Here is a 54,681-nt window from a genome sequence, read left to right as displayed (position 1 = left end):
AGCCTGGGTGGGCGTAGAAGAAAATGATGAGAGTCCTGAGTTGCATCAAGGACGAGCACAGCCTCGTTCTGGTGCTGGTAGCCGCTGCGGTTTGCATTGGCGGATCGGCAACAATTACCCGACTGCTGACCGATGCGTCCCGCACGTCCGGGCTGCAGAAGATGTCCTGGCTGTTCATAGCAGCCGTCGCTGCCGGTGCATCGATCTGGTGTACACATTTCATCGCGATGCTCGGCTACGAGCCCGGCACACCGGTGTCGTTCGATCCAGTCATGACGATCGTGTCCATGCTGGTGGCAATCATCGGCTCGTGCCTCGGCTTCGCCGTGGCGCTGAGCCGTATGAGCCGCGTCATGCCCGCGATCGGCGGTGCCCTCGTCGGCCTTGCTATCGTCGCCATGCACTACACCGGCATGATCGCCTACCGCGTCCAGGGCGTTCTCACCTGGGACACCGATTATCTGGTCGCGTCCGTCGTGCTCTCGACGGTCCTGTCGGCGCAGTCGATGCACGTGTTCATGCAGCGCCAAACCAACGAGGGCCGCATTGCCGCAACCGCGGTCCTGGTCATCGCGATCGTCAGCCTGCACTTCACCGGCATGGCCGCCTTCCACGTCGAGCCGATGATGATCGACGGCTCCTATTCCGACCCGTCGGCGCTGCAGGCGCTGGCGCTCGCCATTGCCAGCGTCGGCATCATCATCGTCAGCGCCGGTCTCGCCAGCCACGTGATCGATGGCAGCGTGCGCGCCGAGTCGCTCGAGCGCCTGCGCGAGATGGCGATGAACGACAGCCTCACCGGCCTGCCGAACCGTGTCAGCTTCAACGACCGCCTCGACCACGAGCTGGAGCTTGCGACCGAGACCGGCGGCGAGCTAGCACTGATCTGCATCGACCTCGACCGCTTCAAGGAGATCAACGACCTGCACGGCCATGCCGCCGGCGATCGCGTATTGCAGGACATCGGCCGGCGCATGAAGGCGCAGCTTGAAGACACCGATTTCGTTGCCCGCCTCGGCGGCGACGAGTTCGCGGCCCTGCACCGCTACAAGAGCAAGACGGACATCTCCGACTTCCTCGCCCGCCTCGAAACCGTGCTCGGCCAGCCGATCAGCTTCGAGGGCAAGCAGTTCTCTCCCGGCGCCAGTATCGGCGTGGCGCTCTACCCGAGCGATGCTTCCGACAAGGAAGCGCTCATCAACAACGCCGACCTTGCCATGTACCGCGCCAAGGCCGACCTCCTGCACTCGATCTGCTTCTACGAGCAGTCGATGGACGAGACGGTCCGCGCCCGCCGCTCGCTGGCGGCCGACCTCAAGGCGGCGGTGGAGAAGGGCCAGCTCGAAGTCTACTACCAGGTGCAGACCGCCGTCGCGACCGGCGAGATCCGCGGCTACGAAGCGCTGTTGCGCTGGAAGCACCCCACGCGCGGCTACATCTCGCCGGCGGAGTTCATTCCGCTTGCGGAAGAAAGCGGCCTGATCCTGCCGCTCGGCGAATGGGTACTGCGCACCGCCTGCTCGCGCGCCGCGAGCTGGACCCCCGGCTACAAGGTCTCGATCAACATCTCGCCGGTGCAGTTCGTCCATGCCGACCTTCCGCGTCTCATCAAGGAGGTGCTCGACGAGGCCGGCCTGCCGCCCGAGCGGCTGGAGCTGGAGCTAACTGAGTCCACGATCTTCGCCGACAAGGAGCGTTCGCTCTGCATGCTGCGGCAGATCAAGGATCTCGGCGTCAGCATCGCGCTCGACGATTTCGGCACCGGCTATTCGTCGCTGGAGACGCTGCGCGCCTTCCCGTTCGACAAGATCAAGCTCGACCGCTCCTTCATGGGCGAGGCCGAGACCAGCCCGCAGGCCAAGGCGATCATCCGCGCCGTGCTCGCGCTCGGCAAGAGCCTCGACATTCCGGTGCTCGCCGAAGGCATCGAGACGCAGGGCCAGCTGTCGCTGCTCAACGCCGAAGGCTGCGACGAGGCGCAGGGCTATCTCCTCGGCCGCCCGGTCCCGCTCAGCGAGATCGTGGAATCCGGCCAGCTGCACATGACCGGCTTCGAGGCGAGCCAGCCGAAGCAGGAAAGGAAGCCCGTGCGGGTGGAAAAGACGGCTGAATCTCAGCCGGAGCCGCAGCTCGATCTCGCGCTGGCGACCGCCTGACGCCTACTTCTTGCGCCGCCGCCGGCCATAGAGCTCGAGGCGGTGGTGCACGATGTCATAGCCGAGCGATCGGGCGATCTCCTGCTGGAGCTCCTCGATCCGCTCGGAATGAAATTCGATCACGTCCCCCGTCTCGATGTCGATCAGGTGGTCGTGATGCTCGCCCACGGCGGGCTCGAAGCGCGACGGGCCGCCCTCGAAGGCGTGCCGGTGAATCGCGCCAATCCCCTCCAGCAGCTTCATGGTGCGGTAGACGGTCGAGAGCGAGATGCTGGAGTCGACCGCGACCGAGCGCTTGAAGATCTCCATCGCGTCCGGATGGTCTTCCGCGTCCGACAGGATCCCGAGGATGACCCGGCGCGGGCGCGTGATGCGCACCCCCGCTTCTCGCAGGGCCGTCTCGTAATCCGGCTTCTGAATCATGCTCTCGTTCATCGCGCGACTATGCGACAGCGCCGGCTGCGATGCAAAGCCGGGCCCCCTCCGATGCCCAGCTTTCGCAACTGGAGCCGTCCAGTTGCAAACGATTTGCAATTGCATTGACAGCATGCAACGCCTCGCCTAGTTTTGAATTGTTCGAGAAAGCAGTTCTGGAGTTTTCATGCGTCTTACGACGATCTTTTACGCGGCGGCGCTCGTGCTGACGCAGATGTGCGCCGTTGCGCATGCCGAAAAGCTCAAGGTCGCCACGACCTTTACTGTCATTGCCGATATTGCCCGCAACGTTGCCGGTGACGCCGCGGAGGTTGAATCGATCACGCGCCCCAACGCCGAGATCCACGAATACCAGCCGACGCCGGGTGACATGCTGCGCGCCCAGGATGCCGACCTCATCCTGTGGAACGGCCTCAATCTCGAGCTCTGGTTCGAACGCTTCTTCAGCAATTTGCGCGACGTGCCGAGCGCCGTGGTCAGCGACGGCGTCGAGCCGATGAGCATTTCCGATGGCCCCTATACCGGCAAGCCAAACCCGCATGCCTGGATGTCGCCGACGGACGCGCTCACATATGTCGATAACATCCGGAAGGCGCTTGCCGAGCATGACCCCGACAATGCCGAGGTCTATGCGGCGAATGCCGAGGCCTACAAGGCAAAGATCGAAGCAACGATCGCGCCGATCCGCGAGCGGYTTGCCTCTATTCCGGAAGACCGCCGCTGGCTGGTGACGAGCGAAGGCGCGTTCTCCTACCTGGCTCGCGACTTCGGCCTCAAGGAACTCTTCCTCTGGCCGATCAATGCCGACCAGCAGGGCACGCCGCAGCAGATCCGCAAGGTGATCGACGCGATGCGCGAGCACTCAATCCCGGCGATCTTCAGCGAAAGCACCGTCTCGCCGGATCCGGCGCAGCAGGTCGCGCGCGAGACGGGCGCAAAGTACGGCGGCGTCCTCTATGTCGACTCGCTGTCGGATGAGAGCGGACCGGTGCCGACCTATCTTGATCTTCTCAGGGTCACGACACAAACCATCGCCGAGGGATTGAGCGAATGAACCGGCATGTCTCAGACGAGGCGACAGAAAGGACCGGCGCCGGCAGCGCCGGTCTTGCCGTTGACTCTGTCACCGTCACCTACCGCAACGGCCAGGCTGCGCTCAGAAACGCCTGCTTCTCGATCCCGCGCGGCACCATAACCGCGCTGGTGGGCGTCAACGGCGCCGGCAAGTCGACGCTGTTCAAGGCGATCATGGGCTTCGTGCCGCTTGCCGCGGGCTCCGTCTCGATCATGGGCGAACCGGCCCGGAAAGCGCTCGCCAAGAACCTCGTCGCCTATGTGCCGCAGGCCGAGGAGGTCGACTGGAACTTCCCGATCCTCGTCGAGGACGTCGTCATGATGGGCCGCTACGGCCACATGAACTTCCTGCGCATCCCGCGCGACGAGGACCGACGCAAGGTTGATGAGGCGCTCGCGCGTGTCGGCATGAGCGGCTTTCGCAAGCGCCAGATCGGCGAGCTTTCCGGCGGGCAGAAGAAGCGCGTCTTCCTTGCGCGTGCGCTCGCCCAGGAAGGCCAGGTGATCCTGCTCGACGAGCCGTTCACGGGCGTCGATGTCACCACCGAGGAGGCGATCATCGCGCTCCTGCGCGACCTGCGCGCCGAAGGCCGGGTGATGCTGGTATCGACCCACAATCTCGGCTCCGTTCCCGAATTCTGCGACCGCGCCATCCTTCTCAACCGCACCGTGCTTGCCGCTGGCCCCACGGCCGAGGTCTTCACCCACGAGAACCTCGCCAACGCCTTTGGCGGCGTGCTGCGCCACTTCGTGCTCGGCGGCACTGCCCTGCACGATGATGAAGATGCCCGCTCGGTGACGGTGCTCACGGACGACGAGCGCCCGTTCGTCCTCTATGGCGACAAGGCGCACTCGACTGCTGGCCCCGCGGTTCCTCCAAATGAGGACGAGGCGAAGCAATGAGCGTCCTCCTCGAGCCGTTCAACTACGGCTACATGATCAATGCGATGTGGGTCTCGGCCCTGATCGGCGCCGTCTGCGCATTTCTCTCGGCCTATCTGATGCTGAAGGGCTGGTCGCTAATTGGCGATGCCCTTTCCCACGCCATCGTTCCCGGTGTTGCCGGCGCCTACATGCTCGGCCTTCCCTTCGCGCTCGGCGCCTTCATTGCCGGCGGGCTCGCAGCCGGCTCGATGCTTTTCCTCACGCAGCAGACGAAGCTGCGCGAGGACGCGATCATCGGCCTGATCTTCAGCTCCTATCTCGGGCTCGGCCTGTTCATGGTCTCGCTGTCGCCGACCTCGGTGAACATCCAGTCCATCGTCCTTGGCAACATCCTTGCCGTCACGCCTTCGGACACGCTGCAGCTGGTGCTGATCGCCGGCATTTCGCTGGCGATCCTGATCGTCAAGTGGAAGGACCTGATGGTCGTCTTCTTCGACGAGAACCATGCCCGCACCGTCGGCCTCAATCCGGGCCTTTTGCGCGCGCTGTTCTTCACGCTGCTTGCTGCTTCGACGGTGGCGGCGCTGCAGACGGTCGGCGCGTTCCTCGTCATCGCCATGGTGGTGACGCCCGGCGCAACCGCCTACCTGCTGACCGACCGCTTCCCGCGTCTCATCATCCTGAGCGTCACGATCGGCACGCTCACCTGCTTCGTCGGCGCCTATGCGAGCTACTTCATCGATGGCGCGACCGGCGGCATCATCGTCGTCCTGCAGACGCTGATCTTCCTCATGGCCTTCGTCTTTGCGCCCAAGCACGGCATGCTCGCCGCCCGGCGCCAGGCTCGCAAGGCACTCGCGGAGGGCGCATAATGTTCGACATGCTGCTGATGCCCTTCCAGTTTCCGTTCATGCAGCAGGCCTTCGTCATCGGCCTCTTGGTGGCGCTGCCGATGGGGCTGCTTTCGCCATTCATGGTGCTGAAGGGGTGGTCGCTGATGGGCGACGCCATCAGCCATGCCGTGCTGCCTGGCATCGTCCTCGCCTACCTTCTCGGCCTGCCGCTTGCCGCCGGCGCGTTTGCCGCCGGCATGGTCTGCTCGATCTCCGTCGGCTACCTGAAGGAAAACAGCCGGGTGAAGGAAGACACCGTCATGGGCATCGTCTTCTCCGGCATGTTCGGCCTTGGCGTCGTCATGTTTTCGATGATCGAGAGCGACCTGCACCTGATGCACGTCCTCTTCGGCGACATTCTCGGCGTCACCTGGCGCGATATCGCGGAAACGGGTGTGATTGCGCTTATCGCGCTCGGCTTCGTCGGCCTCTTGCGCCGCGACCTGCTGGTTGCGGCATTCGACCCGCAGCACGCCCGGGCGATCGGGCTGCCGGTTCGCTTCTACCACTACGGTCTGCTGGCTGTGCTTTCGCTGACGATCGTCGGCGCGCTCAAGGCGGTCGGCATCATCCTTGCGATCGCCATGCTGATCGCGCCGGGGGCGACGGCATTCCTGCTCACCCGGCGCTTCGATGCGATGGTGGCGGTCTCGATGCTGATCGCGACCGCCTGCGCGTTCCTCGGCGTCTATCTGTCCTTCTTCATCGACAGCGCGCCGGCGCCGACCATCGTGCTCCTGATGACGCTGGTGTTTATCGCAGCGTTCATCAGGACGCGGATCAGGGTTACGGCCGTGGAGGTACGTTGAGGCCGACCTGGCTCGCCGGGCGCGCAATGCAGCGCTCGACCCAGGCTTTGGTGTTCGGCAGCTCGTCGAGGCCGAGCACCTCGGCGGCGCCATAGCCCTCGCGCAACGAGCGCACCCACGGGAAGATGGCGAGGTCGGCGATGGTGAACTCGTCGCCCATGAACCACTCGCGGCCGTTCATGCGCTGCTCGATGACACCGAGCAGGCGTTTGGCCTCGTTCTGGTAGCGCTCGAGCGGGCGCTTGTCCTCGAAATCCTTGCCGCCGAACTTGTAGAAGAAGCCGAACTGGCCGAACATCGGACCGACGCCTCCCATCTGGAAGAAGACCCACTGGATCGTCTCCATCCGCAGCGCCGGGTCCTTCGGCAAGAGCTTGCCGGTCTTCTCAGCAAGGTAGAGCAGGATCGCGCCCGACTCGAACAGGCCGAACGGCTTTCCGTTCGGACCATTGGGATCGATGATCGCCGGGATCTTGCCGTTCGGGTTCAGCGAAAGGAATTCCTCGCCCCAGGTCTCGTTCTTCGAGATGTTGACCAGGTGCGCCTCGTACGGAAGACCGACTTCCTCCAGCGCGATCGACACTTTCACGCCGTTCGGCGTCGGGAAGGAATAAAGCTGCAGCTTGCCCGGATCCTGTGCCGGCCAGCGCTTGGTGATGGGGAAGCTGGATAGGTCTGTCATGGAGTGCGAATCCCTTTCGTGCATGGTCCGGATCGGCGGACAGTCGAGGAATAGCCATGGCCGCGCCAGACGCAAGCAGGCGCGGCCGAGTTTGAAAGAAGCTGACTGAAAGGTGATGGGAAGGCTATTCGCCTTCCGGGTTCCTGCCCTTCACGAAGATGGTGACACCGTTGTTGTCATCGAACTCGAGCGCGAGGATGTCGTTGAGCTGCACCGACCGCGAGTCCACCGCGTGGTAGAACATCGCGCTGCCCTGGATCGACTCGCGCAATTCCGTGACCTGCGGCTTGTACTGTTCGAGTTTTGCCTCGATCTGCGTGTCCTTGTCGTCGAGGTCCGGGATGAAGACGATCTCGACCTTGTCGAGAGAGAATTTGCGGCGCACCGCAGCCGCGGCGGCGGACGAGTTCTCGATCGCCTTGATGATGCGCCCCTCGTCCTTGTTCGCGGCTTCCTCGCCGGTAGTCACGTCGGACCCGACGATGGTGTCGATCGCGCCTTCCTTGTCGAGACCCTGCGCAAAGGCGGAAGGAGTTGCGACCAACAGGGCAATCAGGAAGAGAAATCTCATGGAAATCGATCCGTGCAGGCTGACGATGACGGAATGCACCGGGGTTCAACGAAGCCGATGCAGTAACGTTCCGGCCAACGAAAAGCGGCGCAGGAACCATTCCTGCGCCGCCTCATCATGGTTGATTGGTCAGAGCTGGTAAAGGACCAGTGCGCCATTGCCGGCTACCTCCGCACCGACGATCGAGGAGACCTCGACGCCCTCGGCCTCAAGCCGGCTCATCAGCTCTGCATTGCCGGAAATCGCTGACTGGAGCTGAGTGATCGCATCGCGGTTCTGCGAGACTGCCTCGGATGCATTCGCGCTCTCCTCGCCGCTGATCCGGCGCACCGTCACGTCCGAGAAGCTGTCCATCGAAGCAATCGACTGGGCCGCTGCCCCGCTCCCGGTCACGGCGGTCAGCGAGCCGCCGTCGCCGGCGCCGTCATCGATTGCCTGGGTGGTGCCGCGGTCGACGTCCTGCTGCGAGCCGCTGCCCTGGGACGGCGATGCGTTCTGCTCGGTGGCTGACGATGCCGGATCGTTGGCGCCGCCTTCACCGCCCGTCTGGGCAAATGCCGGAGCGGCGATCATCGAGGCGCCCATCAGGGTGGCGGTCGTCATGGCTAGAAGACGTTTCATGTCATTTCCTCTCGTTCCGTTTGGTGGTCCATCTGGGAGGGGACGTCTCTGCGTCCGGAGAGGAAATGATCGGCGGCGCCATGAGTTTCAGTCGTTCAGGGGCGATTTGCGGGTCATTGTGTGGCGTCAATGTGAAGCTTCGCTTCCTCTTCTGCCCCGCCTTTACTGACCTTCCACAACGTCAAGATTTCGGATGAATTTTGCCAAACCGCGTGCAAGATTGCCTTTGGCGGGAAAGAAATCCCGCCCCGCGAGCAACAGGCCGCGACCTGTTCCGCGCGTTGTGGATGGACCGACAGGGGTGTGGATCAGATGAAGCGTTTTGTTCTAGGCCTGATGGCCGCGACCGCAATGACTGCCACGGCATGGGCTCAGGAAGACATTCAGCCAGGCCTTCTCTTCGACCTGGGCGGCAAGTTCGACAAGTCGTTCAACGAAGCGTCCTTCAACGGCGCCGAGCAGTTCAAGAATGAATCCGGCATCTCCTATGTCGAATTCGAGATCTCCAACGACGCGCAGCGTGAGCAGGCCCTGCGCCGCTTCGCCGAGGACGGCCGCAACCCGATCGTGATGGCGGGCTTCTCCTGGTCGTCCGCGCTCGAAATCATCGCCGACGAGTTCCCGGAGACGCAGTTCGCGATCATCGACACCGTCGTCGAGAAGCCCAACGTCCGCTCGGTCGTGTTCAAGGAGCAGGAAGGCTCCTACCTCGTCGGCCTTCTCGCCGCCATGGCCTCGCAGACCGGCACGGTCGGCTTCGTCGGTGGCATGCAGATCCCGCTGATCGGCAAGTTCGAGTGCGGCTACGTCCAGGGCGCGATCGAGACCAAGGAAGGCACCAAGGTCATCCGCAACTACACCGGCGACACGCCGTCGGCATGGAACGATCCGAGCCGCGGCGCCGAGATCACCCGCGCCCAGATCGACCAGGGCGCCGACGTGATCTACCACGCAGCCGGCGGCACGGGCGTTGGCGTGCTGCAGGCCGCCGCTGACGCTGGCAAGCTCGGCATCGGCGTCGACTCCAACCAGAACGGCCTGCATCCCGGCCACGTGCTGACCTCGATGATCAAGCGGGTGGACGTTGCCGTCTACAACGCGTTCAACGACGCGAAGAACGGCAACTTCACGCCCGGCATCAACGACCTCGGGCTTGCGGAGGACGGCGTTGGCTATTCGCTCGACGAGCACAACGAGAAGCTGATTACCCCGGAGATGAAGGAAGCGGTCGAGGCCGCCAAGGCCAAGATCATCGCCGGCGAGATCAAGGTCCACGACTTCATGAGCGACAATTCCTGCCCGTTCTGATCCGGGCCCGCTCCAGAAATCAAAGAACCGCCGGGCGAACGTCCGGCGGTTTTGTTTTGTCCTCAGCGCTCGATCGGCTGTGCCAGGCCCTTGAACAGCGGCACCTCGGCCGGCTCGCCGCCAAGACCCGGCAGGTTCTCGATGGTGACCTCGTAGGTCTGCCCCGCGCGCGGCTCCGGCAGTTCCGGCCCGCGCACCAGCGCCTCCAGGCTTGCCGGCATCACGCCATAGGGCTTTCCGTCGATCCAGAACTGCAGCATCTTGCCCTCGGGCAGCGCGACCTTGCCGAGCGGCACCAGCCGCACGCTGCGGTCATCCCAGGCTTCGACGAACACGGCCGGCTTGCCCTCGGCATCTTCCAGGATCGCGGTTGCCACCGGCGTCGGCAGCCGCGCCGACTGCTCGCCCACCATGTAGCCCATGCCGAGCGCGGCGATCAGCGCCACCGACATCACCGTCGCCTTCCATCCGATGAAGTGATGCGCCAGCGGCCGGTTGAGCCGCAGCAGTCCCTTGCGTGACGGATCGCCGCCCAATGACAGGCCCATGCGCTCCGCCGTCGCCGCGCCCACCATCTGCGGCATCGAGGCGATGCGCCGGGTGATGTCGCGCCAGGCGTCGTCGGTGATCGAGACCGGCTTTTCCTTTTCCTCGCGCAGCCGCCTGAGCTGCTCGGCAAGCACCATGACGCATTCGCGGAACTGCGGATCGATCTCCATGTCCCGCTCGGCCCGGCCCCGCTCCTCGTCATTCATCAGGCCGAAGACATAGTCCTCGGCGCGGGCCATCCGGTCGCTGAGCGTCATGCGTCGTCCCCCTTACCAGTGCGGCGGCTTGGTGACCGGGATTTCCGGCGCTGCCTGTTCCTCAAGCTCCAGGAAGCGGTTGATGAGCGCGTCGAGCTTCTTCTGCAGCTTGTTGATCACCTTCCACTGCTCGGCAATCTCGCCGGAAAGTTCCGCGATGGTCTTTTCCTGCTCGGCAGCGAGGATTTCCAGCTGGACGATACGTTCCTCGTTCATGCCATTTCCCTTCAGCACGTGATGCATGATTTGCATGCGCTGAGCCTTTGCCACCGCCTGGCCGAAGATGGCAATGGCGCCGGTCTTTGTCGAGTGTCCAATCCGGCTCGCATTGGCAAGTCACCAGACGGCTGCTAGACATTTCAAAGGGAAGAAAAATAAGCTCCCAGGGGATCGATCGAAGAATGGCAGAAAACGCGATCGAACTTGTTGGTATCAACAAGAGTTTCGGTGCAGTTCATGCAAATCGCGACATCAATCTGGCCATTCCCCGTGGCACGATCCAAGGCATCATCGGCGAAAACGGGGCCGGAAAATCGACGCTGATGTCGATCCTCTACGGCTTTTACCAGGCCGATTCCGGCGAAATTCGCGTCAACGGCAAGCCGGCCACCATCGCCACCCCCAACGACGCCATCGCCGCCGGCATCGGCATGGTCCACCAGCACTTCATGCTGGTGCAGAACTTCACCGTGCTCGAAAACGTGATCCTTGGCGCCGAGGGCGAGGCACTGCTCAACCGCTCGATCAGCCGTGCGCGCTCCGAGCTGCGCCGGCTGGAAAAGGAATACGGACTTGAGGTCGATCCCGACGCCATCGTCGAAGACTTGCCGGTCGGCCTGCAGCAGCGCGTCGAGATCCTGAAGGCGCTCTATCGCGGCGCCGACATCCTGATCCTCGACGAGCCCACCGGCGTGCTGACGCCTGCCGAGGCCGATCACCTATTCCGCATCCTCGCCCAGCTCAAGGCCGAGGGAAAAACCGTCGTCCTCATCACCCACAAGCTGCGCGAGATCATGGCGATCACCGACAATGTCGCCGTCATGCGGCAGGGCCAGCTGGTCGCCTCTCGCGCGACGAAGGACACCACCGTCGAGGAACTCGCCGAGCTGATGGTCGGCCGCCGGGTGCTCCTGCGCGTCGAGAAGGGCGAGGCAGCGCCCGGCGACGTCATGCTCTCGGTGCGTAACCTGACGGTCAAGGACGGCCGCGGCTGCACCGTCGTCAAAGACGTCAGCTTTGACGTCAAGGCCGGCGAAATCGTCGGCATCGCCGGTGTCGCCGGCAACGGCCAATCGGAACTGATCGAAACCATCAGCGGCATCCGCCGCGCCGAATCCGGCACCGTCTCGCTCAAGGGCACGCTCCTCGACGTCACGCGCCATGTCGATCCGGGCGATTTGCGGGACTGGGGCCTCGCCCATGTGCCGGAGGACCGGCACCACGTCGGACTGGTCCTGCCCTTCGAGGAAAGCGAGAACGCGATCCTCGGCTACCACGACCATCCGCGCTACCGTAAAGGTCCGTTCCTCGACATCGAGCGCATCCGCCAGAGCGCCCGCGAGCAGATGACGCGCTACGACATCCGCCCGGCGAACGAGCGGCTCAAGACCGCCAACTTCTCCGGCGGCAACCAGCAGAAGATCGTGCTCGCCCGCGAGATTGAAAAAGACCCCGACGTGCTGATCGTCGGCCAGCCGACCCGCGGCGTCGACGTCGGCGCGATTGAGTTCATTCACAAGCGGCTGATCGAGATGCGCGACGCCGGCAAGGCCGTGCTGATCGTCTCGGTCGAGCTTGACGAGATCCGTTCGCTGTCCGACCGCATCCTCGTCATGTTCGACGGCCGCATCGTCGGCGAACGCAAGGGCGACGCGAGCGAGGGCGACCTCGGCCTGCTGATGGCGGGGGTCGAGCAGCGGGAGGCAGCAGAGTGAGCACGCCATACGCCAAGCTTCCTGCCTGGGCCGACTACGGTCTCATCCCGCTAATCAACCTGATCGTCGCCTTTGCCGTTGCCGGCCTCGTGGTGCTCCTCGTCGGCGAAAACCCGCTGCGTGCCGCCGGCCTCATGCTCGAAGGCGCGTTCGGCTCGGGCCGCAACATCGCCTACACGCTCTACTACTCGACGAGTTTCATTTTCACCGGCCTTGCCGTCGCGGTCGCCTTCCACGGCGGCCTGTTCAATATTGGCGGCGAAGGGCAGGCTTATATTGGCGGCCTCGGCGTCGGGCTGGTGTGCCTGACCTTCGATTCCATCCTGCCGTGGTGGCTCACCTTCCCGCTCGCCATCCTCGGTGCTGCGGCCGTTGGCGCCGGCTGGGCGTTCATTCCGGCCTATCTGCAGGCAAAACGCGGATCGCACATCGTCATCACGACGATCATGTTCAACTTCATCGCCGCGAGCCTGATGGTCTATCTGCTGGTCGGCCCGCTCAAGCCCGCCAACTCGATGGCGCCTCAGACGCGCAACTTCCTCGAAGGCGGCCAGCTTCCCAAGCTCAACTGGTTGATCGAGCTGTTCGGCGGCACGGTGCGTTCGTCGCCGTTCAACCTGTCCTTCCTGCTCGCGCTGCTCTGCGCTTTCCTCGTCTGGCTGCTGATCTGGCGCACGCGCCTCGGCTACGAGATCCGCACGCAGGGCCATTCGCCCAAGGCCGCGCGCTATGCCGGCATTGGCGAAACCCGCATCATCATCATCACCATGATGATCTCCGGCGCGCTCGCCGGCATGATGGCGCTCAATCCCGTCATGGGTGACCAGGGCCGGCTGCAGCTCGACTTCGTCACTGGCGCCGGCTTCGTCGGCATCGCCGCTGCGCTGATGGGCCGTTCGCACCCGGCCGGCATCGTGCCCGCCGCGATCCTGTTCGGTATGCTCTACCAGGGCGGCGCCGAGCTTGCCTTCGAGATGCCGAACATCTCGCGCGACATGATCGTCATCATCCAGGGCCTTGTGATCCTGTTCGCGGGGGCGCTCGAGAACATGTTCCGGCCCGCCGCTCAGTCACTGTTTGCGAGCATTAGCCCGCGCTCGATGGGGGTGGCGGCATCGAGGAGTGGCGGGGCGTAAATGGACTTCTTCAACACTCTCATCGTCGTGCTCGACTCGACGGTCCGGCTGTCGATACCGCTGCTGTTTGCCTGCCTTGCCGGCCTCTATTCCGAGCGCGCCGGCGTGTTCGATATCGGCCTTGAGGGAAAGATGCTGGCCGCCGCCTTCGCCTCCGCCTCCGTTGCCGCCGTCACCGGCTCGGCATGGCTCGCGCTCGGCGCCGCCGTCCTCATCTCGGTCTTCTTCGCGCTCGTGCACGGCTTTGCCTCGATCACCCATCGCGGCAATCAGATCGTCTCGGGCGTTGCCCTCAACTTCATCGCCGCCGGCACGACCGTCATCCTTGGCCAGGCATGGTTCCAGCAGGGCGGGCGCACGCCCTCGCTTGGCGCGGAGGCCCGCTTCAACGCCATTACGCTTCCCTTCGCCGAGGCCGCGCGCGACATTCCCGTGATCGGCTTCGTCTATTACGAGCTCCTGTCAGGGCACTCGATCCTCGTCTACGTCGCCTTCTTCATGGTGTTCGCGACCTGGTGGATCCTGTTTCGAACCCGCTTTGGCCTTCGCCTGCGTGCCGTCGGTGAAAACCCGGCTGCCGTCGACACGGCCGGCATTTCGGTCGCCTGGCTGCGCTATCGCGCGGTGATCTGCACCGGCATCCTCTGCGGCTTTGCCGGCACCTATCTGGCGCTCGCCCAGAACGCCGGCTTCGTGAAGGACATGACCGCCGGCAAGGGATACATCGCGCTTGCGGCCCTCATCTTCGCCAAGTGGCGCCCGGTGCCGGCCATGTTCGCCTGCCTCTTGTTCGGCTTCCTCGACGCGCTGGCGATCCGCCTCCAGGGCACGCCTTTACCAATGGTAGGGCGCGTGCCGGCACAGTTCTTCCAGGCGCTGCCTTACATCCTCACGGTCATCCTGCTCGCCGGCTTCATCGGCAAGGCGATCCCGCCGCGCGCCGGCGGTGTCCCCTACGTCAAAGAGCGATAGACGGATGAAGCCGAACAGGTTACGGCCGTGGSAGAAGCTCGTTCAGGGATCCTGGCACCATGGCCGATGACCTTTTCAAAGCCGCGCGCGAGGCAATGGCGAAGGCCTATGCGCCTTATTCGAAATTCCCGGTCGGCGCAGCACTCAGAACCGAAGACGGCCGTGTCTTTTCAGGCGCCAATATTGAGGTCGCCTCCTTCCCCGAGGGCTGGTGCGCCGAGACCACCGCGCTCGCCCACTACGTCATGGGTGGCGGCGGGCGCATTACCGAGATTGCCGTTGTCGCCGAGAAGATGGACCGCATCACGCCCTGCGGCGGCTGCGAGACGCTGACCATGGCCGAGATCCTGCCGCTGGNGTGCGCCGAGACCACCGCGCTCGCCCACTACGTCATGGGCTGCCGCCAGCGCCTCGCCGAGTTTGCAACTGCCGACACGAAGCTTCACCTCTGCGACCAGACCGGCGTCGTCGAGACGCTGACCATGGCCGAGATCCTGCCGCTGGGCTTTGCCGGAGACACGCTCAAATGAACGAGACCGTCGCGAAGATCATCGAGCAGCTTCAGGGACGCCACCCGCGCGTCGCCCTCGTCCTCGGCTCCGGCCTCGGGGACCTCATCGGCGAGGTCGAGGAACCAATCCGCATCCCCTACTCCGACCTGCCCGGCTTCCCGCACAGCGGCGTAACCGGCCATGCCGGCCTGTTGGTCTCCGGCAAGTTCGGCACCACGGAGGTGCTGATGCTTGCCGGCCGCGTCCACTATTACGAATCCGGCAATCCGGCGGCGATGCGCCCGGTGCTTGAGGCGCTTGCCGCCATCGGCATCGAGGAACTGATCCTCACCAACGCCGCAGGCTCGCTCGACGAGGGCATGGGCCCCGGCTCGGTGATGCTGATCACCGACCACATCAACTTCTCCGGCACCAACCCGCTGATCGGCGAACCGAGCGATCGCCGCTTCGTCGGCATGACCGAAGCCTACGACCCGCAGCTGCGCGCCCGCATCGCCGATGCAGCGGTCGCCACCAATACCCCGCTTCATCGCGGCGTCTACATGTGGTTCTCCGGCCCCTCCTTCGAGACGCCCGCCGAAATCCGCGCTGCGCGCGTCCTCGGCGCCAATGCGGTCGGCATGTCGACCGTGCCGGAAGTGATCCTCGCGCGCTTCCTCGGCCTGCGCGTCGCCGCATGCTCGGTCATCACCAACCTCGCCGCCGGCATGACCGGCGATGAACTGTCGCACGACGAGACCAAACAGATGGCGCCGATCGGTGGTAAGCGTCTCGCGACCATCCTGCGCCACATGTTCTCGACAGTACCGGGCAAGCCTGAAGCATGATCATCCTCGCCATCGATACCGCCGCAAGCCTCTGCTCCGCCTGTGTCGTCGACACCGGCAAGGGCGAGCTCGGCCGCCAGGTGCTTGACCTCGGCAAGGGTCATGCCGAGCAGCTGATGGGCACCATCGAGGCAGCCCTTGCCGCGGCCGGCATCACTTACGCCGACCTTGGCGCCATTGCCGTCTCCATCGGCCCGGGCTCGTTCACCGGCGTGCGCGTCGGCGTCTCCACCGCGCGCGGCCTTGCGCTCGCGCTCAAAGTCCCGGCCGTCGGCGTCAGCACCCTCGAAGCGATCGCGGCGGAAGCTGCCTCGCAAAAGCCTGTCATCGTCCGCATCGACGCCGGCCGCGGTCAGGCCTACGTCGCGCGCTTCTCTGCTGAAGGCGAAACCGAGTTCGGCCCCGCCGCCCTCTCCCTCGAGGAGGTCGACAACATGGTCGCCGCTGCAGGCGACGACGTCGCCATCATCGACGGCAAGACCGCCGACATCGCCGTCTACGCGCGGCTTGCCGGCGAAAAGCTCGCCGCCGGTCATGCCGCCCCGCCAAAACCGCTCTACCTGCGCGACGCCGACGCCAAGCCCCAGACCTCCTTTGCCCTGCCACGCAAGGCCGCCTCGTGAAGCTTCCGTTTCTTTCGACCGAATACGCCATCGAAGCGCTGACGCTGGATGATGCCGAACAGCTCCCCGCCATCCACGAGGAGGATTTCGTCCGCCCCTGGTCGGCGAACGAGTTCGAGTCCCTCCTCGAGCAGGACACCGTCTTCGGCTTTGCCGCCTGGAAGGTCGGCAACCGCAAGGGCATGCCCGCCGGCTTCGTCCTCGCCCGCCTTGTCGCCGGCGAAGGCGAGATTTTGACCATAGCCGTCGCCCGCGCCCACCGCCGCCGCGGTCTTGGCCGCGACCTGATGGAGGCTGTCCTGCGAACGCTCCATGCCGAGCGGGCCGAGGCGCTGTTCCTCGAGGTCGACGAGACCAACGCGCCGGCGATCGCTCTCTACCGCCGCCTCGGTTTTCGCGAAGTCGCCCGCCGTCCGGGCTACTACGAGCACGGCGCCGGCATGAAGCGGACCGACGCGCTGGTGATGCGGCGCGACCTGAAATGATCGGCACGATCCGGATCGTCATCTCAGTGGCGATCATCCTGATCGCGTCGCTGCCGATGGCCGTCTGGCAGGTCATCGCGCTGAAAAGCAACGGCCGCATCGACGACGGCCGCATCCCCCGCCTCTGGCACCGCCTCGCCGTCAAACTGCTCGGCATCCGCATCCATGTCCGCGGCGCCCCGTCGAAGGCGCGGCCGCTGCTGATCTGCTCCAACCACATCTCGTGGTCGGACATCATGGTGCTCGGCTCGCTCGCCGAGGTGCATTTCATCGCCAAGGCGGAAGTCGCCGGCTGGCCGGTCTTCGGACTGCTCGCCAAACTCCAGCGCTCGGTGTTCGTCGAACGCGGCGCAAGGCGCAAGGCGGGCGAGCAGGCGAGCGAGATCGCCACCCGCATGAGCAATGGTGACCCGATGGTGCTCTTCGCCGAGGGCACCACCGGCGACGGCAACACCCTGCTGCCGTTCAAGTCGACCCTGTTCGGCGCGGCGCAGGTGGCGCTCAGCGAAGGCCGCAGCGAGACCGTGTCGATCCAGCCGGTGGCGATCGCCTATACGCGCCTGCAGGGCATGCCGATGGATCGCCGCCACCGCCCGCACGCGGCCTGGATCGGCGACGCCGACCTCATGCCGCATCTGACAAAACTGCTGCGCGAGGGCGCGATGGACGTCGAGGTGCACTTCGGCGAGCCGATCGAGTTCCGCCCCGGCGACGACCGCAAGAAGGTCGCCCGCGAGGTCGAGGCGCGCGTGAAAAGAATGTTCGCCGAGGCGCTCAGGAACCCTGCCTGACGCCGGAAATCTGCCGGTCCTGTTCCACCGTCAGCGGCACGATCCCGGCTTCCACCGGCTCAGCTGCCTGCGGCCCGCGCGCGGGCTCTGCCCGCACCTCGGCCTTCGGTGCCACCCGCGCGGGCCGCTGCGGCGCGGCCGTGGTGCAGCCGGCAGCAACGCCGGCCACGACCACCAGCACAAGCGCGCGCAAAAAACTCATCGGGCGGCCGTGTCGAGCCAGATCGTCACCGGCCCGGAATTGACCAGCGCCACCTGCATGTCGGCGCCGAAAATGCCGTTGGCTACGCGAATGCCCTGGGCGGCCACTTCGGCCGAAAAATGCTCGTAGAGGCGCTTGCCTTCCTCCGGGGGCGCGGCGGTCGAAAAGCCCGGCCGGTTGCCCTTGGTCTCGGCGGCCAGCGTGAACTGGCTGACGACCAGCACCTCGCCGCCGGTTTCGAGCACCGAACGGTTCATGCGGTCCTCGTCGTCGCGAAAGATGCGCAGCTTGGCGATCTTCTGCGCGAGCCAGGCGGATTCCTTTTCGGTGTCGCCCTGCATGGCGCAGACCAGCACCATCAACCCCGCGCCAATCTCGCCCACCACCTTGCCGTCGACCGTGACCGAGGCGGATGAAACCCGTTGAACCACCGCGCGCATGCATAGACCCCGACTATTCCAGACGGCTCCGTGCATAGCGGGGTGAGATGGCGAAATAAAGCGGGGGGATGGGGGCGGTGGTTCGTCGATCGCGTTCACCCAGAGGGCGGCGATAGATCCTGCCCCTGCGGCTGCACACGAATTCAATCTGCTTCAGAAGTATTAAGCGAACGGTCAGCGCTCTTCCACGCGACGGCGTTTCGACGCGCAACTCGGTGACGACGCGGAGAGAGTTAGGACAGGTGCGGGAGGCCGGGTAGGGGTAGCAGAATGTTGCCGCTCCAGTCGAGCTATAAAAAAACGAAAGCGTCTTTGGCGCCGCGAAGCAGCTAATCACCGGCCGCCGACTCTTCAAATGCTATTCCACCCGCGCGTTCGTCGGCACTTGTGAGCTGCTTCGCAAGCATACTTGAGAGAAGTTCTTCCATCCTACCGACGTCAACCCTCCCTTCGGTCCGAGCCGCATCGGCAGCATCCAAAGCTTCAAAATAAGGATCTCGATTCTCTACGATCTGCTCCGGAATAGTTGGCGTGCCGGGAAAAACACTCTGCGCCCGAATTGACAATACAACGTATGAAAGGATCCGCGAAGTACGGCCATTGCCATCTGCAAATGGATGAATCCAATTGAGTCGCCACATTATGTATGCGGCAAGATGGATAGCGGTCTTCACTTCCCAATTGTCGTTCACATAGTCGCAGAGCTCCTCGATTAGTTCCGGGACTAAATGAGCCTCCACAGGCTTGTGACTGCTGCCTACAATTGCCAGCCCCGCCGGACGAAAATTGCCTGCGTACGCACTTATGCCGGACAAAGCTTCTCGCTGGAGAGCAAGAATAAGGGAGGGGCGGAGCTTGAAGAACCCCCCGCTCCAGCGCTTGATAGATGGTCTGGATTCCATAGTCGAACTGGCGAAGACCGTTCCTCGCTTCGGCTTCTGCCTTTAACTGAGGATCGGAAATTAGCTCTACTTCCAGAGCTTGACTATGTCGCTGGTTCTGATCCGCCACCGATCACCTCATGTCGCGGCATGTCTTTCTAAGAGCTCTGCCTGCTGATCCACCATTTCGCGGGTAATCCGCTCGTTCTCAAACTTCGTGTTTCCGTAGGCGAAACTCCGGCGCTGTTGCTCCCGCTCCCCCGCAGACTGGTCCAATTTCCGGGTAGCCTCGATCAGTTTCCTGAGTGCGTCGGTCATTTTCTTATTCTCCGTTCGCGGGTCACACCGCAAATCACCTTCTTAGATAGGGTGCCTGAACCGCGCGACAAATCCAACTGCCTTTTAAAAGTCAAGGCGATCAATTTATCTTCACATGAAGCGCGCTATCACTGGATTGGATATAAGCGGCAATCAGCGCCTGTGGACAGTAAGCGTTCACCTCTCATCCGCCTCACCACAAGCCCGAGTGGAGACGGCATGCGAGATCAGGCAAACGTTCCGTCATAAATCTGCAGGTTACGCCTCCATTATCCACCTCCCCTCACGCCCATTGCACACTCCCGCCGAAGGAGATGCGAATGGACGCGGCGGCACTTGTTGAACGAAACGTCTCAGCCCTCAGGGCCATCGTCGCGGCGCTGGTGGCGATGGCGGGTCTGTCGCCCGCCCAGAAAACCCTGCCGCGTCATATGCACCGCTCCATCCTGCGGCTGCTGCGACCGGCGGAAGCAGCGGCGCGGCGGCTGGTGATCGTGCTGGCGCGTGATGTCGTGGTGTCGGCGAGCGCCTTGCGGCCGCATGGCTGGCGGCCGATTGATCGCGTGCGAGCGCAAAAGAACTTTCCGCTTTCGCTGCCGCTGTTTGACCGGTTCAAGCGTTTTGCCCGCCGCAAGCGGTCCGTGGTTGCGGTCCCGCGCATTTCGATGCCGGGCCTCACACCACCGTTCGCCGTCGCTCCGCGCCTTGCCCCGAAGCCGGATGATCCGATCGACGCAACGCGGCTAAAGGCGCGGCTTTCCGCGCTGCTAAAGGCGCTCGACGATCCCGAACCGCTCGCCATCCGGATGGCGCGCTGGCAAGCGCGGCGGCGAATGCGCGTGCAGGCAGCGGATTCAAAGCCGGCTCCGCGAAGTCCGCGCGGCCGGCGCTTATCGCCGCTGCGGCCGGGCCGCCCGCCGGGGCAATTCTGCAAGTCGCGAGGGTCAGGCGAGCGGCACCAGATCCACGACATTCTGGAGCATGCGCACGAGCTCGCGCTTTGCGCGCTGGAGCGACGCGACACGTCGTGACCGTCCGCTCTTTGTGCAGATCGATGCCGCTTTCGCCGCGCTCCAGGCGGGCGCGGAATGCGCGGTGCTGCCCGATTGAAACGGGTCCTGCCCCGGCCAAAGAAAAAGGCCCCGGGTTGCGGCCTTTTTCGGTTCTTTCTCAGTCGTCGTTCATCTTCAAAGCTTCGATGAAGGCGGCTTGCGGGATTTCGACCTTGCCGAACTGCCGCATGCGCTTCTTGCCTTCCTTCTGCTTTTCCAGAAGCTTGCGCTTGCGGGTGACGTCGCCGCCGTAGCACTTGGCCGTCACGTCCTTGCGTAGCGCCGAGATCGTCTCGCGGGCAATGACCTTGCCGCCGATGGCCGCCTGGATCGGGATCTTGAACATGTGCTTGGGGATCAGCTCCTTGAGCTTCTCGCACATGGCGCGGCCGCGCTTTTCCGCCGCCGAGCGGTGGACGAGCATGGAGAGCGCGTCGACCGGCTCCTCATTGACCAGGATCGACATCTTCACGAGGTCGCCCTCGCGGTAGTCGGTGAGCTGGTAGTCGAACGAGGCGTAGCCCTTCGAGATCGATTTCAGGCGGTCGTAGAAGTCGAACACCACCTCGTTGAGCGGCAGGTCGTAGGTCGCCATCGCGCGCTTGCCGACATAGGAGAGGTCGACCTGGATGCCGCGGCGCTCCTGGCAGAGCTTCAGGATCGAGCCGAGATATTCGTCCGGCGTCATGATGGTGGCGCGGATCCACGGCTCGCGGATCTCGGCGATCTTGACGACGTCCGGCATGTCGGCCGGGTTGTGCAGGTCGCGCGTCGTCCCGTCCGTCATGGTCAGCTGGTAGACCACCGACGGGGCGGTGGCGATGAGGTCGAGGTTGAACTCGCGCTCGAGACGCTCCTGGATGATCTCGAGGTGGAGCAGGCCAAGGAAGCCGCAGCGGAAGCCGAAGCCGAGCGCGGCGGAGGTCTCCATCTCGAAGGAGAACGAGGCGTCGTTGAGGCGGAGCTTGCCCATCGCCGTGCGCAGCGCCTCGAAGTCGGCGGCGTCGACCGGGAACAGGCCGCAGAACACCACCGGCTGCGCCGGCTTGAAGCCGGGGAGCGGGGCGGCCGTCGGGCGCTTGTCGTCGGTGATCGTGTCGCCGACGCGGGTGTCGGCGACTTCCTTGATCGAGGCGGTGATGAAGCCGATCTCGCCGGGGCCGAGTTCGTCGACCATCACCATCTTCGGGGTGATGACGCCGACGCGGTCGACGCCGTACTTGGCGCCCGTGCCCATCATGCGGATCTGCTGGCCCTTCTTCAGGACGCCGTCGACGATGCGCACCAGAACGATGACGCCGAGATAGGCGTCGTACCACGAGTCGACCAGCATCGCCTTGAGCGGGGCGTTGCGGTCGCCCTCCTTCGGGGCCGGCAGCTTGTGGACGATCGCCTCCAGCACCTCGTCGATGCCGAGGCCGGTCTTGGCCGAGATCAGCACGGCGTCCGAGGCGTCGAGGCCGATGACCTCCTCGACCTGTTCCTTGACGCGGTCGGGCTCGGCGGCCGGCAGATCGACCTTGTTGAGGACGACGACGATCTCGTGGTCGTTGTCGATCGCCTGGTAGACATTGGCGAGCGTCTGCGCCTCGACGCCCTGCGAGGCGTCGACGACGAGCAGCGAGCCCTCGCACGCGGCCAGCGAGCGCGAGACCTCGTAGGCGAAGTCGACGTGGCCGGGCGTGTCGATCAGGTTCAGCACATAGTGCTCGCCGTTCTTCGCGTCATATTCGAGGCGGACGGTGTTCGCCTTGATGGTGATGCCGCGCTCGCGCTCGATGTCCATGGCATCGAGCACCTGGTCCTTCATCTCACGCTCCTCCAGCGATCCGGTCATCTGGATCAGCCGGTCGGCCAGCGTGGATTTGCCATGGTCGATATGGGCGACGATGGAGAAATTGCGGATGTGCGAAAGAGGTGTGCTCATGCCCGCGCTTTAGCAGGGGCCGCAAGGGTTAACAAGCGTGAGGCAGACACTGAGGCGAAGCGATAACCCGCACCTCACCAAACTCGAAAGAAGGCAGGCCCCCTCGCCTCGACGGAGAGCGAGCGCGTGCGCAGCAGCGTCCCCTTAACTCCCCGACCTGATCTTGCGGCGCTTGGGGGCGATGGCGGGCTTGGCGGCCGCGGCCGCAGCCGCGGCTTCGCGCGCAAGGCGAGCCTCGCGAAGGCGTGCCGTCTTTTCCTCCCGACGCCGTGCTTCCTCGCCGATGATCGCGCGCGCGGCGCTGTCGGTCATGTCCGCCTTCGTCTGCGCCTTGTTGCTCGGCTGCGGCTTGAAGAGCGTCTGTTCGGTGAGCGGCTGGGTCATGGAAATCCCCTTTCGGTTCGTAAAAAACAAAAAGGCCGGGACGAACCCGACCTTTCCCATGCATCTCTTTGATCAGTGCCAGTACATCCGTGGTCAAAGATCAGAGCTGCAATCCTTAGGCAGCCTGAAGGTTGTCAGCTGCATTCTTGCCGCTGCGGCGGTCCGCGACGACGTCGAAGCTGATCTTCTGGCCGTCGATGAGCGTGCGCATGCCGGCGCGCTCAACAGCGGTGATGTGAACGAACACATCGGCGTCGCCGTTGTCGGGCTGAATGAAGCCAAAACCCTTGGTGGCATTGAAGAACTTAACGGTACCAGTAGCCATGACGATTTCCTTTTCAAATAGTCAGGTCGTTTGCTTGCCGCGTTATTGCGGGAAGCGGGGAAGATCGATTTGAAAGAGGAAGATCGTAGTCGGCGCAAAAGGCCGTAGACAAAGTTCAACAAGCAAGATCGATGAGTGGAAGATAGGGGTCATTCTTGTTCAAAACAAGACGCAGGGGAAAATAAATCTTTTCGCCCCTGCCGCCGGCATTCCTCGCGCCACCAAAATTCGCTCCGGCGCAGATAGCTGTGCGCTTTGCGGCGCAAACGCCGGCCAAACATTGCCTGAAGCGCCGTCCTGACCGATTCTGCGGCCGATGATTCCTGAAGAACCGAAGAAACCGCGCCGGCGCCGGAAGCCAAAGCCGCTGCCAGGCCCGCTCGAACAGCCGGTGGCGCCAGCGCCCGCCTGGCTGCGCGAGGCTGCCCGCGCGCCCGCGACGCTGGAGGAAGCGAGCTTCGTCGCCGGGACCGCGCTTGCCGCGCTTGACCAGATGGTGCGCAGGCGCCAGATCTGGGCCGGCCTGTGGCSCCAGCGGCTGGCACTTGCCGCCGCCGCCTCGACCGTGCGCCGCATGGGCCGCATCGAAAACGAGGAGGCGCTGCGCGATGCCCTGCACCTGACGCGCGCCGGCGATTCCAGGGGCCCGGCGGGCGAGGTGCTGATTGCCTGGCGCACGATTGTCAGGCAGCCGCCCGGCGACTGCCTCACGTCGGACGCGATCGCCGCGATGTTCGACCGTCTCGGCCGGCGCAGCCGCGGCGCTGCGGAAACCCTTGCCGGAAAGCTCGATGAACAGGCGAGCCGTGCCGCCGCCATTTCCGCCGTGCTCGACAGTTTCGAGCTCGCGCTGGAACATGGCTCCGCTCCGGAAGCAGCGCCGCTTATCAGCGACCTGATGCTTGCGCGTGCCTTCGGCTGGGAGCGGGCGGTGCCGCTGATCGCGCAGGAGGTTGCGCGCGGCGGCTTTTCGCGGCCCGTTGCCGGCGAGCCGGAAGCCGTGCGCACCGAGCGCCGGATAAAACTGCTCGGCGCCTATGCGCGCTCTGCCCTGCGCGCCATCGACCTGTCCGTAGAGCTCGGCCGCAAAGCGGAGCGGTTGCTGGAGGCGGCGCCGCAGCTGCGCGCCAAGGCGTCCGGCGCCGTGGTCGAAAAGCTGCTTACGGAGGACTCGCTCACCGCCTCAACCCACATCACCGGCATCACCCGCTGGGGCATGCACCGCATCTTCGAGCGGCTGATATCGTTCGGCGTGCTGCGCGAGCTCACCGGCCGCAGCACCTTCCGCATCTACGGAGTCTGACGCATGGCGGCGGGCGGCACCAGGGCAAAGGGACGCAACACGCCGCTGTTCGATCCCGAGCTCGAGCACCTGCCGCCGGAGGCGCGCTGGCGCGAATGGATGAACCGCGTGGAGGCGGTTATCTTCGCCGCCAGCCAGCCCGTGTCGCGCACCGACCTTGCCCGCGTCGTCGGCAGGAACTGCAACATCGACCTTCTGATCGAGGACATTCGCGAGGAGCTGCGCGGGCGGCCCTATGATCTCGTCAAGGTCGCGGGCGGCTACCAGCACCGCACGCGCCCGGCCTATGCCGATGCGATCCGCACGGTGAGCGGGGCCGCCGAGCGCGCGGTCGACCTTTCCCAGTCGGAGGCGCTGGTGCTGATGACCATCGCCTATTTCCAGCCGATCACCCGCTCGGAATTGTCGACCTTCTTCGGACGCGAGATTTCGCGTGACCTGATCGCCAGCTTGCGCAATTTCGGCTTCATCGGCTTTGGCCCCCGTTCGCCAAAGCCCGGCGCGCCCTATACCTATGTCACGACGAAGGCGTTCCTCAGCCATTTCGGGCTGGAGACGCTGCGCGACCTGCCGGACTACGAGGCGCTGGAGGATGCGGGGCTCCGGTCGAAGGACCGCGCACTTGCCGGCGACCTGATGCAGCTGAAGGTCGAAGACGAGGGAGGAGAATAGCGTGCGGTATTTCGACTTCAGCTCCTGGCAGGGCGTGCTCTTCACCATACTCGGCATCGCCATGATCACGCTGATCAGCATGGGCATCCGGCTGCTCATGATGATGACGATCCAGCAGAAGCAGCAGCGCGCCAACCGCCAGATCAACGAGCGGCTGAAGACGCTGATCGCCGCCTACAAGACGCTTGGCGGCTCGTTCACCGGCACGCTCAGCGTCGACCCGACCCATCTGCGGGACCTGCGCCGCAAGGCCGAGATCGAGGGCGAGGAGGTGGACGAAGAGGCTCTCGCCGTGCCTGCTACCGGCTCGGACCGCGCGCGCCGCATCCGCGATGCGGTGGAGGCCGCGCTTGCCGACATCATCCTGCTTGGCACCGAGGAGCAGGTGAAGCTCGCGGCGGCCGCGACCCGCGACCTCGTCGCCGGCAAGCCGGTCTACACCGACAAGCTGGTCGTCTCGCTGCGCGACTTCATCCGCGAGGCGCTCGACCTTGCGCCGGTTCCCTCCTCGATCGAGATCCCGTCGCAGGGCCCGACGCGGCCGGCCTCCCCTTCCTCCCGGTCGCGCTCCGGCGGCGAAGGGCGCGAAGGCGGCCGCGGAGGAGGCGGAGGTTCTGGCGGCGGTGGCGGCATGGGCGCTGGCGGAGGCGGTGGAATGGGAATGGGGATGGGCCTTGGCCTCGGCTCCCGTCACGACGAGGGGTAGGTTTGGCGCGGCGATAGTCGTGCCTGGTCCCGCACTTCGTGATCGTTCAGGGATGGATGCCACGGTCAAGCCGGGGCATCCATCCCTGAACGCTGAAGGACCCGCGGCGGGCCAGACCGGATGACGGAAGGCCGCACATCCGCTACCGTTAACGCATGACCGGCTACGTCTACATGACCGCCAGCCAGAAGCGGGGCACCATCTACATTGGTGTCACAAACGACCTCGCCCGCCGCGTGCCCGAGCACAAGGCACGAAGCGGGCCGGGCTTCACAGCGCGTTACGCCGTCACGCGGCTCGTCTGGTACGAAGAGCACTTCGACATGCGCGACGCGATCCGGCGAGAGAAGGCGCTGAAGCGCTGGCCGCGACAGTGGAAGATCAAGCTGATCGAGAAGACGAGCCCCGAGTGGAACGAGTTGCTCGTCGGGATCGGGTGGTAAGCATGGGTGGCGCTACATTCTCCAGCGCTCCGAAGTGGAACCGTTCAGGCATGGATCGTTGGGTCAGGCCCGACGATGACGATGGGAGGGAGGCTGCGGACAATCGTCAATGGGCCGCCTTCCACAACCGCTCCTCATTCTTCCTGTTTCCCGCCCCGACACCCGCATTCCTGTTTTCCCTTCCACCTCTCCGCTTCGTCATGCCACGGCTTGACCGTGGCATCCAGGCCTGAACGCTTCCGCTCGACGCGAGCTATTCCACCCTGCGCCTGGAGCCTCCCCCCATCGCGCGGGAGGGCGGCCGCTGAAGTCGGAGGTGGGGGCTCATAGGGCAGCGCTTGCCGATTGAAGAGAGCGACGTTTCTGCCGGGTGCGGCGCGAAAGACCAGCGAGGCCGCGCCCGTCCCTACGCCGCGAGCGGGAGCCTTGTGCGGCGGAATTCCTGCGGGCTGACGTCGTAGCGGCGGCGGAACATGCGCGACAGGTGCGAGGAATCGCAAAAGCCGGTCTCAGCCGCGATCTCGGCAATCGGCTTGTCGCTGGTCTCAAGGAGATGGTGCACCAGCGCCAGCCGCATCTCCAGGAACGCGGCAAAGGGCGAGCAGTTGAGCGCATCGCGAAAATGCCGTTCGAGACGGCGCTTGCCGACATTGAGCTGCTTTGCGATCTGCTCGATCGACAGCGGCATGTCGAGGCACTGCTGCATCAAAAGCAGCGCGCGGCTGACCAGCGGGTCTGAGGAGCGCAAATTAAGGGTCAGGCCCGGCTGCGGCGTCTCGCCCTTTTCCGCTTCCGGGATCATCATGATGTGCAGGCTTTTCGTCGCCTGCGCGCGGCCGACGTGGCGCTCGACGAGGAAGGCGGCAAGATGCGCGGTACTCGCCCCACCGGCCGAGGTCAGCCGGTCGCGGTCGATAACAAAAATCTGGTCGGAGACTGGGGTAAGCCCGTCGAACTGGTCGAGAAACTCCTTGTGATGGAACCACGAGACGCAGCCGCGGCGGCCCTTCATCAGCCCGGCGCGGAAGAGGATAAAGGTGCCGGTGCAGAGTCCAACGAGCGGCACGCCGGCGGCGGACGCCTGGCGCAGGAAGGCATCGATCTGGTCGGCATTACGGTCGGCCTCGTCGAGCAGGCCACCCACGACGACGATGTAGTCGAAGCGGGTGGGGTCGCCAAAGGTTTCCTGCGGCTGGATCTCGACGCCCGAACTCGAGGGGATCGGCTGCATGTTGGGCGCGATCACCTTCCAGCTGCAGTGGATCGGACGGCTGCGATCGCCCTCGTCAGCGGCAAGGCGCAGCACGTCGAGAAAGTTGGCGAAGGCGCAGAGCGTGAAGCGCCATGACAGCACGAAGCCGACATTGAGGCGCGGCGTTGCCGCGGGCTCCGGCTCGTTCAGGCGCCGCAAGGGAGCGGATCGGGGTGCTGGCATGGGCTCTGTCTCATTTGTACCGGCAAAACGTCGCGAACATTCTTTGCATCTGACAACGCTGCGTCAATACTCGTGAAAAAGTTGCAGAAGCGGCACACCCGCCAAAGAGCTCGAAGGCCGCCAGGGGACAAAGCCATGGACAGGACGGAGAAGACGCGACGGCTGTTCGTTTTCTATCTGGTGCCAGACTTTACCATGCTCGCCTTTACCTCGGCGATCGAGGTGCTGCGCCTCGCCAATGAGACGCTGGGAGAGGAAGTCTACAGCTGGCGCCTTGCTTCCGCAGACGGAAACAAGGTGCGTGCAAGCTGCGGGCTGACCCTCGACGTCGACGGTTCGGTGGCTGAAGAGCGCGCGGCGCTCGCGCGGATGGAGCGGCCGTTCATGGCGGTGGTCTGCGGCGGCAAGCGTGTCGAGGAGCATTGCGACAGGAACCTCGAAGCCTGGCTGCGCGAATGCCGCCAGCGCGGCGTCGCCGTCGCCGGCATCTGCAATGGCGCGCATATCCTGGCCCGCGCGGGCCTTTTGGCCGATCGCCGCTGCACCATCCACTGGGAGAATTTTCCGGGCTTCACCGAGCAGTTCCGCTCCAGCCAGGTGTCGCTCCGGCTTTTCGACGCCGATGGAGGCGTACACACCTGCGCCGGTGGGACGGCTGCCTTCGACATGATGGCGGAGGTCGTGAAAGGCGATCATGGCGACGCGGTCGTTGCCGGCATCTGCGAGCGCGCGCTGGTCGACCGGGTGCGCTCGGCCACCGAGCGCCAGCGCCTGCCCTTCGCCAAGCGGGTGGGTGACATCCACCCCGTGGTGAAGGAACTGGTCGAGAAGATGGAGAACAATCTCAGCGACCCGATCCAGATCGACAAGCTGGCGACCACGTCAAAGCTGTCGCGGCGGCAGATCGAACGGCTGTTCCGGGCCGAAATGGGCTGTTCGCCGGCCCGCTATTATGTGAAGCTTAGGCTCGAGCGCGCGCGGCTTTTGCTGCTGCAAACGTCGATCCCGATCGTCGAGGTGGCGATCGCCAGCGGCTTCCTCTCGGCGTCGCACTTTTCCCGCTGCTATCGCGAGACATTCCACTGCTCGCCGCAGGAAACGCGCAGCATGCGGATCGATACCGCTCCGGCAACATGGAGCGACAAGCCTCGGCGGATGCGCAAGCCGGCCGCCCGCATCGAGGCGCTGATGGAAAACGCGGCCTGAATGGCCGGAGCACGGTGCAGCCTTTGCCATCGTGCCGGGAAGGAGTCATGCTGCTTGCGGGGGCGGTATCGCGGGCAGGATTTCGGGGAACTACCGCATCAGGAGGCTGAAATATGAAGCATTTACTGGCGACCACCTGTCTGGCTCTCGGGCTGGGCGTTATGGGGGTATCGAGCGCGTCCGCCGAGTGCGGCGACGTGACGATTGCCAGCATGAACTGGCAGAGCGCCGAGGTACTTGCCGCGGTCGACCAGTTCATCCTTAACAACGGCTATGGCTGCAACGCGCAGATCATCGTCGGCGACACGGTTCCGACCATCACGTCGATGATCGAGAAGGGCGAGCCGGACATCGCGCCGGAAGGCTGGATCGACTTCATCCCGGAAGTCGTCAACAAGGGCGTCTCTGAAGGCCGCCTCATCAAGGCTGCGCTGGCGCTTTCGGACGGCGGCGTTTCCGGCTGGTGGGTGCCGAAGTTCATCGTCGACGAAAATCCCGACATCAAGACGATCGACGACGCGCTGAAGCATCCGGAACTGTTCCCGGATCCGGAAGATCCGAGCAAGGGCGCGGTTCACAATGGCCCGCAGGGCTGGGGCGGCACGCTCGTGACCACCCAGTTCTACAAGGCCTACGGCGCCGAGGAAGCCGGCTTCAACCTCGTCGACACCGGTTCGTCCGCCGGCGCCTACGAGCGCAAGCAGGGCTGGATCGGCTACTACTGGGAGCCGACCGCGCTGCTCGGCCGTTACGAGATGGTGAAGCTCGGCCACGGCGTGCCGTTCGACGAGGCTGAGTGGAAGCGCTGCAACACCGTTGCCGACTGCCCTGACCCGAAGAAGAACGAGTGGCCGGCAGACACGGTCCAGACCCTCGTGACGCCGAAGTTCGCCGAGCGCGCCGGCGAGGAGATCATGGGCTACCTCAACAACCGTTCCTGGAAGAACGCCACCGTCAACGCGCTGATGGCGTGGATGACCGACAACCAGGCAACCGGTGAGGACGGCGCCCGCCACTTCCTCGAAAACAATGAGGATGTCTGGACGACGTGGGTGAGCCCGGAGGTTGCCGAGAAGATCAAGGCAGCTCTCTGATCGAACTGACCGACGGCGGATTGTGCCTGGCGCAGTCCGCCGTCTCGCATTCGCATACAAGACTGGCGCACTGGTCCGGCCCGCCATGCGGGCCGGAAGGGCACCGAGGGGATATTCATGGACTGGTTCTGGTCTTTCCCGCATCTCAGCGACAATTTCCTGCGCGATATGCGGCGAACCATCGACGACGGCTTTCGCGTCTTCACACGAAACTACGGCGACCAGCTGGAAGCGGTGTTTGATCCGCTCCGCGTCTTCCTTGTCTGGGCCGAGCGGCTGATGCTCAACACGCCCTGGCCGATCGTCCTCCTCGTGATCGCCGCCATTGCCTGGTTCGCCAGCCGCAGCATCTGGATCGTCCTCGGCAGCATGATCACGCTCCTGCTGATCGGCATGTTCGACATGTGGGACGACACGATGCGGACCATCTCGATGATCCTGGTGTGCACGGTGCTGGCCATAGCCCTCGGCATTCCGATCGGCATCCTGATGGCGCGCTCGGATCGCGTCCGCAACGTCATCAACCCGATCCTCGACGTCATGCAGACGCTGCCGAGCTTCGTCTACCTGATCCCGGTGGTCATGCTGCTCGGCATCGGCCGCGTGCCGGGCCTGATCGCGGTGGTGATCTACGCGATCCCGCCCATGATCCGCCTGACCAATCTCGGCATTCGCCTCGTCGACCGCGACGTGCTGGAAGCCGCCGACGCCTTCGGTTCCTCCAGCTGGCAGAAGCTGAAGAACGTGCAGCTGCCGCTGGCGCTGCCCMCCMTCATGGCCGGCATCAACCAGACCATCATGATGGCGCTGGCGATGGTGGTCATCGCCTCGATGATCGGCGTCCAGGGCCTCGGCCAGCCGGTGCTACGCGCGATCAACAACCAGTATTTCACGCTCGGCATTTTAAACGGCCTCGCCATCGTCGGCATCGCCATCATTTTCGATCGCGTCAGCCAGGCATTCGGCAAGCGTCTGCAAAAGCATCTGGAAATCGTACATGGCTGACCCGCGCAACGACCACGGCATCGAGATCAGGGGGCTGTCCAAGATCTTCGGGCCAAAAGCGAACGAGCTCGCCCCCCTGCTCGACCAGGGCATCACCAAGACGGAGCTCAACGAGAAGTACGGCCACGTCCTTGGCCTCAAGGACATCAACATTGCGATGCCGGCCGGCTGCATCCAGGTCATCATGGGGCTGTCGGGCTCGGGGAAGTCGACGCTGATCCGCCACATCAACCGGCTGATCGAGCCGACGCGCGGCGAGGTGCTGGTCGGTAACGAGGACGTGGTGAAGATGTCGCCGCGGGAGCTGCGCGAATTCCGCCGCCACAAGACGGCGATGGTGTTCCAGAAGTTCGCGCTGCTGCCGCATCGCAACGTGCTCGAAAACACTGTCTACGGGCTCGAAATCCAGGGCGTACCGCGTGCGAAGCAGGTGGAAGCCGCGATGCACTGGCTCTCGCGCGTCGGTCTCAACGGCTTCGAGAAAAGCTATCCGAACCAGCTGTCGGGCGGCATGCAGCAGCGCGTCGGCCTTGCCCGCGCGCTGACCAACGACGCGCCGATCCTCCTGATGGACGAGGCATTTTCCGCGCTCGACCCGCTGATCCGCGTGGACATGCAGACGATCCTGCTCGACCTGCAGAAGGAGATCCGCAAGACGATCGTCTTCATCACCCACGACCTCGACGAGGCGCTTCGCCTCGGTGACCGCATCGCCATCTTGCGCGACGGCGAGGTGATCCAGCAGGGCACCGGCCAGGAAATCGTGCTGAAGCCGGCGAACGACTACATCATGAGCTTCGTTGAGCATGTGAACCGCGGCCGCGTGGTCGAGGTACAGACGATCATGACGCCGCTGGCAGCGGGCGAGGCGCCGCAGGGCGTGACGGCGACCGAGGGAACGCTGCTTGAGGATGCCGCGCGCATCCTGCTGCAGTCCGATACCGACCGGCTCACCGTCGTCTCTGGCGACGGCCGTCCGCTTGGCGTGCTCACCCAGCAGAAGCTGATGGAGGCAATGGTCACCAAGGTGGCCTAGCGCTCGCTGCGATCCCGGCCATTGCCGGCGGGCGGCGAAGCCGCTACGCCAGAGCAAACCCGGGATCGGCAGAAACCCATGACGGCAAACTATCGCGGCGCGCTCTACATGACGCTCGCCATGTTCCTCTTCGCGCTGGAGGACATGGCGCTCAAGGCCGCCGTGCGCGACGTGCCGGTCGGCCAGGCGATCCTGATCTTCGGCATCGCCGGCACGCTCGTCTTCATGGCGATCGCGCTTGCCAACGCGCAGAAGCCGTTTCATCCCGCCGTTACCTCGCGGCTGATGCTGCTGCGCTCGGCAAGCGAGATCTGCGGCCGGCTGTTCTATTCCGTCGCTATCGCGCTCACCGCGCTGTCGAGCGTCTCGGCAATCCTGCAGGCAACGCCGCTGATCGTAGCGCTTGGCGCGGTCCTCTTCTTCAACGAGCGCGTCGGCCTTGGCCGCTGGATCTGGATCTTCGTCGGCTTCATCGGTGTCCTGCTGATCCTCAAGCCCAGCAGTGAGGGCTTCGATTTCGCCTCTATCTTCGCCGTGCTCGGCACGCTCGGCTTCGCCGGCCGCGACCTGGCCACGCGCGCCAGCCCCGTCTCGATGTCGACGGCGCAGCTTGGTGTGCTTGGCTTCGTGGTACTGACGGTCTCCGGCCTCATCCTCATCGCCTGGACCGGCGGCGAGATGGTGTGGCCGCCGCTGCGCGCCTGGGCCCTGCTTGCGCTGACGACCACCGTCGGCTGCGCCGCCTATGGCGCGCTCACCCGGGCAATGCGCACCGGGGATGTTTCCGTCGTGGCACCCTTCCGCTATTCGCGACTGCTCTTTGCCTTCATCCTCGGCATTGTCGTCTTCAACGAGAGCCCGGATCTTCTCACCTATATTGGCGGCATCATCGTCGTGCTGAGCGGCATCGCCCTGTTGCGCAGCGGAAAATCTTCCCGTAGGGAAGCGGCCGCAACGCACAGCTCTTTAAAATAATTCTTATCGTAATATATGTGTGTTGCTGAAATGGCGGCCTTCGGGCCGAGGGAAGGAAAGGCAACACGTAATGGGCATTGAGCCAAAGGGGCCGGCACCACTCGACGACCAACTCTGCTATGCGATCTACTCCGCCGGCATGGCTATCCAGCGCGTCTACAAGCCGCTGCTGGACCAGTTGGGACTGACCTACCCGCAATATCTCGTCCTCAACGTGCTGTGGCGCCGCGACGAACAGACGGTCGGCGTCATCGCCGAACAGCTGGCGCTGGAATCGAGCACGCTGACGCCGCTCCTGAAGCGCCTCGAGGCCGCGGGACTGGTGCGCCGCACCCGCAATCCGCAAAACGAACGCCAGGTGGTGATCGGCCTTACCGACCAGGGCCGCGCGATGCGCCTGCAGGCCGGCTGCCTCGGCGCCTCGCTGCTCGAAGCCTCCGGCAGATCGGCGGAAGAGCTCGCAAGGCTCAACAAGGAGGTCAAGCAGCTGCGCGATACGCTCTACGAGCATATCGGCGGCTGGTGCCTCGTTCGCCAGAACGGCGACTGACGCCTCAGGCGCCGTGGACGAGCTGACTGTCCTGCGGCGCCTCCTCGCGGCGCTCGTTCAGGCCATAGTCGCGGATGACCGAGGCAATGCGCAGCCGGTAGCCCGCAAAGATGCCGCCGCGCCCGGCCCGCTGCGCCTGCCGATGCTCTTCCGTGTTGCGCCAGGCGGCGACTGCCGCCTCGTCGCGCCAGAATGACAGCGAAAGGATCCGCTTCGGATCGGCAAGGCTCTGGAACCGCTCGATCGAGATGAAGCCGTCGATGCCGTCGAGCATCGGCCTCAAATCCGCGGCGATGCCGAGATAGGCGTCGCGCTTGCCCTCGGCGGGCTCCACCTCGAATATCACCGCAATCATCTTCCCCTCCCTGAACGCGTTCCTCGGCGCCATCATGCAGGCAATGCGCCCGCGTGGCGAGGGCATGTTTCGGGTCGCTCCGGGTGCGACCTTGCGCCCCTGCGACAGCGCCCGCTTTGACGCGGTGGTTCTTCCGCCCTATCGTTCCCTTACGGAATGAGGAACACGGAGCACCGTAATGGACGCACTGATGCTTTCCCGACTGCAGTTTGCGGCCAACATCTCGTTCCACATTCTCTTTCCGACCATCACCATCACGCTCGGCTGGGTGCTTCTCTATTTCAAGCTGCGCTACAACGCGACCGGCGACGGCGCCTGGATGCGGGCCTATTTCTTCTGGGTGAAGGTCTTTGCGCTGTCCTTCGCGCTCGGTGTCGTTACCGGCGTGACGATGACCTTCCAGTTCGGCACCAACTGGCCCGGCTTCATGGAGCATGTCGGCAACATCGCCGGCCCGCTGCTCGCCTATGAGATCCTGACCGCGTTCTTCCTCGAGGCGATGTTCCTCGGCATCATGCTGTTCGGCTTCCGCCGCGTGTCGAACTTCGTGCACACGCTGGCGACGGTGTTGGTTGCCGCCGGCACGACGCTTTCCGCCTTCTGGATTCTCGCTTTGAATTCGTGGATGCAGACGCCCGCCGGCTTCGAAATGATCGACGGCGTTGCCCATCCGACCGACTGGTGGGACGTGATCCTCAACCCGTCCTTCCCCTACCGGCTCGTCCACATGCTGCTGGCCTCGGGCCTCACCGTCTCGTTCCTGATCGCCGGCATGTCGGCGCTGCGCTTCCTCGCCGGCGACGGTTCGGAATCGATGTGGAAGGCACTGCGTACCGGCGTCTTCCTCGGCGCAACGCTCATCCCGATCCAGATCTTCGTCGGCGACATGCACGGCCTCAACACGCTGGAGCACCAGCCGCAGAAGATCGCGGCGATGGAGGCCAACTGGGAAACGCGGGGCAACGTGCCGCTGGTGCTGTTCGCCTGGCCGGACGAGGAAGCGCGCGAAAACCGCTACGAGATCGCAGTGCCCGGCGGCGCGAGCCTCATCCTGCGCCACCATGTCGACGGCGTGGTGCCCGGCCTCAACGACTTCGAGGGCAACCACCCGCCGGTCGCGCCCGTCTTCTTCTCCTTCCGCGTCATGGTCGGCGTCGGCGTGCTGATGCTGCTCCTGTCGTGGACGGCCGCCTTCTTCCTGTGGCGCCGGGACACGCTGCCGCGCGCCGTCGCACTTGCCTATGCGCCGATGGCTTTTTCCGGATGGGTGGCGACACTTGCCGGCTGGTACACGACCGAGATCGGCCGCCAGCCATGGCTGGTGACCGGCGTTCTGCGCACCGCCGATGCGGTCGGGCCGGTGCCGGCGGCGCATGTCGGCTTCACGCTGACCGTCTACGTGCTCCTCTACATCGTGCTGATGGTGGTCTATCTCGGCGTGCTGACCTACCTTGCGGTCAAGGCCGCGCGTGACGGCGACAAAACCCCGCTCCCGGGCGTCGAGGACCACGCCCTGTCACAACCGATGCAGGCGGAGGGGTAAGCCCATGACCTACGACTGGAACTTCCTGCTGCCGCTGATATTCGCCGGGCTGATGGGCGTGGCGATCCTCGTCTACGTCATCCTCGACGGGTTCGACCTCGGCATCGGCATCCTGTTTGCGGTCGCCGAGGACGACGAGAAGGACCGGATGATCGCGGCGATCGGGCCGTTCTGGGATGCCAACGAGACCTGGCTGGTGCTGGCCGCCGGGCTTTTGCTCGCGGCGTTCCCGCTGGCGCACGGGGTGATCCTGACCGCGCTGTACCTTCCGGTCTTCGCGCTGCTGTTCGGGCTAATTCTGCGCGGGATTGCCTTCGACTTCCGGGCCAAGGTGCCGCTGCGCCACAAGCGTCGCTGGAACACGCTGTTCTTCATCGGCTCGCTGATCGCCTCGCTGGCGCAAGGCTACATGCTCGGCGTCTACGTGCTGGGGCTGGAAACGGGCGCGGGTGCGATCGGCTTCGGCCTCCTTGTCGCGCTCTGCCTTGCCGCTTCCTACGCGGCGATGGGCGCGGCATGGCTGATCTACAAGACGGAAGGGGAGCTGCAGCTGAAGGCCGTACGGTTCCTGCGCCAGGCGCTGATCTTCACCGTCGTTGGCATGGTGGCGGTATCGCTGGCCACTCCTTTTGCCAGCGCGCGCATCTACGAAAAATGGTTCAGCTGGCCGCAGATCGCGCTGCTGGCGCCGCTGCCGATCCTGACCGGAATCGTCTTTCTGCTCTTGTGGCGGCTGTCGTTCCGGATGCCGGCGCCCGGCGACCAGCACGCGCTGACGCCTTTCCTGGCGCTGGCGGCAATCTTCGCGTTCGGCTTTGCCGGCCTTGCCTACTCGTTCTACCCGTATGTCGTGCCCGACCGGCTGACGATCTGGGAGGCGGCGGCGGCACCGGGCAGCCTTGCCATCATCCTCGCAGGAACCGCGATCACCCTGCCGATCATGATCGGCGCCTCGTTCTACGTCTACCGCGTCTTCGGCGGCAAGGCGACGGACCTCAGCTACGACTGAGGGCTGGCCGCCCTCGGGCCCGCCTCAGTCCATGTGAGCGGCGGCGGGAGCCCCCGCAGGCGCGGCCTTCGGCTTGCGCAGGAACAGGGCGAGCGGAATCGCGGCGAGCGTGACGATCATCATCAGCTTGAAGTCGTCGATGTAGGAAATCATCAGCGCCTGCTGGTTGACGAGGTTGTCGAGCGTCGACAGGGCAGTGAGATCACCGCGCGCCGCCGCCGGGGAGAGCGCCTGCAGCACCGGATTGTTCGGGTTGATGTTCGCCGACAGTTCCAAATGGTTGATCTGCAGATTGCGGGTGAGCAACGCGGTAACGATTGAAATGCCAATCGACGAGCCCATGTTACGCACCAGGCTGAAGAGGGCGGCCGCGTCGGTGCGGAAGCGCGGCTCGAGCGTCGCGAACGCCACCGTCGACAGCGGCACGAAGACGAGGCCCAGGCCCAGCCCCTGCACCACGCCGGTGGTGAGGATCAGGGTGTCGTCCATCTGCGGCGTGAAGCCGGTCATCTCGTAGAGCGACCACGAGGTGAGCGCGAGGCCCGCCACGACGAGAATGCGCGCGTCGACGAGGCGCACCAGCTTGCCGACCAGCAGCATCGAAATCATCGTGCCGACGCCGCGCGGGGCCATGACCATGCCCGTCAGGATCGTCGGGTGGTTGAACAGCCGCGACAGCATCGGCGGCAGCAGAGCCATCGAGGCAAGCAGCACGATGCCAATGATGAAGATGAAGATCAGGCCGGTGACGAAGTTGCGGTCGGCGAAAATCTTCGGGTCGATGAAGGTGTCCCTGCCGGTAAAGAGATGCACCGTGAACACCCAGAAGCCGGTGATGGCGAGGCCAAGCTCGATCCAGATCTCGGTTGCCTGGAACCAGTCGACCTCCGCGCCGCGGTCGAGCATCATCTGCAGCGCGCCGACGCCGAGCGACAGCATCGCAAAGCCGAACAGGTCGAAGCCGCGGGGCCGCGCCGCCGCGCGCGGCAGATAGGCGGCGCAGCCGGCAAGCGCGAGCAGACCAACCGGCAGATTGATGAAGAACACCCAGCGCCAGTTGGCGACCTCGGTCAGCCAGCCGCCGAGCGTCGGGCCGATGATCGGGCCGACCATGATGCCGGCGCCCCAGACGGCCATCGCCTGTCCGTGCCGCTCCTTCGGGTTGATGTCGAGGAGGAACGACTGCGACAGCGGCACGATCGCCGCGCCGAACAGGCCCTGCAGGATGCGGAACACGACCATCGAGGTCAGGCTCCACGACAGGCCGCACAGCATCGAGGTGATGGTGAAGCCGACGATGGAGACGAGGAACAGTTCACGCTTGCCGAAGCGGTCGGACAACCAGCCGGTCACCGGGGTCATGATCGCCGCGGCGACGATGTAGGAGGTCAGCACCCAGTTGATGGTGTCCTGGCTGGCGCCAAGGTCGCCGGTCATGTTGGGCAGGGCGACGTTGGCGATCGTGGTGTCGAGCACCTGCATGATCGTTGCCGCCATGATCGACAGGGTGATCAGGCCGCGATGCGGAAATTCTGCCTGGGATGTTGCGGCGGCGGTTGCCATCGGAAAAACCTTCAGCGCTGCCCGCTATGGGCAGGACGGCCATGCCGGCCGGACGATTGCTGGCGGGCCGCCCGGAAGGCGCGGCCCGGTTGGTGCGTCAGGGTTGGGTCAGTGCTGAGCGGCGGCGGCGCTCGTCGCGCCAAACAGCGAGGCAAACGAGCGGCTGACGCCTGTGTCGACCGAGACCGTCGCGCTCATGCCGGTGCGCATCAGGAGTTCGGCTTCCGCCTCGGTCAGGCGCAGGCGCACCGGGATGCGCTGGGTGACCTTGACCCAGTTGCCGGTAGCGTTCTGCGCCGGCAGCAACGAAAACTCGGCGCCGGTGCCCGCGCCGATCGCCTCGACGACGGCCTTGAGCGGCTTGTCGGGGAAGGTGTCGAGCACGACCTCGGCCTCCTGGCCGACCTTCATGTTGGTGAGCTGCGTTTCCTTGAAGTTCGCCTCGATCCAGGTGTCATCGGTCTCAACGAGCGTGAACAGGCTGGTGCCGGCCGAAACATACTGGCCGAGCTTGACCGAAGCAGCCTGGGTGGTGACGCCGCTGGCCGGGGCCTTCACCGTCGTCTGCGACAGCTGGTAGGCGGCACGATCGCGCGCGGCGAGTGCCGCGAGCACCGACGGATGATCGTCGGTCGCGATCCCGGCATCCCCGCCGAGCGCGGCAAGCGCGCCGGTTACGCTTTCGACAGCGGCCTGATGCTCGTCGCGCGCCTTGTCGAGGTCGCGCTGAGCGGTATCGAGCGACGACTGGCTGCCGACGCCCTTGCCGTTCAGCGCGCGGGCGCGCTTCAATTCGGATTCGAGATAGGCGACTTCGGCCGCCTTGGCGCGCTCCTGCGCCAGCGCCTGGCTGTAGCCGGCGCGCAGCTGCTCGACGCCGATGCGTGCGGCGGCCAGCGCCGCGTCAGCCTGCTCGAGCGCGATGCGGTAGGGCTCGGGATCGACCTCGAACAGCACCTCGCCCGCCTTCACCTCCTGATTGTCATGGACGTTGAGCGAGACGATGCGTCCGGGGATTTCCGAGGTGATGGTGATGCGCGCCTGCTTGAGGTTGGCGTTGTCGGTTTCCTGGTAGCGGCCGCCGGTGAGCCAGACGKAGCCGCCAGCAATGGCAAGCGCCAGCGGCACGGCAATCATTAGCGCGACACGCTTSCCGCCGCCCTTCTTCGGGCTGGCGGCCGGCGACAGCGGCGCGGCATTGGCGGGAGCAGCCTGCTCGGCTTCCACATTCTTTGCGGGGGCGTTCATGCGAGTGTTCTCTTCATCTTTGTATGGGTTCGGCGAGGTTCGCGACCACGACCCTCAGCCCGTGCAGCAGCGTATCGCGCTCAGCAGGGGCGAGCCCCGCCAGCGCTTCCTCATAGACATCGCCGGCGATCGCCTTCAGCCTGCCGAAGGCCTCGCGGGCCTTCTCCGTCGGGTAGATCGTGCGCACCCGCCGGTCGCTGGGGTCGAAGCGGCGCTCGACCCAGCCGCTGTCCTGCATCCGGTCGACCAGCCGGGAGACGCTGATCGGCTCGATCTCGAGCAGCTCGGCAAGCCGGGCCTGGGAAATTCCCTCTTCCTTGGCGACATGCACCATCAGCCGGAACTGCGCCGCAGTAAGGCCCTCGCCTGCCGCCCGCGCCTCAAAACGCTTGGCGAGCAAACGGGATGCATCATGCAGGAGCATGCCCAGCCGGCTGTCATTTTCTGATTTCATAAGCAGCATATATTATAAGCAGGCTTATTAAGCAATGATCACGGCGAAATATTTTGACGTCGGGGAAGCCGCCGGTTGCGAGGTACCCGGCATGAGGTGGCTCAGTCTCCTCTGTTGGACAGATGTTCCAATTCACGGCGCCGTTTGAGCAATCGGTTTGGCCGGTGGACGCCTTGGTCGCCTTTTGGGGGACTCTTGCTCCTCGCATTCATGAGGGATCGCTGATAGACTACCTCTTATGAACCCCGCTGCCGGGACCTACACCCGGCGGACGACGCGGCTACTGGCCTTCCGGCCGAAAGGAGGATTTCGATGTCTTCCCCGCAGCAACATCTCTCCCCCGACGACATGTCCATGATCGTGCGTGTTCACGCAGCGGTCTGTGAGGAACGGGGCCTCGCACCCAAAGGCGAAGAAGGCCTGCGTCTGGCAAGCCAGCTTGTGCACGAGTTTCAGCGCGGCGTAACCACGGAGCAGGATCTGATCGAGGCGTTCACCGGCCGCCGCATCATGATGCCGACGGAGTCACTGGGAACCTGAACTGCCGCGCGCAGTGACAGCCGACACGACCGTCCGGTGACCAGGAAATTCTGCCGGACCTGCCTCCGGCGGAAAGGGGTCGGCTGGCCTGGTCCTGGCCTGCCATAGATGCTGCGTGCTCCCGAACGCACGACGACCCACATCACCGGAGCGCGCTGCGCTTCTCCCTGTGTCAATTGTTGATGACTGGCGGCCTGTCGCCGCTTGCGGCAGACCTTGCGCTGCCGTTCCGTCTCTGGTCACCTATAGAAGGCGGAGATTGCCTTGATTCGGATACTTTCTGCCTCCATTCCGGGCGGGAAAACTGATTTGCTGGAGACTGGCGATGGCTGCCAACCCTAATATCGTTGAGCTGAAGCCCCGTATTACCGTGGTCGGCGTTGGCGGAGGCGGCGGCAACGCCGTCAACAACATGATCGCGCAGGGCCTCGAGGGCGTCGAGTTCATCGCCGCCAATACGGACGCGCAGGCTCTTGGCATGTCCAAGGCGCAGCACCTGATCCAGCTGGGAGCGCTGACCACCGAGGGTCTCGGTGCCGGTTCGCTGCCGGAAATCGGCTATGCGGCGGCGGAGGAATCGATCGGCGAGATCATGGACCGGCTGGCCGGCACGCATATGTGCTTCGTCACCGCCGGCATGGGCGGCGGCACCGGCACGGGTGCGGCCCCGGTCATTGCGCACGCGGCTCGCCAGGCCGGCATCCTCACCGTCGCCGTCGTCACCAAGCCGTTCACCTTCGAGGGCACGCGCCGGATGCGCGCGGCCGAGGAAGGCATCGAGCGGCTGCGCCAGTGCGCCGACACCGTCATCGTCATTCCCAACCAGAACCTCTTCCGCGTCGCCAATGCGCAGACCACCTTTGCCGACGCCTTCGCGATGGCCGACCGGGTGCTCTATTCGGGGGTGCGCTGCATTACCGACCTCATCGTCAAGGAAGGCCTGATCAATCTCGACTTCGCGGACGTCCGCTCCGTGATGCGCGACATGGGCCGGGCGATGATGGGCACGGGCGAGGCGAGCGGCGCGGGCCGCGCCATGGCCGCCGCCGAAGCTGCAATCGCCAACCCGCTGCTTGACGAAGCCTCGATGGGCGGCGCGCGCGGCGTGCTGGTCTCGATCTCGGGTGGTCCGGACATGACGCTGTTCGAAGTCGACGAGGCGGCTACCCGCATCCGTGAGGAAGTCGATGCCGAGGCCGACATCATCGTCGGCGCGATCTTCGACAAATCGCTCGAGGGGACGTTCAAGGTGTCGGTGGTGGCCACGGGCCTGCGCACCGTCAACGAGCGCACCATCGCCCAGCCGCAGCAGCGCACCGCCTGACGGTTTCCGTCGGGCTTTCGCCGCTCACACGCATGCCGACAGGAAGAACACCGCCGCGAAGTTGAAGATGCTCGCGCCAAGGGCCGCCAGTGCGGCCCAATAAGCGGCGCGGGCAAGAAAGCGTTGCCCATGCGCGCGCAGCGCCATCACGAGGAAGATGATGGCGGCGAGGTGGACGGCGAGGATCGCGACGAGCTGCAGCCGCTGCAGCGTGATCGGACCCAGGACCTCCACCTGCTGCCAGCCAAAGGCGCACCCCACCGACAGCATCGAATAGAGCGCAACGAAGGCGGCCGCCCAGATGGTGAAGCCGGCGCCGAGTAGCAGCGGGTTGCGCGCGTGAATGGCCCACACGTTCATGGCCGCGCTCCTTCTGCCGGGGCGGAGGCCAGGAAGGCGAGAAGGAAGGTAGCGGCGAGCGAGACGAGGCCCGTGACGGCGGCATAGTCGTGCCAGATCCGGGCAATGCGCAGGTCAAGGCTGCGCAGGGCGGACAGGTAGCCGCCGTGCCAGCGCCAGAAGCCGTGCATCGCGAAGATCGCGCCGATGCCGGCGTGGATCGCCGCATAAACGAGCATCGCAAGGCTGGTTGCCTGATGGGCGTGCGAGGTTGGAGCCGGGATCTGCGCAGCCATCAGCAGGAAGAGGAAGGCGGCGGCGAGTTGGGTTGCGCCGACGAGGCCGAGCCAGAGCGGCACGGGTCCCCTCTCCTGCAGCGCCCTGACCGCGAGACGACCCGACACGGCCGCAGCACCGATCATCAGCGCGGCGAAGAGGGCAAGGACGACCGAAGGCCGCGCCACTAACGCCGGCGGCCATTGCGGCGCGACCAGCCAGAGGAACAGGCCGCCGAACAGAAGCGAGGCGAACATCGTCGCATCGGCCGCGCAGGCGAGCACCATCGCCCACCAGGAGGGCGGACGTTCCGCTTGCCAGTGCAGCGGCAGGACAAGGCCATTGCCGGCGGCAAGCTCCTCGCAGTCGCGGCGCGCGCCCATGCCGTGGCTCCAGGCAAGCAGCGAGGCGAAGACGAGCGCGAGAACCACCAGCGACAGCCAGTAGAACTTGAACAGCAGGCAGAGCACGAAGAAGAGGGTGAGAACGCCACTGATGAGCGGCTTGAAGGTGCGGTTCGGCAGGATGACGATTTCGCTCGGCGCTCCGGTTGCCATGTCGACGCCAAGCGTTTCCATCCAGCCGTTGCGGGCGTGGCCGAGATAGCCGTCGCCGGAAGAAAGCTCAGCCCCCAGCGTATCGGGATCGAGACGGTCGGCGCGGTCGTCGATGTGCGGCAGCGAGGCAAAGGCGTAAGCGGGTGGCGGGGTCGGCATCGCCCATTCCAGCGTGCGCGCGCCCCAGGGATTTCGGGGGGCAGCGGTGCCGAAGCGCACCTGGAGCACCAGGTCGACGACGAACAGGGCAAAGCCCGCCGCCATGACGAACCCGCCAACGGAGGAAAGAAGGTTCAGCCAATCCCACCCGGCTTCGGCGGGATAGACGTCGACACGGCGGGGCATGCCTCGCAGGCCAGTGAGGTGCATCAGGAAGAACGTCAGGTTGAAGCCGCCAAAGATCAGCCAGAAGGCCGGGACCGACAGCTTGTGGTCGCTGACGCGGCCGGTGAAGTGCGGCAGCCAGTAATAAGTCGCGGCCATCATCGGGAAGACGAAGCCACCGACCAGCACGTAATGCAGATGCGCGACGACGAAGTGGGTGTCGTGCGCCTGCCAGTTGAAGGGCACCATGGCGAGCATGACGCCGGTGAGCCCGCCCAGCACGAAGATGAACAGGAAGCCGCCGAGATAGAGCATCGGCACGTCCCAGCGCGGGCGGCGGCCTTCGGCCAATGTGGCGATCCAGGCGAAGATCTGCACGCCGGTGGGGATGGCGACGAGGCCGCTCGCAGCCGAGAAGAAAGCGAGCGCGAGGTGCGGGATGCCCACCGTGAACATGTGGTGGACCCACAGGCCGAACGAGAGAAAGGCCACCGCCACCACAGCGACGACGACGGCGGTGTAGCCGACGAGCTCGTGGCGGGCGAAGGTCGGGATCATCATAGAGATCGCGCCGGCGGCGGGCAGGAAGATGATGTAGACCTCCGGGTGGCCGAACAGCCAGAACAGGTGCTGCCAGAGCAGCGAATCCCCTCCCCTCACCGGATCGAAGAACGGCAGGCCGAAGGCGCGCTCGAGCTCGAGCAGGATCGAGCCGAGGATCAGCGGCGGAAAGCCGAACAGCATCATCAACGCGGTGATGAGCAGGTACCAGGCCATGATCGGCATGCGCTCGAGGCTCATGCCGGGCGCGCGCAGCCGCAGGATGGTGACAATGATCTCGATGGCGGCAGACACCGCGGAAATCTCGACGAAGGTGATGCCGAGCAGCCAGATGTCGTTGTTGATGCCGGGCGAATAGACCGACGAAGAGAGCGGCGTGTACATGAACCAGCCGCTTTCGGGCGCAACGCCCAGAAGCAGGGCGACGATCAGGATGGAGCCGCCGAAGAGGTAGCACCAGAAGCCGTAGGCCGAGAGGCGCGGAAAGGCGAGATCGCGCGCGCCGAGGATTTTTGGCAGCAGGTACATCGCGAAACCCTCGAACAGCGGGATCGCGAACAGAAACATCATCACCGTGCCGTGCATGGTGAAGAATTGCGAGTAACGCTCAGGGCCGACGAAGGCGGTCGAGGAGGTGGCGAGCTGGACGCGGATCAGCATCGCCAGAAGGCCGCCGATCGCGAAGAAGACGAAGGCGGTCAGGATGAAGCGTTTGCCGACGATGGTGTGGTTGACCGCCGACAGCTGCGCGATGCCGGGAGGCGTCTCCCAGATTGCCGAGAGCTCCTTGTGAAGACGGATCGGCTCAGGCTTCTGGCGGGNCCGCCAGTCCGGAAGACAGGGCGTCGAATTCAGCACGCGGCAGCGCCTCGACCGTGAAGGGCATGACGGCGTGGCCCGAACCGCAATATTCGGCGCAGACGCCGCCATAGGTTCCGGGCCGGTCGGCGCGCAGGCGGATGACGTTTCGGTGGCCCGGGATGGCGTCGAGCTTGCCGCCAAGGCGCGGGATCCAGAAGCCGTGGATCACATCGGCGCTCTCAAGCACGAAGTCGACATCCTCGCCCGCCGGCATGCGGACATGGCCGGAGGTGACCGAGCCGTCGGGATAGCGGAAATCCCAGACCCACTGGCGCGCAGTGACCTCGATGCGCAGCGGCATGTCGGGGCGCGGGGCGGCAAGCAGCCGCTCGCCGAGCGCGAATGCCGCGATGACGAGCATCGTGAGGATCAGGGACGGGACGATGAGCCCGCCCCAGAGGATCGTGCGCTTCGGGCCTAAGCTGGCGATAGCGCGCGGGCGGAGCATGGCGAGCGCGCCGAGCGCCAGGACAACGACGAAGATGAGGGCTGCGCCAAAGAACATTGCCCACCAGAGGGTGGCGGTGCTGCTGGCTGACGGACCTTCGGGTTCGAGTGCTGAGAGCGGACCGCCGCAAGCGGCGAGAAGGGGAAGCGGCGCGAAAAGTGCGGCGCTTCGGAACCATGCGGGGCGCGGCGCGCTTTCAGCTCGCAAGGGAGGATCTTCATGAGCGAGACCGACACGCAAGGGCATAATCCCGTCATCGAGAAGGTTGCCGACAAGCCGGTCGAATCGGCGGTCGCGGTGGCCGGACATCCGCTGCATGCGATGAGCGTTCACTTCCCGATTGCTTTCGTGATCGCGACGCTTGGCTGCGACGTGTTCTACTGGTGGACGGCCGACCCGTTCTGGTTGCGCGCCGGCATCTGGGCGGCGGGCTTCGCCTTCGCGGCTGGCGTTGCCGCCGGGTCGATCGGAACGGCAGAGCTCCTGATGGTACCCGGCATCCGCGCGCGAGTGGCGAGCTGGACGCATGCCGTTGCCGCGATGATGCTGATCTCGGTTGCCGGTCTCAACTGGGGAATCCGGCTGGCCGATCCGAACGTCGTCCTGCCGCACGGGCTGATGCTCTCGGTGCTGGCGAGCATCTTCACCGGGCTGGCGGGCTGGCATGGCGGCAAGCTGGTGTTCGATCACGGCATCGGCCTCATCATCTCGGAAAAGGATTGAGGCTGGCGGCCAGCCGCTTCAGCCCGCCGGGCTGGTTCAAGACTTCCGGGGTCAGGTTCGGCAGGTCAGGCTTTGCGAGCACCACGACGAGGATTGCGCCGACAACGGCGACCGTGAGCGTGGTCGCGGCGGCAAAGCGCCAGACCGGATAGGTGCGGCCGTCATCGAACAGGCGGATGATGACGAGGCCGGTGAAGATGTGAATCATCACCAGCGCGCCGACGAAGGCGAGCTTCAGCGAAAACCACGCCTCGAACGGCTCGCGCACGAAGATGAGCGCCGTGCCGCTGCCGACCGCAACAAAGGCGGCAGGCGAGATGATCACGACGTAGAAGAAGCGTACCAGCGCCTGCAGGCGATGCTTCGACGGCTCATCCGGCACATGCGCGCGCTGGACGTAGAGGCCAGGCAGGCAGATGAGCCCGGCACTCCAGATCGCGATCGCGGCAAAGTGGAGAAGTTTCAGCCAGATCATCGAAGCGCCGGCGCCGATGGACGTTCAAGCCGGCGCGCGACGAGCAGCGCCGCGACGAGGAGGTAGGGAAGAGCGGCCGGGACCCACATGATAAGGCCGCCAAGCTGCTGGTCGGCAAGCGGCGTCAGCCCGAAGGGAAGCGTCGTCGTGAAGTGCGGTGCGTAGAGGGACTCGCGCGCAAAGGTCAGCAGCGCACCGAGCATGCCCATCTGCACGCCAGTGGCGAGAAGCGCGAGGAGCGCGGAGCCGAGTGACGTTCCGGGCGCCTGGACGCGCTGCCAGAGGAGGAACGCTGTGCCGAGGAGGCTCAGCTGCATCGTCCAGTAAGGAGCGGCGGAAAGGATCGCGACCTCGTAGACGGCAGGCGCGTGCCAGAACCAGAGCACCAGCGCGTGAAGCGCGGCGAGCAACTGGAGCGACAGGCGCGCACGGATGCGATGAGCCGGGAAGGCCAGAGCCAGGAGCGGCGCGACAACCGCGACCAGCAGGACATGGTGGGCCACGCGCGCAGAAAACAGCGCCACCGTCAGCGCACAGAGCGGCGACAGGAATAGCGCGAGGAAAAGAAGAAGCCCCAGGCAAAGCGGCAGCGGACGCGAGGGGCCGGAACGGCGGAGGAAGAGGACGAGGACGGCGGCGGAGAGAGCAATGGCGATGGCGTCGGCGTTCCAGGCAGCCAACAGCTGCTGCGGTTCGGGTGCCGGTCCGCAATAGGCCTGCGCCATGAATGCCTCTCCCTCAGTGATGATCCGCAATGCGGGAGGCGGCGATATGTTCCGCGCGGCTTAGTCGGGAACCATCTGGCCGACGGTGGCGCTGGCAGGCTCCTTCTCGTCTTCGAGCTTCACCTCGTCCGCTTCCTCGCCGGTGATGACGGCGACCACATCTGCTGCGAGGGTCTCGAGAAGCTGCGTCTCCTTTTCCGTCAGCTCGTGCGGCTCGTTATCGAGAAGGCACAGCGCGCCGAGGACATGGCCGTCGGGAAGCTTCAGCGGCGCGCCGGCGTAGAAGCGCGTGTTCCAGAGCTCGACCGCAGGATGCTCGGCGAACATCGGGTCGCGCTGCGTGTCCTCCACCACCAGCACCTCGCCGGTCGAGACGACGTGATTACAGACCGCATCGTCGCGGCGCATGACGATCATGTCGGTGCCGTCCTTCGTGCGCACGCCCGGCAGGTCCTTGCTCTGGCCGACGATGAATTCCTTGTCGCGATCTATTGCAGAGATAACGGCAAAGCCGACCTTGAACACATCGGCGGCACGCTTGGCGAGAAGGTCGAGATCCTCGCGGACATGGCCGTCGAGAAGATGCGTCTCGTGGAGAAGTCGGATGCGTTCCTCGTCGTTCTCGGGTGCCGCCGCCAGGACCTCGGCCTGCGCCTCGACAGGCTTGAGCAGGCGGCGGATGCGCGCCACCGCCTCGTGGACGGACGTGACCAGCGCATCGGCGCCCAGCATCTGGTGCGCGTCCTTGACCGTCAGGTGCTCCGGGCAGTTCCAGAGCGCCAGCACGATGCGGACGTTCGGCCAGTTCTGGCGGATGCGGCGGCAGATCTGACGAGCGGGAACGTCCGGGGCGTCGCTGAAATAGGAAATGCAAAGAGTGTCGACCTCGGCGAGGTCCAGCTTCGCCACCTTGCGCAGGCCGATGGAGCTCGCGCCACGGAACTCGGCCCGAATGCCCTCGGTGGAGAGCGCATGCGCCAGCATCTCCGACGAGACCGCGTCGATCTCCCACTTGCCGCCAATGCAGACGACGCGCGGGCCAATAGCGGCTTCGGGCGCGGCTGGATAATCCTCGCGCAGTTCGTCGAGCAGGTCGTCCATGCCGTTGGCGATGCGGAGGCGATATTCGGCGGTCGAGTTACGCGAATAGTCGGCGCTTGCCTGGCGCAGCACTTCGAGGCCGACTTCGTCGTAGTAGTCGATGAGCGAGGTTTCCTCGATCGCCTCGTTGGATATCTCGACCGCCTCCTCCGGATCGTCGGCAATCAGCCTCTGGTAGATGCGGGTCGGAAGATCGAGCGCGGGCGAAGAGCCAAGGAGCGTCACCAGGAACTGCATTTGCGGAATGTTGCGGCCAAGAACGAGCAGGCAGACGGTCAGCGGCGTCGACAGGATCAGGCCGACCGGTCCCCACAGCAGCGTCCAGAAAGTCGCGGCGGCGATGAGGGAGAGCGCGGAGAGGCCGGTGCTGGTGCCATAGAGCAGCGGTTCGACGATGTTGTTGGAGACGAGCTCGAGGAAGACGATCAGCGCGACCGTCATCAGCACCATGTTCCAGCCGGGATCGACCGCAAAGGCGAGCGCGATGGGGAAGATCGCCGACAGCGCCGGGCCGAGATAGGGAATGAAGCGCATGACCGCCGCAAGCGTGCCCCACATGATCGCGCCGGGCACGCCGATGAACCAGAGGCCGATCGCCATCGGGATGCCGTAGGTGACATTCACCAGCAGCTGCATCAGCAGGTAGCGGCTGATGCGGGCTCCTGCTTCCTCGATCGCCGCAGTGGAGCGGTGGAGGTTGCCGCCAAGAAGGCGCAACAGCCGGTCGCGCAGGTCACGCCGATCGAGAAGCGCGAGGAAGACAAAGACGAAGATGATGCCGATCGTGGTCAGGGGCTCGATCGCCGGCGTCAGCCATTCGATCGCGGTTTTGAACGGCGACTGCGGCGGCACGTAGAGTTCGACCTTCTGCGGCGGCGGGCCGACTTCCGTCGCGTCCTCGACCTTCACCTCTTCCTGCACCGCGTCGACCGTGCGCATTGCGCCGTCGAAGATGCCGGGGCCCTGCATCATCTCGCGCAGGTCGCCGAGCTTGTCTCGCATGGTGGTCTGGTAGAACGGAAGCTGCGCGCTGAGTGAGCGCGCCTGCTGGGTGATCAGCAGGCCAAGGCCGCCGAGGACGGCCAGCACCAGCGTCATCACGAGGATGACGTTGAGGATACGCGGCAGGCCGCGATTGCCGAGCCAGGAGACGAGCGGGTTGAGGGCAAAACCGATCAGGAAGGCGACCGCGAGGGGAAGCAGCACGTCGCGCCCGAGGTAGAGCGCGGCGACGATGATAGAGGCCGAGATGAGGACCGCCGCCATCTTGACGACGTCGATGGAGGGCCCAAACGCGGCGGCCTCGTGCGTGTCGAGGCGCCGGCGCGCGGTCTTGAGTTTGTCGGACACCGGGGTCCTCCTTGCAGCGACAACCTGACGGGAAGAAGTGAGCCGTGCTTAACGCGCAAGGTAAGGTTCGAGTTGCGGATGTTGTTCTACATCTTCCGGTGCAGCGACCCGCCCAAAAAGAAAGGCGGGCACTTTCGCGCCCGCCTCTGAGAAGTTCGATGATCCGAGGGATCAGCCGCGGCGCATCGCGCCGTTTTCCCAGCCCTCGAACTTGCCGGTGAAGAAGTCGACGTTCTTGAAGCCGAGCAGCGACAGGACCGTGTAGGAGTGGGTCAGCTGGACGCCGCCGCGGGTGAACAGGATCACCTTCTTGTCCGGGGTAACGCCTGCTTCCTCATACAGCTTCTTCAGCTCGTCGGCGCTCTTGAGAACGCGGTTCTCGTCGAGGGTCGCATCCCAGAAGACGTTGACCGAGCCCGGGATCTGGCCGGCGTTGTAGTCGGACGGCGAACGGACGTCGACGACGACGACGTTCGGATCGGAAGCGAGCTGCTTGACCTCGTCGGCCGAAAGGAACTTCGGGCCCTCCTCGGCGAGGTTCTCACCCGAGAAAGCGTAGTTGTTCAGCGCCAGAGCCTGGTCAGCCTTCGGGTCGCGGCTCCACTCATCCCAGCTCTCGTCGTAGATGCGGACGTTCTTGTAGCCGAGGTTGCGAAGCGCGATGTAGTTGTTGGCAGCTGCCACGCCCGAACCGCAGTAGGACAGGATTTCCTTTTCCTTGTCGATGCCGCGCGAAGCGAGAAGGCCGCTCAGCACGTCTTCCGGCAGCACCTTCTTGTCTTCGGTCAGCAGGCGGGCCGCGGTCAGCGACTTCGCACCCGGAATGTGACCGTCGACATAGGCATCGGCGTTGCGGCCGTCGACGATGACGGTGTCGTTCGACTTCAGCTTGGTCTCGACATAGGCCTTGTCGACGCGCATGTCGAACTTGTCGGTGATCTTGAAGTCCGACTTGGCGACTTCGACAGCGCCCTTCTCGAGCTCACCGGCGAAAGCGCCGATGCCGCCGTCGAGGACGTGGATCTTGTCCTTGAAGCCCGCATATTCGAGGGCGATGAAGGCGCGGCCCGGCAGCGAGTTGGTGTCGTAGATGACCAGCGTGTCGCCGTTGGAGATACCGGCCTCGCTGATGATCTTCTCGATCACTTCGTCTGCTTCGAACTCGTTGCGGATGCCGTCACGCTCGGAGACGTTCAGCTTCGCCCACGGCAGGTTCACAGCGCCCGGAATGTGGCCTTCCTCGAAGGCGGCCGGCTGGCGGACGTCAACGACCTTGGCGCCCTTGCCGACGAGCTCGTTGAACTGGTCGACGTTGACGATGATCGGGAGCGCGGCTTCCTGAGCCTGCGCGGCGATGCTGACGATGGAGTTTGAAAGCCCGGTGCCAAGCGTCGGGGCAGCAACCGTCAGCGTCAGGACGGACAGAGCGCCGGCAGCGAGAAGGCGGCGGGTGAAGGTGCGAAGCATGAAGAAAACTCCAGAAAATTGAATGGCTTGAAAATCTCAGAAGCGGGAGAATGAAACAATCAACCGATTGCCAATTGCCGGGTGGGAAGGAGAAAATTTTTCTCTTTCTCAGTCCGTCCCGGAAATCACGGAACGACTGACCTTTCCCAGCCGGTCAGGGTGGCTTCCCAGCCCGGGAATGCCTTGAACAGCGCGACCTGAATCGAGCGGTCGACGCCGAACCAGATGCCGAGGCCGACGAGCAGGATGAGGATGCCCATCACCTGCTGGATGCGGGCGCTGTTCTTCTTGAGGAAGCCGATCCTGGAATAGAGCCGCTGGCCGAGCAGCACCGCCGTGCCCATCGGCAGGGCCGTGCCAAGGCTGAAGGAGATGGCGGTGAGCGCCGACCACAGCGTCGTCTGCTGGTTGAGCGCGAGCGTTATGACCGCAGCCATGATCGGGCCGACGCATGGCGTCCAGGCAAGGCCGAGGCCGGCGCCGGCAAGCAGGCCGCCGAAGAAGCCTTCGGAACGGCGGCCTGAGCCGCCGCTGAAGCGCGAGGTGACGCCCGATACGGCGAGCTCGAACCGCGCCTTGAGCGCGGGAATGGCGAGCACCAGCCCCATCAGCACGAAAATGACGGCGGCCGCGGTGCGGTGCGCGTCAGGCGAGATCGAGACCTGCCGCACGAGCAAGCTCAAGAGCAGGGTGATGCCAGTGAAGAAGGTGGCAAAGCCGAGGATGAGGCCGAACGGCCGCCAGCGTCCTTCGATCGACGAGGACGCCAGCAGAACGGGCAAGAGCGGCAGCACGCATGGCGACAGGATCGTCACGATGCCTGCGATGAACGCGAAAAAGAGGCTCATTTAGCGGGTGTTGGAATTCAGTCCGGCGATGCCGCCCGCATTCCACAGCTTCACGCCCTTTGCCTCCTTGTCGAGGAGGACGAAGGTGTCCTGGTAGGTGACGCCATACTCAGCCTTGAGCGCGGTCTCGGTGTCGTAGTCGGCGATCACCAGCGTGATGTCCGGCTCGACCTCCGACCATTTCTGCGACAGCTCGGTGAGCGTCAGGATGCAGTTCGGGCACCAGGAGGCGAAGAAGAAGACGACCGTCTTGTCGTTCTCGGCGGCGATCTTCTTCAGGTCCGTTCCGGCCGCGTACTGGATCAGCTGCGCGCGGTTTTCCTCAGCCTGCGCGGGCGCCTGCGTGTCAGACGCGGCAAGGGCGTGCCCGGCCGTCAGCGGGGCAGAACCGGCGAGCAAAGACAGCGCGAGAAGCGCCGGACGGACGAACTGAAATTTCACGATGGAGCCTCGGCTGTTACTTGTCGTCCCGCAAATTAGACGAGAGCGCAGGCGGGAAGAAGAAAATCCATTCCTCGAAACCTCGCCTTTCCGGTGCGGATTTTCGCTATCGTGGAAAATGCGGGTAGGAGTTTCGTTCAACTTGACGCCCGCGCGTGGGATAAGCAGCGCTCTTTTAAAACCGGGCCGATATTCACATGGCATATGCAACTCTCGACACCAAGCCGCAGGGCATAAGGGTCGACATTTCTCCGCTCCTGGTAATCGGTGTCGCGATCGTCGCCGGCTTTGCGGTGCTGTCCTCGATCGTCAGCACGACGCAGGCGCTGCTGTTCCTCGTCGGCGGCATGCTGGGCCTGGCGCTCTACCAGGCCTCGTTCGGCTTCACCGGCGGCTGGAAGCGCTTCGCCACCGAAAAGCGCAGCCGCTCGATGCGCGCGCAGTTCATCATGATCGGCCTGACCTCGATCGTCTTCATTCCGCTGATGAGCGGACTGGTGCCGCTCGACAAGAGCGTGGTCGGTGCATGGGCGCCGGTCGGCGTCTCGGTGATCCTCGGCGCCGCCATGTTCGGCCTCGGCATGCAGCTCGGCGGCGGTTGCGGCTCGGGCACGCTGTTCACCGTCGGCGGCGGCAGCGCGCGCATGCTGGTGACGCTCATCGGCTTCATCGCGGGCGCGACCATCGGCACGCTGCACCTGCCCTACTGGCTCACCCTGCCGTCGCTCCCGGTCATCCGCTTCGGCGAAACCTTTGGGCCGATCGGCGGCGTTGCCGTCACGCTCATCGGCATCGCGCTGATCGTCGGCGTGCTGGCGCTGATCGAAAAGCGCCGCCACGGCAATGTCGAGTCGATCTTCTCGGGGCTTGGCAGCCTGACCCCATCGACCCTCCTGCACGGCCCGTGGCCGCTGGTGCTGGCAGCGCTGGTGCTCGCGCTCGGCAACATCTTCACGCTGCTGCTTGCCGGCCATCCGTGGTCGGTGACCTACGGCTTTGGCCTGTGGGGCGCAAAGCTCGCGCAGGCCGCCGGCATCGACGTTGCCTCCTGGACGTTCTGGAAGGCTCCGGCGCAAGCGCGGGTGCTGAGCCAGAGCGTGCTGTTCGACGTCACCTCGGTGATGAACTTCGGCATCATCCTCGGTGCGGCGCTCGCTGCCTCGCTTGCCGGCAAGTTCGCGCCGAAGGTGAAGGTGCCGTTCCGCTCGTGGCTCGCGGCCATCATCGGCGGCCTGCTGATGGGCTATGGCGCGCGCCTTTCGTTCGGCTGCAACATCGGCGCCCTGTTCAGCGGCATCGCCTCCGGCAGCCTGCATGGCTGGGTCTGGTTCGTGATGGCCTATATTGGAAGCCTTGCGGGCATCGCCGCCCGCCCGCTGTTCGGTCTCGACGGGTTCAAGAAGTAAGATGAGCAACACAAAGAACACTGCCCTATTCGCCGGTGCGCTGCTGGTGGCGGTCGGCGCGGTCGCGGCCGACTATGCGACCAGCGAGGCGCCTGCCCCGAAGACCGCGGCGCAGGAGTCGTTCAACCCGTGCGCGGCCGCGGCGCCTGCTCCGGCACCCGGCCAGCGCAATTATGACGACCTTGCCGACCAGTTCAGCGGCGGTTCGGCGATTCCCGCCGCGCCTGCCCCCGAGCCGGCACCGGCTTCCGACATCAACCCCTGCTCGGCAGGCGTGCTCTGATGAGCAACGAGGCGAAGCAGCGCGCGGCGCAGGAGATGGCCTATTGCGAGCACGTGCTTGCCAAGTCGGGCACGTCGGTCCTGCTGCGCACGCTGCCCGCCGAAGGGCTCGTCACCTGGAAGCACTATCCGCAACCGGACGTGTTCGATCCGGCAACCGGCGCGCAGTGGTACTACCACTGCCATGACGACAGTGCCCGGCTCGGCGAGCACGGGCACTTTCACTGCTTCGTGCGCCCACAAGGGCGCGACAGCGAGCCGGTGCACCTTGTTGCCGTGGGGGTCACCGGCCAGGGCAAGCTGACGCGTCTGTTTACCGTCAACCACTGGGTGGTGGGCGGTGACTGGCGCGATGCCAATGCCACCAACGCGCTGCTCGACCGCTTCAATGTCGAGATGGCAACGCCCGACTATCTCGTGAACCGCTGGCTGACGGCGGTGCTGACCCGCTACGAGGACGAGATCGTCCACCTCAACCTTGCCCGCGACGAGCGCCTTCGCGCCGACGGCCGCCCGCTCGAGGAAGTCCGCGAGGACCGCTCGATCGAGGTGTTGTCGGAGCTCAGGGTGGGGTGAAGCGGGCAGGTGGTGCAGTGGCGGAAGGAGGCAGCAAGGGGACGGAAGGAACGGGAGCATTGGGCGGCGTTAGCGCCAAGTCCTCCCCCGCCGCGTAAGCGGAGCCGTTCAGGCCTGGATCCTCGGGTCAAGCCCGAGGATGACGAAGCTGAGATGGTGTGCGCGTTCGTCTAGAGCAGATTCGATTTAGTCCGGGTCATATCCCGCCGCCTCGAAGTAGTGCCGGCATTCCTGCGGGGTGAAGGCGGAGAGGCAGKCGGCGACCGCTGACCAGAGATCGTCAATGGTTCTGGCGGCGGCTTTTCTAAGCAGGGCCTTCAGCTTCGAGAAAGCCATCTCGATGGGGTTGAAGTCTGGGGAGTATGGCGGGAGGAACAGGAGCCGTGCGCCAACCTTCTCGATAGCCTCGCG

General features: G+C 64.9%; 61 protein-coding genes. 33 read left to right on the top strand and 28 right to left on the bottom strand.

Annotated features, from left to right (window positions below):
- Window positions 1-26 precede the first annotated feature (26 nt).
- Window positions 27-2,156, top strand: coding sequence for a bifunctional diguanylate cyclase/phosphodiesterase (locus L610_RS01815; protein WP_246658890.1), 2,130 nt, complete (start codon window positions 27-29; stop codon window positions 2,154-2,156).
- A gap of 3 nt (window positions 2,157-2,159) precedes the next feature.
- Here the strand turns inward: L610_RS01815 and L610_RS01810 are convergent, their stop codons facing one another.
- Window positions 2,160-2,591, bottom strand: a complete 432-nt coding sequence (locus tag L610_RS01810; RefSeq protein ID WP_024846360.1) for a Fur family transcriptional regulator — start codon at window positions 2,589-2,591, stop codon at window positions 2,160-2,162.
- Window positions 2,592-2,805: 214 nt separating this feature from the next.
- On the opposite strand from L610_RS01810, the gene L610_RS01805 reads away from it, so the two are divergent.
- The 4 genes from L610_RS01805 to L610_RS01790 are packed head-to-tail and all read left to right on the top strand — an operon-like array spanning window position 2,806 to window position 6,252.
- Window positions 2,806-3,645, top strand: coding sequence for a metal ABC transporter substrate-binding protein (locus tag L610_RS01805; RefSeq protein WP_246658892.1), 840 nt, complete (start codon window positions 2,806-2,808; stop codon window positions 3,643-3,645).
- Complete coding sequence (locus tag L610_RS01800) at window positions 3,642-4,568, top strand: manganese/iron ABC transporter ATP-binding protein (RefSeq protein WP_024846362.1); 927 nt, start codon at window positions 3,642-3,644, stop codon at window positions 4,566-4,568. The genes L610_RS01805 and L610_RS01800 overlap by 4 nt, the downstream gene beginning before the upstream one ends.
- Window positions 4,565-5,422 carry a metal ABC transporter permease gene (locus tag L610_RS01795; RefSeq protein WP_024846363.1) on the top strand — a complete coding sequence of 286 codons (858 nt, stop codon included), beginning with the start codon at window positions 4,565-4,567 and terminating at the stop codon, window positions 5,420-5,422. Before L610_RS01800 ends, L610_RS01795 begins: the two co-directional genes overlap by 4 nt.
- Window positions 5,422-6,252: a metal ABC transporter permease gene (locus L610_RS01790; protein ID WP_034329067.1), complete on the top strand. Its 831-nt coding sequence runs from the start codon at window positions 5,422-5,424 to the stop codon at window positions 6,250-6,252. Before L610_RS01795 ends, L610_RS01790 begins: the two co-directional genes overlap by 1 nt.
- On the opposite strand, the gene L610_RS01785 is transcribed toward L610_RS01790, so the two are convergent.
- The 3 genes from L610_RS01785 to L610_RS01775 form a co-directional block, all read right to left on the bottom strand.
- Complete coding sequence (locus L610_RS01785; RefSeq protein ID WP_144701958.1) at window positions 6,230-6,934, bottom strand: glutathione binding-like protein; 705 nt, start codon at window positions 6,932-6,934, stop codon at window positions 6,230-6,232. The genes L610_RS01790 and L610_RS01785 overlap by 23 nt on opposite strands.
- 124 nt (window positions 6,935-7,058) lie before the next feature.
- Window positions 7,059-7,505, bottom strand: coding sequence for a hypothetical protein (locus tag L610_RS01780; protein WP_084465661.1), 447 nt, complete (start codon window positions 7,503-7,505; stop codon window positions 7,059-7,061).
- Between the two features lie 129 nt (window positions 7,506-7,634).
- On the bottom strand, window positions 7,635-8,126 hold the full coding sequence (locus L610_RS01775; RefSeq protein ID WP_144701955.1) for a hypothetical protein: 492 nt from the start codon (window positions 8,124-8,126) through the stop codon (window positions 7,635-7,637).
- A 312-nt stretch (window positions 8,127-8,438) separates the two neighbouring features.
- On the opposite strand from L610_RS01775, the gene L610_RS01770 reads away from it, so the two are divergent.
- Complete coding sequence (locus tag L610_RS01770) at window positions 8,439-9,434, top strand: BMP family protein (RefSeq protein ID WP_024846368.1); 996 nt, start codon at window positions 8,439-8,441, stop codon at window positions 9,432-9,434.
- A gap of 62 nt (window positions 9,435-9,496) precedes the next feature.
- Here L610_RS01770 and L610_RS01765 read toward each other — a convergent pair whose 3' ends face one another.
- Window positions 9,497-10,240: an anti-sigma factor domain-containing protein gene (locus L610_RS01765; RefSeq protein ID WP_024846369.1), complete on the bottom strand. Its 744-nt coding sequence runs from the start codon at window positions 10,238-10,240 to the stop codon at window positions 9,497-9,499.
- A gap of 12 nt (window positions 10,241-10,252) precedes the next feature.
- Window positions 10,253-10,456 carry a SlyX family protein gene (locus L610_RS01760; RefSeq protein ID WP_024846370.1) on the bottom strand — a complete coding sequence of 68 codons (204 nt, stop codon included), beginning with the start codon at window positions 10,454-10,456 and terminating at the stop codon, window positions 10,253-10,255.
- 185 nt (window positions 10,457-10,641) lie between these two features.
- Between L610_RS01760 and L610_RS01755 the strand changes: the two genes are divergently transcribed.
- The 8 genes from L610_RS01755 (at window position 10,642) to L610_RS01720 (ending at window position 17,520) form a co-directional block, all read left to right on the top strand.
- Window positions 10,642-12,174 (top strand): ABC transporter ATP-binding protein, encoded by a 1,533-nt coding sequence (locus L610_RS01755; RefSeq protein WP_024846371.1) that lies wholly within the window; start codon window positions 10,642-10,644, stop codon window positions 12,172-12,174.
- Window positions 12,171-13,310 carry an ABC transporter permease gene (locus L610_RS01750; protein WP_024846372.1) on the top strand — a complete coding sequence of 380 codons (1,140 nt, stop codon included), beginning with the start codon at window positions 12,171-12,173 and terminating at the stop codon, window positions 13,308-13,310. The genes L610_RS01755 and L610_RS01750 overlap by 4 nt, the downstream gene beginning before the upstream one ends.
- A complete protein-coding gene (locus L610_RS01745; RefSeq protein ID WP_024846373.1) occupies window positions 13,311-14,282 on the top strand; it encodes an ABC transporter permease in 972 nt (323 codons plus the stop codon).
- 59 nt (window positions 14,283-14,341) lie between these two features.
- Window positions 14,342-14,812 carry a cytidine deaminase gene (locus L610_RS01740; protein ID WP_144701952.1) on the top strand — a complete coding sequence of 157 codons (471 nt, stop codon included), beginning with the start codon at window positions 14,342-14,344 and terminating at the stop codon, window positions 14,810-14,812.
- On the top strand, window positions 14,809-15,621 hold the full coding sequence (locus tag L610_RS01735; RefSeq protein ID WP_024846375.1) for a purine-nucleoside phosphorylase: 813 nt from the start codon (window positions 14,809-14,811) through the stop codon (window positions 15,619-15,621). Before L610_RS01740 ends, L610_RS01735 begins: the two co-directional genes overlap by 4 nt.
- The gene (tsaB, locus tag L610_RS01730; protein WP_024846376.1) at window positions 15,618-16,244 is read left to right on the top strand and encodes a tRNA (adenosine(37)-N6)-threonylcarbamoyltransferase complex dimerization subunit type 1 TsaB; all 627 of its coding nucleotides are present in this window, start codon (window positions 15,618-15,620) and stop codon (window positions 16,242-16,244) included. Before L610_RS01735 ends, tsaB begins: the two co-directional genes overlap by 4 nt.
- Window positions 16,241-16,729, top strand: coding sequence for a ribosomal protein S18-alanine N-acetyltransferase (gene rimI / locus L610_RS01725; protein ID WP_024846377.1), 489 nt, complete (start codon window positions 16,241-16,243; stop codon window positions 16,727-16,729). Before tsaB ends, rimI begins: the two co-directional genes overlap by 4 nt.
- Window positions 16,726-17,520, top strand: coding sequence for a 1-acyl-sn-glycerol-3-phosphate acyltransferase (locus L610_RS01720; protein ID WP_024846378.1), 795 nt, complete (start codon window positions 16,726-16,728; stop codon window positions 17,518-17,520). Before rimI ends, L610_RS01720 begins: the two co-directional genes overlap by 4 nt.
- Here L610_RS01720 and L610_RS01715 read toward each other — a convergent pair.
- From L610_RS01715 to L610_RS01700, 4 genes are all read right to left on the bottom strand, one after another.
- Window positions 17,504-17,722 carry a hypothetical protein gene (locus L610_RS01715; RefSeq protein ID WP_144701949.1) on the bottom strand — a complete coding sequence of 73 codons (219 nt, stop codon included), beginning with the start codon at window positions 17,720-17,722 and terminating at the stop codon, window positions 17,504-17,506. The two genes, L610_RS01720 and L610_RS01715, sit on opposite strands and share 17 nt — an antisense overlap.
- The gene (gene dtd, locus L610_RS01710) at window positions 17,719-18,162 is read right to left on the bottom strand and encodes a D-aminoacyl-tRNA deacylase (RefSeq protein WP_024846380.1); all 444 of its coding nucleotides are present in this window, start codon (window positions 18,160-18,162) and stop codon (window positions 17,719-17,721) included. The genes L610_RS01715 and dtd overlap by 4 nt, the downstream gene beginning before the upstream one ends.
- Before the next feature lie 329 nt (window positions 18,163-18,491).
- Window positions 18,492-19,064 carry a Fic family protein gene (locus L610_RS01705; protein ID WP_371712934.1) on the bottom strand — a complete coding sequence of 191 codons (573 nt, stop codon included), beginning with the start codon at window positions 19,062-19,064 and terminating at the stop codon, window positions 18,492-18,494.
- 117 nt (window positions 19,065-19,181) lie between these two features.
- Window positions 19,182-19,361, bottom strand: a complete 180-nt coding sequence (locus L610_RS01700; RefSeq protein ID WP_024846381.1) for a hypothetical protein — start codon at window positions 19,359-19,361, stop codon at window positions 19,182-19,184.
- Window positions 19,362-19,681: 320 nt separating this feature from the next.
- On the opposite strand from L610_RS01700, the gene L610_RS01695 reads away from it, so the two are divergent.
- Window positions 19,682-20,392 (top strand): hypothetical protein, encoded by a 711-nt coding sequence (locus L610_RS01695; RefSeq protein ID WP_144701946.1) that lies wholly within the window; start codon window positions 19,682-19,684, stop codon window positions 20,390-20,392.
- Between the two features lie 139 nt (window positions 20,393-20,531).
- On the opposite strand, the gene lepA is transcribed toward L610_RS01695, so the two are convergent.
- The 3 genes from lepA to L610_RS01680 form a co-directional block, all read right to left on the bottom strand.
- Window positions 20,532-22,340, bottom strand: coding sequence for a translation elongation factor 4 (lepA, locus tag L610_RS01690; protein ID WP_024846383.1), 1,809 nt, complete (start codon window positions 22,338-22,340; stop codon window positions 20,532-20,534).
- Between the two features lie 144 nt (window positions 22,341-22,484).
- Window positions 22,485-22,724 (bottom strand): hypothetical protein, encoded by a 240-nt coding sequence (locus tag L610_RS01685; protein WP_144701943.1) that lies wholly within the window; start codon window positions 22,722-22,724, stop codon window positions 22,485-22,487.
- Between the two features lie 115 nt (window positions 22,725-22,839).
- Window positions 22,840-23,049, bottom strand: a complete 210-nt coding sequence (locus tag L610_RS01680) for a cold-shock protein (protein WP_024846385.1) — start codon at window positions 23,047-23,049, stop codon at window positions 22,840-22,842.
- A 316-nt stretch (window positions 23,050-23,365) separates the two neighbouring features.
- On the opposite strand from L610_RS01680, the gene L610_RS01675 reads away from it, so the two are divergent.
- The 4 genes from L610_RS01675 (at window position 23,366) to L610_RS01660 (ending at window position 26,173) form a co-directional block, all read left to right on the top strand.
- On the top strand, window positions 23,366-24,352 hold the full coding sequence (locus tag L610_RS01675; RefSeq protein ID WP_144701940.1) for a DUF1403 family protein: 987 nt from the start codon (window positions 23,366-23,368) through the stop codon (window positions 24,350-24,352).
- Between the two features lie 3 nt (window positions 24,353-24,355).
- Entirely contained in the window at window positions 24,356-25,024 is a 669-nt protein-coding gene (locus tag L610_RS01670) for an SMC-Scp complex subunit ScpB (protein ID WP_024846387.1), read from the top strand.
- 1 nt (window position 25,025) lies between these two features.
- Window positions 25,026-25,730, top strand: a complete 705-nt coding sequence (locus L610_RS01665; RefSeq protein WP_024846388.1) for a hypothetical protein — start codon at window positions 25,026-25,028, stop codon at window positions 25,728-25,730.
- 155 nt (window positions 25,731-25,885) lie between these two features.
- Entirely contained in the window at window positions 25,886-26,173 is a 288-nt protein-coding gene (locus L610_RS01660) for a GIY-YIG nuclease family protein (RefSeq protein WP_024846389.1), read from the top strand.
- 406 nt (window positions 26,174-26,579) lie between these two features.
- Here the strand turns inward: L610_RS01660 and L610_RS01655 are convergent, their stop codons facing one another.
- Window positions 26,580-27,608: a GlxA family transcriptional regulator gene (locus L610_RS01655; protein ID WP_144701937.1), complete on the bottom strand. Its 1,029-nt coding sequence runs from the start codon at window positions 27,606-27,608 to the stop codon at window positions 26,580-26,582.
- A gap of 135 nt (window positions 27,609-27,743) precedes the next feature.
- Between L610_RS01655 and L610_RS01650 the strand changes: the two genes are divergently transcribed.
- From L610_RS01650 to L610_RS01625, 6 genes are all read left to right on the top strand, one after another.
- Window positions 27,744-28,814, top strand: a complete 1,071-nt coding sequence (locus L610_RS01650; protein ID WP_024846391.1) for a GlxA family transcriptional regulator — start codon at window positions 27,744-27,746, stop codon at window positions 28,812-28,814.
- Between the two features lie 113 nt (window positions 28,815-28,927).
- Window positions 28,928-29,908, top strand: a complete 981-nt coding sequence (locus L610_RS01645) for an ABC transporter substrate-binding protein (RefSeq protein ID WP_144701934.1) — start codon at window positions 28,928-28,930, stop codon at window positions 29,906-29,908.
- A gap of 117 nt (window positions 29,909-30,025) precedes the next feature.
- Window positions 30,026-30,913, top strand: a complete 888-nt coding sequence (locus L610_RS01640; protein ID WP_144701931.1) for a proline/glycine betaine ABC transporter permease — start codon at window positions 30,026-30,028, stop codon at window positions 30,911-30,913.
- Window positions 30,906-31,949: a glycine betaine/L-proline ABC transporter ATP-binding protein gene (locus tag L610_RS01635; protein ID WP_024846394.1), complete on the top strand. Its 1,044-nt coding sequence runs from the start codon at window positions 30,906-30,908 to the stop codon at window positions 31,947-31,949. The genes L610_RS01640 and L610_RS01635 overlap by 8 nt, the downstream gene beginning before the upstream one ends.
- Window positions 31,950-32,027: 78 nt before the next feature.
- Window positions 32,028-32,924, top strand: coding sequence for a DMT family transporter (locus L610_RS01630; RefSeq protein ID WP_024846395.1), 897 nt, complete (start codon window positions 32,028-32,030; stop codon window positions 32,922-32,924).
- A gap of 70 nt (window positions 32,925-32,994) precedes the next feature.
- A complete protein-coding gene (locus L610_RS01625; protein WP_024846396.1) occupies window positions 32,995-33,474 on the top strand; it encodes a MarR family winged helix-turn-helix transcriptional regulator in 480 nt (159 codons plus the stop codon).
- 4 nt (window positions 33,475-33,478) lie between these two features.
- Here L610_RS01625 and L610_RS01620 read toward each other — a convergent pair whose 3' ends face one another.
- A complete protein-coding gene (locus L610_RS01620) occupies window positions 33,479-33,829 on the bottom strand; it encodes an antibiotic biosynthesis monooxygenase (RefSeq protein ID WP_144701928.1) in 351 nt (116 codons plus the stop codon).
- A gap of 178 nt (window positions 33,830-34,007) precedes the next feature.
- Here L610_RS01620 and L610_RS01615 point away from each other — a divergent pair, with 178 nt between their 5' ends.
- Both L610_RS01615 and L610_RS01610 read left to right on the top strand, forming a co-directional pair.
- On the top strand, window positions 34,008-35,372 hold the full coding sequence (locus L610_RS01615; protein ID WP_144701925.1) for a cytochrome ubiquinol oxidase subunit I: 1,365 nt from the start codon (window positions 34,008-34,010) through the stop codon (window positions 35,370-35,372).
- Window positions 35,373-35,376: 4 nt separating this feature from the next.
- Entirely contained in the window at window positions 35,377-36,381 is a 1,005-nt protein-coding gene (locus L610_RS01610; protein ID WP_024846398.1) for a cytochrome d ubiquinol oxidase subunit II, read from the top strand.
- Between the two features lie 24 nt (window positions 36,382-36,405).
- Here L610_RS01610 and L610_RS01605 read toward each other — a convergent pair whose 3' ends face one another.
- The 3 genes from L610_RS01605 to L610_RS01595 all read right to left on the bottom strand — a co-directional run bounded on the left by L610_RS01605 (window position 36,406) and on the right by L610_RS01595 (window position 39,646).
- Window positions 36,406-37,944, bottom strand: a complete 1,539-nt coding sequence (locus L610_RS01605) for a DHA2 family efflux MFS transporter permease subunit (protein ID WP_144701922.1) — start codon at window positions 37,942-37,944, stop codon at window positions 36,406-36,408.
- 108 nt (window positions 37,945-38,052) lie between these two features.
- Window positions 38,053-39,192, bottom strand: coding sequence for an HlyD family secretion protein (locus L610_RS01600; protein ID WP_144701919.1), 1,140 nt, complete (start codon window positions 39,190-39,192; stop codon window positions 38,053-38,055).
- A 13-nt stretch (window positions 39,193-39,205) separates the two neighbouring features.
- On the bottom strand, window positions 39,206-39,646 hold the full coding sequence (locus L610_RS01595; RefSeq protein ID WP_024846401.1) for a MarR family transcriptional regulator: 441 nt from the start codon (window positions 39,644-39,646) through the stop codon (window positions 39,206-39,208).
- A 312-nt stretch (window positions 39,647-39,958) separates the two neighbouring features.
- Here L610_RS01595 and L610_RS01590 point away from each other — a divergent pair, with 312 nt between their 5' ends.
- Window positions 39,959-40,186, top strand: a complete 228-nt coding sequence (locus L610_RS01590) for a hypothetical protein (RefSeq protein ID WP_144701913.1) — start codon at window positions 39,959-39,961, stop codon at window positions 40,184-40,186.
- 325 nt (window positions 40,187-40,511) lie between these two features.
- The gene (gene ftsZ / locus L610_RS01585) at window positions 40,512-41,510 is read left to right on the top strand and encodes a cell division protein FtsZ (protein ID WP_024846403.1); all 999 of its coding nucleotides are present in this window, start codon (window positions 40,512-40,514) and stop codon (window positions 41,508-41,510) included.
- A 24-nt stretch (window positions 41,511-41,534) separates the two neighbouring features.
- Here the strand turns inward: ftsZ and L610_RS01580 are convergent, their stop codons facing one another.
- The 3 genes from L610_RS01580 to coxB are packed head-to-tail and all read right to left on the bottom strand — an operon-like array spanning window position 41,535 to window position 44,933.
- Window positions 41,535-41,870: a hypothetical protein gene (locus tag L610_RS01580; RefSeq protein WP_024846404.1), complete on the bottom strand. Its 336-nt coding sequence runs from the start codon at window positions 41,868-41,870 to the stop codon at window positions 41,535-41,537.
- Window positions 41,867-44,425, bottom strand: a complete 2,559-nt coding sequence (ctaD, locus tag L610_RS01575; protein WP_186441281.1) for a cytochrome c oxidase subunit I — start codon at window positions 44,423-44,425, stop codon at window positions 41,867-41,869. The genes L610_RS01580 and ctaD overlap by 4 nt, the downstream gene beginning before the upstream one ends.
- Window positions 44,373-44,933, bottom strand: coding sequence for a cytochrome c oxidase subunit II (coxB, locus tag L610_RS20390; RefSeq protein WP_246658888.1), 561 nt, complete (start codon window positions 44,931-44,933; stop codon window positions 44,373-44,375). Before coxB ends, ctaD begins: the two co-directional genes overlap by 53 nt.
- A gap of 162 nt (window positions 44,934-45,095) precedes the next feature.
- On the opposite strand from coxB, the gene L610_RS01565 reads away from it, so the two are divergent.
- Window positions 45,096-45,599 (top strand): DUF2231 domain-containing protein, encoded by a 504-nt coding sequence (locus L610_RS01565; protein ID WP_144701904.1) that lies wholly within the window; start codon window positions 45,096-45,098, stop codon window positions 45,597-45,599.
- Here L610_RS01565 and L610_RS01560 read toward each other — a convergent pair.
- The 6 genes from L610_RS01560 to L610_RS01535 form a co-directional block, all read right to left on the bottom strand.
- The gene (locus tag L610_RS01560; protein WP_024846408.1) at window positions 45,580-46,074 is read right to left on the bottom strand and encodes a CopD family protein; all 495 of its coding nucleotides are present in this window, start codon (window positions 46,072-46,074) and stop codon (window positions 45,580-45,582) included. The genes L610_RS01565 and L610_RS01560 overlap by 20 nt on opposite strands.
- Entirely contained in the window at window positions 46,071-46,799 is a 729-nt protein-coding gene (locus tag L610_RS01555) for a cytochrome c oxidase assembly protein (protein ID WP_144701902.1), read from the bottom strand. The genes L610_RS01560 and L610_RS01555 overlap by 4 nt, the downstream gene beginning before the upstream one ends.
- 60 nt (window positions 46,800-46,859) lie before the next feature.
- Window positions 46,860-49,250, bottom strand: a complete 2,391-nt coding sequence (locus L610_RS01550) for an AI-2E family transporter (protein WP_144701899.1) — start codon at window positions 49,248-49,250, stop codon at window positions 46,860-46,862.
- 171 nt (window positions 49,251-49,421) lie between these two features.
- Complete coding sequence (locus L610_RS01545) at window positions 49,422-50,717, bottom strand: sulfurtransferase (protein ID WP_144701897.1); 1,296 nt, start codon at window positions 50,715-50,717, stop codon at window positions 49,422-49,424.
- 125 nt (window positions 50,718-50,842) lie between these two features.
- A complete protein-coding gene (locus L610_RS01540) occupies window positions 50,843-51,565 on the bottom strand; it encodes a cytochrome c biogenesis CcdA family protein (RefSeq protein ID WP_144701893.1) in 723 nt (240 codons plus the stop codon).
- Window positions 51,566-52,006: a thioredoxin family protein gene (locus L610_RS01535; RefSeq protein WP_186441274.1), complete on the bottom strand. Its 441-nt coding sequence runs from the start codon at window positions 52,004-52,006 to the stop codon at window positions 51,566-51,568.
- 197 nt (window positions 52,007-52,203) lie between these two features.
- Between L610_RS01535 and L610_RS01530 the strand changes: the two genes are divergently transcribed.
- The 3 genes from L610_RS01530 to L610_RS01520 are packed head-to-tail and all read left to right on the top strand — an operon-like array spanning window position 52,204 to window position 54,270.
- Complete coding sequence (locus L610_RS01530) at window positions 52,204-53,412, top strand: YeeE/YedE family protein (protein WP_144701887.1); 1,209 nt, start codon at window positions 52,204-52,206, stop codon at window positions 53,410-53,412.
- Window position 53,413: 1 nt separating this feature from the next.
- Entirely contained in the window at window positions 53,414-53,695 is a 282-nt protein-coding gene (locus L610_RS01525) for a hypothetical protein (protein ID WP_144701885.1), read from the top strand.
- Window positions 53,695-54,270: a hypothetical protein gene (locus L610_RS01520; protein WP_144701882.1), complete on the top strand. Its 576-nt coding sequence runs from the start codon at window positions 53,695-53,697 to the stop codon at window positions 54,268-54,270. The genes L610_RS01525 and L610_RS01520 overlap by 1 nt, the downstream gene beginning before the upstream one ends.
- 186 nt (window positions 54,271-54,456) lie before the next feature.
- Here the strand turns inward: L610_RS01520 and L610_RS01515 are convergent.
- Window positions 54,457-54,681, bottom strand: a 225-nt coding sequence (locus L610_RS01515) for a transposase (protein WP_186441272.1), incomplete at its 5' end; no start/stop codon positions are given.

The organism is Aminobacter sp. J44, assembly GCF_007829415.1.
Taxonomy (GTDB): Bacteria; Pseudomonadota; Alphaproteobacteria; order Rhizobiales; family Rhizobiaceae; genus Aerobium.
This window is presented reverse-complemented; position numbering and strand designations above follow the sequence as displayed.

Coding starts and splice junctions, on each gene's coding strand:
- L610_RS01815 (WP_246658890.1), top strand. CDS start 27: ATGAGAGTCCTGAGTTGCATCAAGGACGAGCACAGCCTCGTTCTGGTG.
- L610_RS01810 (WP_024846360.1), bottom strand. CDS start 2,591: ATGAACGAGAGCATGATTCAGAAGCCGGATTACGAGACGGCCCTGCGA.
- L610_RS01800 (WP_024846362.1), top strand. CDS start 3,642: ATGAACCGGCATGTCTCAGACGAGGCGACAGAAAGGACCGGCGCCGGC.
- L610_RS01795 (WP_024846363.1), top strand. CDS start 4,565: ATGAGCGTCCTCCTCGAGCCGTTCAACTACGGCTACATGATCAATGCG.
- L610_RS01790 (WP_034329067.1), top strand. CDS start 5,422: ATGTTCGACATGCTGCTGATGCCCTTCCAGTTTCCGTTCATGCAGCAG.
- L610_RS01785 (WP_144701958.1), bottom strand. CDS start 6,934: ATGACAGACCTATCCAGCTTCCCCATCACCAAGCGCTGGCCGGCACAG.
- L610_RS01780 (WP_084465661.1), bottom strand. CDS start 7,505: ATGAGATTTCTCTTCCTGATTGCCCTGTTGGTCGCAACTCCTTCCGCC.
- L610_RS01775 (WP_144701955.1), bottom strand. CDS start 8,126: ATGAAACGTCTTCTAGCCATGACGACCGCCACCCTGATGGGCGCCTCG.
- L610_RS01770 (WP_024846368.1), top strand. CDS start 8,439: ATGAAGCGTTTTGTTCTAGGCCTGATGGCCGCGACCGCAATGACTGCC.
- L610_RS01765 (WP_024846369.1), bottom strand. CDS start 10,240: ATGACGCTCAGCGACCGGATGGCCCGCGCCGAGGACTATGTCTTCGGC.
- L610_RS01760 (WP_024846370.1), bottom strand. CDS start 10,456: ATGAACGAGGAACGTATCGTCCAGCTGGAAATCCTCGCTGCCGAGCAG.
- L610_RS01755 (WP_024846371.1), top strand. CDS start 10,642: ATGGCAGAAAACGCGATCGAACTTGTTGGTATCAACAAGAGTTTCGGT.
- L610_RS01745 (WP_024846373.1), top strand. CDS start 13,311: ATGGACTTCTTCAACACTCTCATCGTCGTGCTCGACTCGACGGTCCGG.
- L610_RS01735 (WP_024846375.1), top strand. CDS start 14,809: ATGAACGAGACCGTCGCGAAGATCATCGAGCAGCTTCAGGGACGCCAC.
- tsaB (WP_024846376.1), top strand. CDS start 15,618: ATGATCATCCTCGCCATCGATACCGCCGCAAGCCTCTGCTCCGCCTGT.
- L610_RS01720 (WP_024846378.1), top strand. CDS start 16,726: ATGATCGGCACGATCCGGATCGTCATCTCAGTGGCGATCATCCTGATC.
- L610_RS01715 (WP_144701949.1), bottom strand. CDS start 17,722: ATGAGTTTTTTGCGCGCGCTTGTGCTGGTGGTCGTGGCCGGCGTTGCT.
- dtd (WP_024846380.1), bottom strand. CDS start 18,162: ATGCGCGCGGTGGTTCAACGGGTTTCATCCGCCTCGGTCACGGTCGAC.
- L610_RS01705 (WP_371712934.1), bottom strand. CDS start 19,064: ATGGAATCCAGACCATCTATCAAGCGCTGGAGCGGGGGGTTCTTCAAG.
- L610_RS01700 (WP_024846381.1), bottom strand. CDS start 19,361: ATGACCGACGCACTCAGGAAACTGATCGAGGCTACCCGGAAATTGGAC.
- L610_RS01695 (WP_144701946.1), top strand. CDS start 19,682: ATGGACGCGGCGGCACTTGTTGAACGAAACGTCTCAGCCCTCAGGGCC.
- lepA (WP_024846383.1), bottom strand. CDS start 22,340: ATGAGCACACCTCTTTCGCACATCCGCAATTTCTCCATCGTCGCCCAT.
- L610_RS01685 (WP_144701943.1), bottom strand. CDS start 22,724: ATGACCCAGCCGCTCACCGAACAGACGCTCTTCAAGCCGCAGCCGAGC.
- L610_RS01680 (WP_024846385.1), bottom strand. CDS start 23,049: ATGGCTACTGGTACCGTTAAGTTCTTCAATGCCACCAAGGGTTTTGGC.
- L610_RS01670 (WP_024846387.1), top strand. CDS start 24,356: ATGGCGGCGGGCGGCACCAGGGCAAAGGGACGCAACACGCCGCTGTTC.
- L610_RS01660 (WP_024846389.1), top strand. CDS start 25,886: ATGACCGGCTACGTCTACATGACCGCCAGCCAGAAGCGGGGCACCATC.
- L610_RS01655 (WP_144701937.1), bottom strand. CDS start 27,608: ATGCCAGCACCCCGATCCGCTCCCTTGCGGCGCCTGAACGAGCCGGAG.
- L610_RS01650 (WP_024846391.1), top strand. CDS start 27,744: ATGGACAGGACGGAGAAGACGCGACGGCTGTTCGTTTTCTATCTGGTG.
- L610_RS01645 (WP_144701934.1), top strand. CDS start 28,928: ATGAAGCATTTACTGGCGACCACCTGTCTGGCTCTCGGGCTGGGCGTT.
- L610_RS01635 (WP_024846394.1), top strand. CDS start 30,906: ATGGCTGACCCGCGCAACGACCACGGCATCGAGATCAGGGGGCTGTCC.
- L610_RS01630 (WP_024846395.1), top strand. CDS start 32,028: ATGACGGCAAACTATCGCGGCGCGCTCTACATGACGCTCGCCATGTTC.
- L610_RS01625 (WP_024846396.1), top strand. CDS start 32,995: ATGGGCATTGAGCCAAAGGGGCCGGCACCACTCGACGACCAACTCTGC.
- L610_RS01620 (WP_144701928.1), bottom strand. CDS start 33,829: ATGATTGCGGTGATATTCGAGGTGGAGCCCGCCGAGGGCAAGCGCGAC.
- L610_RS01615 (WP_144701925.1), top strand. CDS start 34,008: ATGGACGCACTGATGCTTTCCCGACTGCAGTTTGCGGCCAACATCTCG.
- L610_RS01610 (WP_024846398.1), top strand. CDS start 35,377: ATGACCTACGACTGGAACTTCCTGCTGCCGCTGATATTCGCCGGGCTG.
- L610_RS01605 (WP_144701922.1), bottom strand. CDS start 37,944: ATGGCAACCGCCGCCGCAACATCCCAGGCAGAATTTCCGCATCGCGGC.
- L610_RS01595 (WP_024846401.1), bottom strand. CDS start 39,646: ATGAAATCAGAAAATGACAGCCGGCTGGGCATGCTCCTGCATGATGCA.
- L610_RS01590 (WP_144701913.1), top strand. CDS start 39,959: ATGTCTTCCCCGCAGCAACATCTCTCCCCCGACGACATGTCCATGATC.
- ftsZ (WP_024846403.1), top strand. CDS start 40,512: ATGGCTGCCAACCCTAATATCGTTGAGCTGAAGCCCCGTATTACCGTG.
- L610_RS01580 (WP_024846404.1), bottom strand. CDS start 41,870: ATGAACGTGTGGGCCATTCACGCGCGCAACCCGCTGCTACTCGGCGCC.
- L610_RS01565 (WP_144701904.1), top strand. CDS start 45,096: ATGAGCGAGACCGACACGCAAGGGCATAATCCCGTCATCGAGAAGGTT.
- L610_RS01560 (WP_024846408.1), bottom strand. CDS start 46,074: ATGATCTGGCTGAAACTTCTCCACTTTGCCGCGATCGCGATCTGGAGT.
- L610_RS01555 (WP_144701902.1), bottom strand. CDS start 46,799: ATGGCGCAGGCCTATTGCGGACCGGCACCCGAACCGCAGCAGCTGTTG.
- L610_RS01545 (WP_144701897.1), bottom strand. CDS start 50,717: ATGCTTCGCACCTTCACCCGCCGCCTTCTCGCTGCCGGCGCTCTGTCC.
- L610_RS01540 (WP_144701893.1), bottom strand. CDS start 51,565: ATGAGCCTCTTTTTCGCGTTCATCGCAGGCATCGTGACGATCCTGTCG.
- L610_RS01530 (WP_144701887.1), top strand. CDS start 52,204: ATGGCATATGCAACTCTCGACACCAAGCCGCAGGGCATAAGGGTCGAC.
- L610_RS01525 (WP_144701885.1), top strand. CDS start 53,414: ATGAGCAACACAAAGAACACTGCCCTATTCGCCGGTGCGCTGCTGGTG.
- L610_RS01520 (WP_144701882.1), top strand. CDS start 53,695: ATGAGCAACGAGGCGAAGCAGCGCGCGGCGCAGGAGATGGCCTATTGC.